At 56.8% G+C, this 57,671-nt stretch carries 48 protein-coding genes and 1 pseudogene (2 of these 49 running past the window's edge); 29 read left to right on the top strand and 20 right to left on the bottom strand.

Going from position 1 to position 57,671, the window contains the following annotated elements; translation table 11 throughout:
- Positions 1–268, top strand: partial view of an aminopeptidase PepB gene (gene pepB / locus ABIE02_RS05610; RefSeq protein WP_059307398.1) — the 3' portion only. It extends 1,019 nt beyond the left edge of the window; the window shows 268 of its 1,287 coding nt (coding positions 1,020–1,287); its start codon lies off the left edge, out of view; its stop codon occupies positions 266–268.
- Positions 269–379: 111 nt separating this feature from the next.
- On the top strand, positions 380–1,156 hold the full coding sequence (gene sseB, locus ABIE02_RS05615) for an enhanced serine sensitivity protein SseB (RefSeq protein ID WP_032613116.1): 777 nt from the start codon (positions 380–382) through the stop codon (positions 1,154–1,156).
- A gap of 19 nt (positions 1,157–1,175) precedes the next feature.
- Here the strand turns inward: sseB and ABIE02_RS05620 are convergent, their stop codons facing one another.
- The 4 genes from ABIE02_RS05620 to ABIE02_RS05635 form a co-directional block, all read right to left on the bottom strand.
- Entirely contained in the window at positions 1,176–1,946 is a 771-nt protein-coding gene (locus ABIE02_RS05620) for a MurR/RpiR family transcriptional regulator (RefSeq protein WP_336994432.1), read from the bottom strand.
- Entirely contained in the window at positions 1,946–2,791 is an 846-nt protein-coding gene (gene sseA, locus ABIE02_RS05625) for a 3-mercaptopyruvate sulfurtransferase (protein WP_059309079.1), read from the bottom strand. Before sseA ends, ABIE02_RS05620 begins: the two co-directional genes overlap by 1 nt.
- An 89-nt stretch (positions 2,792–2,880) precedes the next feature.
- The gene (locus tag ABIE02_RS05630; RefSeq protein ID WP_032613113.1) at positions 2,881–4,248 is read right to left on the bottom strand and encodes a 6-phospho-alpha-glucosidase; all 1,368 of its coding nucleotides are present in this window, start codon (positions 4,246–4,248) and stop codon (positions 2,881–2,883) included.
- An 11-nt stretch (positions 4,249–4,259) separates the two neighbouring features.
- The gene (locus ABIE02_RS05635; RefSeq protein ID WP_429211240.1) at positions 4,260–5,804 is read right to left on the bottom strand and encodes a PTS transporter subunit EIIC; all 1,545 of its coding nucleotides are present in this window, start codon (positions 5,802–5,804) and stop codon (positions 4,260–4,262) included.
- Between the two features lie 285 nt (positions 5,805–6,089).
- Here ABIE02_RS05635 and ABIE02_RS05640 point away from each other — a divergent pair, with 285 nt between their 5' ends.
- From ABIE02_RS05640 to ABIE02_RS05700, 13 genes are all read left to right on the top strand, one after another.
- The gene (locus ABIE02_RS05640) at positions 6,090–11,051 is read left to right on the top strand and encodes an alpha-2-macroglobulin family protein (RefSeq protein WP_336994433.1); all 4,962 of its coding nucleotides are present in this window, start codon (positions 6,090–6,092) and stop codon (positions 11,049–11,051) included.
- Positions 11,038–13,377 carry a peptidoglycan glycosyltransferase PbpC gene (pbpC, locus tag ABIE02_RS05645; RefSeq protein ID WP_267965619.1) on the top strand — a complete coding sequence of 780 codons (2,340 nt, stop codon included), beginning with the start codon at positions 11,038–11,040 and terminating at the stop codon, positions 13,375–13,377. The genes ABIE02_RS05640 and pbpC overlap by 14 nt, the downstream gene beginning before the upstream one ends.
- A gap of 155 nt (positions 13,378–13,532) precedes the next feature.
- Positions 13,533–13,964, top strand: a complete 432-nt coding sequence (ndk, locus tag ABIE02_RS05650) for a nucleoside-diphosphate kinase (RefSeq protein ID WP_032613104.1) — start codon at positions 13,533–13,535, stop codon at positions 13,962–13,964.
- 169 nt (positions 13,965–14,133) lie between these two features.
- Entirely contained in the window at positions 14,134–15,300 is a 1,167-nt protein-coding gene (locus ABIE02_RS05655) for a bifunctional tRNA (adenosine(37)-C2)-methyltransferase TrmG/ribosomal RNA large subunit methyltransferase RlmN (RefSeq protein ID WP_032613102.1), read from the top strand.
- 292 nt (positions 15,301–15,592) lie between these two features.
- A complete protein-coding gene (rodZ, locus tag ABIE02_RS05660; protein WP_032613100.1) occupies positions 15,593–16,591 on the top strand; it encodes a cytoskeleton protein RodZ in 999 nt (332 codons plus the stop codon).
- Between the two features lie 30 nt (positions 16,592–16,621).
- Entirely contained in the window at positions 16,622–17,740 is a 1,119-nt protein-coding gene (ispG, locus tag ABIE02_RS05665; RefSeq protein WP_032613098.1) for a flavodoxin-dependent (E)-4-hydroxy-3-methylbut-2-enyl-diphosphate synthase, read from the top strand.
- Positions 17,741–17,831: 91 nt separating this feature from the next.
- A complete protein-coding gene (gene hisS / locus ABIE02_RS05670) occupies positions 17,832–19,106 on the top strand; it encodes a histidine--tRNA ligase (RefSeq protein ID WP_059307402.1) in 1,275 nt (424 codons plus the stop codon).
- 13 nt (positions 19,107–19,119) lie between these two features.
- Positions 19,120–19,740: a YfgM family protein gene (locus ABIE02_RS05675; RefSeq protein ID WP_032613095.1), complete on the top strand. Its 621-nt coding sequence runs from the start codon at positions 19,120–19,122 to the stop codon at positions 19,738–19,740.
- 10 nt (positions 19,741–19,750) lie between these two features.
- Positions 19,751–20,929, top strand: a complete 1,179-nt coding sequence (gene bamB, locus ABIE02_RS05680; RefSeq protein ID WP_032613093.1) for an outer membrane protein assembly factor BamB — start codon at positions 19,751–19,753, stop codon at positions 20,927–20,929.
- A 110-nt stretch (positions 20,930–21,039) separates the two neighbouring features.
- Positions 21,040–22,512, top strand: coding sequence for a ribosome biogenesis GTPase Der (gene der / locus ABIE02_RS05685; RefSeq protein WP_059307403.1), 1,473 nt, complete (start codon positions 21,040–21,042; stop codon positions 22,510–22,512).
- A 299-nt stretch (positions 22,513–22,811) separates the two neighbouring features.
- Positions 22,812–24,365 carry a peptide MFS transporter gene (locus ABIE02_RS05690; RefSeq protein ID WP_077226717.1) on the top strand — a complete coding sequence of 518 codons (1,554 nt, stop codon included), beginning with the start codon at positions 22,812–22,814 and terminating at the stop codon, positions 24,363–24,365.
- A gap of 62 nt (positions 24,366–24,427) precedes the next feature.
- Positions 24,428–25,462 carry a Gfo/Idh/MocA family oxidoreductase gene (locus ABIE02_RS05695; RefSeq protein WP_336994434.1) on the top strand — a complete coding sequence of 345 codons (1,035 nt, stop codon included), beginning with the start codon at positions 24,428–24,430 and terminating at the stop codon, positions 25,460–25,462.
- Between the two features lie 52 nt (positions 25,463–25,514).
- Complete coding sequence (locus tag ABIE02_RS05700) at positions 25,515–25,736, top strand: zinc ribbon domain-containing protein (protein WP_103793049.1); 222 nt, start codon at positions 25,515–25,517, stop codon at positions 25,734–25,736.
- Here ABIE02_RS05700 and ABIE02_RS05705 read toward each other — a convergent pair.
- Complete coding sequence (locus tag ABIE02_RS05705) at positions 25,733–26,083, bottom strand: protealysin inhibitor emfourin (protein ID WP_165718175.1); 351 nt, start codon at positions 26,081–26,083, stop codon at positions 25,733–25,735. The genes ABIE02_RS05700 and ABIE02_RS05705 overlap by 4 nt on opposite strands.
- Positions 26,084–27,103, bottom strand: coding sequence for a M4 family metallopeptidase (locus tag ABIE02_RS05710; protein WP_336994435.1), 1,020 nt, complete (start codon positions 27,101–27,103; stop codon positions 26,084–26,086).
- A 158-nt stretch (positions 27,104–27,261) separates the two neighbouring features.
- Here ABIE02_RS05710 and ABIE02_RS05715 point away from each other — a divergent pair, with 158 nt between their 5' ends.
- Positions 27,262–28,395, top strand: a complete 1,134-nt coding sequence (locus ABIE02_RS05715) for an MFS transporter (protein WP_336994436.1) — start codon at positions 27,262–27,264, stop codon at positions 28,393–28,395.
- On the opposite strand, the gene xseA is transcribed toward ABIE02_RS05715, so the two are convergent.
- Positions 28,396–29,769 carry an exodeoxyribonuclease VII large subunit gene (gene xseA / locus ABIE02_RS05720; RefSeq protein WP_336994437.1) on the bottom strand — a complete coding sequence of 458 codons (1,374 nt, stop codon included), beginning with the start codon at positions 29,767–29,769 and terminating at the stop codon, positions 28,396–28,398.
- Between the two features lie 159 nt (positions 29,770–29,928).
- Between xseA and guaB the strand changes: the two genes are divergently transcribed.
- Positions 29,929–31,395: an IMP dehydrogenase gene (gene guaB / locus ABIE02_RS05725; RefSeq protein ID WP_032613080.1), complete on the top strand. Its 1,467-nt coding sequence runs from the start codon at positions 29,929–29,931 to the stop codon at positions 31,393–31,395.
- A 63-nt stretch (positions 31,396–31,458) separates the two neighbouring features.
- The gene (guaA, locus tag ABIE02_RS05730) at positions 31,459–33,036 is read left to right on the top strand and encodes a glutamine-hydrolyzing GMP synthase (RefSeq protein WP_336994438.1); all 1,578 of its coding nucleotides are present in this window, start codon (positions 31,459–31,461) and stop codon (positions 33,034–33,036) included.
- 62 nt (positions 33,037–33,098) lie between these two features.
- On the opposite strand, the gene ABIE02_RS05735 is transcribed toward guaA, so the two are convergent.
- The 3 genes from ABIE02_RS05735 to ABIE02_RS05745 are packed head-to-tail and all read right to left on the bottom strand — an operon-like array spanning position 33,099 to position 34,606.
- Positions 33,099–33,845 carry an alpha/beta fold hydrolase gene (locus ABIE02_RS05735; protein WP_059307410.1) on the bottom strand — a complete coding sequence of 249 codons (747 nt, stop codon included), beginning with the start codon at positions 33,843–33,845 and terminating at the stop codon, positions 33,099–33,101.
- Positions 33,846–33,854: 9 nt separating this feature from the next.
- A complete protein-coding gene (locus ABIE02_RS05740) occupies positions 33,855–34,109 on the bottom strand; it encodes a YdgH/BhsA/McbA-like domain containing protein (RefSeq protein WP_336994439.1) in 255 nt (84 codons plus the stop codon).
- Between the two features lie 35 nt (positions 34,110–34,144).
- A complete protein-coding gene (locus tag ABIE02_RS05745) occupies positions 34,145–34,606 on the bottom strand; it encodes a DUF6130 family protein (RefSeq protein ID WP_032613076.1) in 462 nt (153 codons plus the stop codon).
- Positions 34,607–34,826: 220 nt separating this feature from the next.
- On the opposite strand from ABIE02_RS05745, the pseudogene ABIE02_RS05750 reads away from it, so the two are divergent.
- Positions 34,827–35,551 (top strand): annotated as a pseudogene (locus ABIE02_RS05750) (SDR family oxidoreductase).
- On the opposite strand, the gene ABIE02_RS05755 reads toward ABIE02_RS05750, so the two are convergent.
- Positions 35,548–36,729: an MFS transporter gene (locus ABIE02_RS05755; protein ID WP_336994440.1), complete on the bottom strand. Its 1,182-nt coding sequence runs from the start codon at positions 36,727–36,729 to the stop codon at positions 35,548–35,550. The pseudogene ABIE02_RS05750 and the gene ABIE02_RS05755 sit on opposite strands and share 4 nt — an antisense overlap.
- Before the next feature lie 98 nt (positions 36,730–36,827).
- Between ABIE02_RS05755 and ABIE02_RS05760 the strand changes: the two genes are divergently transcribed.
- On the top strand, positions 36,828–37,712 hold the full coding sequence (locus ABIE02_RS05760; RefSeq protein WP_144883033.1) for a LysR family transcriptional regulator: 885 nt from the start codon (positions 36,828–36,830) through the stop codon (positions 37,710–37,712).
- A 27-nt stretch (positions 37,713–37,739) separates the two neighbouring features.
- Here ABIE02_RS05760 and ABIE02_RS05765 read toward each other — a convergent pair whose 3' ends face one another.
- The gene (locus ABIE02_RS05765) at positions 37,740–37,946 is read right to left on the bottom strand and encodes a YfgG family protein (RefSeq protein ID WP_059307415.1); all 207 of its coding nucleotides are present in this window, start codon (positions 37,944–37,946) and stop codon (positions 37,740–37,742) included.
- A gap of 344 nt (positions 37,947–38,290) precedes the next feature.
- Here ABIE02_RS05765 and ABIE02_RS05770 point away from each other — a divergent pair, with 344 nt between their 5' ends.
- The gene (locus tag ABIE02_RS05770; protein WP_336994743.1) at positions 38,291–40,531 is read left to right on the top strand and encodes a sensor domain-containing phosphodiesterase; all 2,241 of its coding nucleotides are present in this window, start codon (positions 38,291–38,293) and stop codon (positions 40,529–40,531) included.
- 7 nt (positions 40,532–40,538) lie between these two features.
- Here the strand turns inward: ABIE02_RS05770 and ppx are convergent, their stop codons facing one another.
- The 4 genes from ppx to purM form a co-directional block, all read right to left on the bottom strand.
- Positions 40,539–42,080, bottom strand: a complete 1,542-nt coding sequence (gene ppx, locus ABIE02_RS05775) for an exopolyphosphatase (protein ID WP_032613070.1) — start codon at positions 42,078–42,080, stop codon at positions 40,539–40,541.
- A 3-nt stretch (positions 42,081–42,083) separates the two neighbouring features.
- Positions 42,084–44,144 (bottom strand): polyphosphate kinase 1, encoded by a 2,061-nt coding sequence (gene ppk1, locus ABIE02_RS05780; RefSeq protein WP_230430866.1) that lies wholly within the window; start codon positions 44,142–44,144, stop codon positions 42,084–42,086.
- 219 nt (positions 44,145–44,363) lie between these two features.
- The gene (gene purN / locus ABIE02_RS05785; RefSeq protein WP_336994441.1) at positions 44,364–45,005 is read right to left on the bottom strand and encodes a phosphoribosylglycinamide formyltransferase; all 642 of its coding nucleotides are present in this window, start codon (positions 45,003–45,005) and stop codon (positions 44,364–44,366) included.
- On the bottom strand, positions 45,002–46,039 hold the full coding sequence (gene purM, locus ABIE02_RS05790) for a phosphoribosylformylglycinamidine cyclo-ligase (protein WP_059307417.1): 1,038 nt from the start codon (positions 46,037–46,039) through the stop codon (positions 45,002–45,004). The genes purN and purM overlap by 4 nt, the downstream gene beginning before the upstream one ends.
- Before the next feature lie 279 nt (positions 46,040–46,318).
- Between purM and ABIE02_RS05795 the strand changes: the two genes are divergently transcribed.
- The 4 genes from ABIE02_RS05795 to ABIE02_RS05810 all read left to right on the top strand — a co-directional run bounded on the left by ABIE02_RS05795 (position 46,319) and on the right by ABIE02_RS05810 (position 50,773).
- A complete protein-coding gene (locus tag ABIE02_RS05795; RefSeq protein WP_336994442.1) occupies positions 46,319–47,749 on the top strand; it encodes a 6-phospho-beta-glucosidase in 1,431 nt (476 codons plus the stop codon).
- Positions 47,750–47,965: 216 nt separating this feature from the next.
- Positions 47,966–48,592: a uracil phosphoribosyltransferase gene (gene upp / locus ABIE02_RS05800; protein WP_032613066.1), complete on the top strand. Its 627-nt coding sequence runs from the start codon at positions 47,966–47,968 to the stop codon at positions 48,590–48,592.
- Between the two features lie 94 nt (positions 48,593–48,686).
- Positions 48,687–49,976: a uracil permease gene (uraA, locus tag ABIE02_RS05805; protein WP_032613064.1), complete on the top strand. Its 1,290-nt coding sequence runs from the start codon at positions 48,687–48,689 to the stop codon at positions 49,974–49,976.
- A 95-nt stretch (positions 49,977–50,071) separates the two neighbouring features.
- Positions 50,072–50,773, top strand: a complete 702-nt coding sequence (locus tag ABIE02_RS05810; RefSeq protein WP_204260919.1) for a DnaA inactivator Hda — start codon at positions 50,072–50,074, stop codon at positions 50,771–50,773.
- A gap of 35 nt (positions 50,774–50,808) precedes the next feature.
- Here the strand turns inward: ABIE02_RS05810 and arsC are convergent, their stop codons facing one another.
- Both arsC and bepA read right to left on the bottom strand, forming a co-directional pair.
- Positions 50,809–51,168: an arsenate reductase (glutaredoxin) gene (gene arsC / locus ABIE02_RS05815; protein ID WP_077226707.1), complete on the bottom strand. Its 360-nt coding sequence runs from the start codon at positions 51,166–51,168 to the stop codon at positions 50,809–50,811.
- 10 nt (positions 51,169–51,178) lie between these two features.
- Complete coding sequence (gene bepA / locus ABIE02_RS05820) at positions 51,179–52,642, bottom strand: beta-barrel assembly-enhancing protease (RefSeq protein WP_032613057.1); 1,464 nt, start codon at positions 52,640–52,642, stop codon at positions 51,179–51,181.
- A 222-nt stretch (positions 52,643–52,864) separates the two neighbouring features.
- On the opposite strand from bepA, the gene ABIE02_RS05825 reads away from it, so the two are divergent.
- A complete protein-coding gene (locus ABIE02_RS05825) occupies positions 52,865–53,926 on the top strand; it encodes an AI-2E family transporter (protein ID WP_032613054.1) in 1,062 nt (353 codons plus the stop codon).
- Between the two features lie 133 nt (positions 53,927–54,059).
- On the opposite strand, the gene bcp is transcribed toward ABIE02_RS05825, so the two are convergent.
- Both bcp and ABIE02_RS05835 read right to left on the bottom strand, forming a co-directional pair.
- On the bottom strand, positions 54,060–54,530 hold the full coding sequence (gene bcp / locus ABIE02_RS05830; protein WP_032613052.1) for a thioredoxin-dependent thiol peroxidase: 471 nt from the start codon (positions 54,528–54,530) through the stop codon (positions 54,060–54,062).
- Entirely contained in the window at positions 54,530–55,099 is a 570-nt protein-coding gene (locus ABIE02_RS05835; RefSeq protein WP_032613050.1) for a glycine cleavage system transcriptional repressor, read from the bottom strand. Before ABIE02_RS05835 ends, bcp begins: the two co-directional genes overlap by 1 nt.
- Before the next feature lie 145 nt (positions 55,100–55,244).
- Between ABIE02_RS05835 and dapA the strand changes: the two genes are divergently transcribed.
- The 3 genes from dapA to purC form a co-directional block, all read left to right on the top strand.
- Positions 55,245–56,123: a 4-hydroxy-tetrahydrodipicolinate synthase gene (gene dapA, locus ABIE02_RS05840; RefSeq protein WP_032613048.1), complete on the top strand. Its 879-nt coding sequence runs from the start codon at positions 55,245–55,247 to the stop codon at positions 56,121–56,123.
- 16 nt (positions 56,124–56,139) lie between these two features.
- Entirely contained in the window at positions 56,140–57,174 is a 1,035-nt protein-coding gene (gene bamC, locus ABIE02_RS05845) for an outer membrane protein assembly factor BamC (protein WP_059307419.1), read from the top strand.
- Between the two features lie 109 nt (positions 57,175–57,283).
- Positions 57,284–57,671, top strand: partial view of a phosphoribosylaminoimidazolesuccinocarboxamide synthase gene (purC, locus tag ABIE02_RS05850; protein WP_032613044.1) — the 5' portion only. The gene runs 326 nt beyond the window's last position; the window shows 388 of its 714 coding nt (coding positions 1–388); it begins with the start codon at positions 57,284–57,286; the stop codon falls past the right edge of the window.

Here is a 57,671-nt window from a genome sequence, read left to right on the forward strand (position 1 = left end):
GCCGTTCTGGCGTCTGCCGCTGGCTGAGTTCCACCGCAACCAGTTGCCGTCAAACTTTGCCGAACTGAATAACACCGCCAGCGCGGCTTACCCGGCAGGCGCAAGCACCGCCGCCGGTTTCCTGTCGCACTTCGTTGAAAACTATCGCGAAGGCTGGCTGCACATCGACTGCTCCGCGACCTACCGTAAAGCAGCGGTCGAGCAGTGGTCTGCCGGCGCTACCGGTCTGGGCGTACGTACCATTGCGAACCTGCTGACGGCTGAGTAACTTTTTCCCCCTCAACCCAGCCCTCTCCCTGTAGGGGAGAGGGTGTCCATATTCCCTCTTGCCTCTGGAAGAGGGTTTGGGTGAGGGGCAAATGCACCATCTGGAACTTTTATGTCAGAAACCAAAAACGAATTAGAAACTCTGCTGGAGAAAGCGGCCACCGAGCCAGCCCATCGTCCGGCCTTTTTCCGCACGCTGCTGGAGTCCACCGTCTGGGTGCCCGGCACCGCCGCGGAAGGTGAGCAGGTTGTTGAGGACAGCGCGCTGGATCTGCTGCACTGGGAAAAAGATGACGGCACTTCGGTGATCCCGTTCTTCTCCTCGCTGGCGGCCTTGCAGGAAGCAGTGGAAGATGAGCAGGCGTTCGTGGTGATGCCGGTACGCACGCTGTTTGAGATGACGCTGGGCGAAACCCTGTTCCTGAACGCCAAACTGCCGACCGGAAAAGAGTTCACCCCGCGCGAAATCAGTCATCTGATTGGCGAGGAGGGCAACCCGCTCAGTACCCAGGAGGTGCTGGAAGGCGGTGAGTCGCTGCTGCTGTCGGAAGTGGCCGAGCCACCGGCGCAGATGATCGACTCCCTGACCACCCTTTTCCAAACCATCAAACCCGTCAAACGCGCGTTTCTCTGCTCCATCAAAGAGCAGGCTGACGAACAGCCAGTGTTGCTGATTGGCATCGAGGCGGATGGTGAGATCGACGATATCATTCAGGCCGCGGGCAGCGTCGCGACTGACACCCTGCCGGGCGACGAGCCGATCGATATCTGCCGGGTAGTCAAAGGGGAGAAGGGCATTAGCCACTTTATCACCGAACACATCACGCCGTTCTACGAACGCCGCTGGGGTGGCTTCCTGCGCGATTTCAAAAACAACCGTATTATCTGAATCCTTGCGGGGTGAGCACTCACCCCGTTGCTTCCAGCAGCAGTAAATCCATCAGCAGCACCAGGTTCGACTCAAACGACGTCACCCCTGCGGCTTCGGCGGCGAAATGCACCGCTTCGTCGTACAAGGCAAAATGTAGATCCGCCATCCCCGCCAGGGTGTTCGCGGAGGCGCGGGTAAAGGCCACTACCGTCATTCCCACGTTCTGCGCGATACGCGCCTTATCCAGCACCTGCTCTGTTTCCCCACTGCGCGAGACCGCGATGAAGACCTGATAGCGCGAGGCATTACTGAGGAAAATGTTGCGGCTGTCGCCCGGGCCAGAGATAAACGCCGTCTTGCCCAGTACCTGCAGTTTTTTGGTCAGGTACTCGGCAAAAAGATAGGAAAAGCCCGCGCCATAAAGAAAGAAGCTCTCTTTTTCCCGCAGCAGTTCAGCAAAGCGGCGACGTTTTTCCGGCGTCGCCCACTGAAAGGTCTGCTGGTAGTTGGCGATGAACTGATTAAACAGCACCGGTAATTCTGCCGTCTGGCTGGCTTCAGCCGCAATGTGCGGCGTATCGCTCAACAGCTGCTTGCAGTGCCAGGTGAACTCGCTGAAACCGCTGAACCCCAGCTTGCGGCACAGGCGCATGATGGTGGCGGTGGAGACGAACGTGGCCTGCGCCAGCTCTCGCACCCGGATGTGGCCCACCAGCAGCGGATGCTCGGTGAGGTGGGCCAGCACGCGATACTCTGTGCGGGTCAGAGACTCCCCGCGCGTTAACAATGTCGCGAGACGGTTATCCATTACTGTGACGGTTCAACCGGCAGATCGTCCCGCGCACCCCATTCACTCCACGCACCGTCATAGAGCGTGACGTCGGTTTTGCCGAGGGTCGCCAGCGCCAGAATGACCACACAGGCGGTGACGCCGGAGCCACAGCTGGCGACGATCGGCTGATGCAGATCCACACCCTGACGCGAGAAAATCTCACGCAGCTCGTCGGTGGTTTTCAGCTCACCTTCAAACACCAAATCGCCCCAGGGCACATTAAGCGCGCCGGGGATATGGCCGCGCTTGAGGCCTGGCCGCGGTTCGTCGGCCTCGGCGTTGAAGCGCGGGGCAGGGCGAGCATCGACAATCTGTGCGGTCTGCTCGTGGCTTGCCAGCAGCACGTCGGTAACACGCTTGATAGCCCCGGCGTCGAAGCTGGCTTCAAAATCGCCGTCTGGCAGGGAGACGTCGCCCTGCTGAAGCGGCAACTCAGCCCGCTGCCAGCCGGCAAGACCGCCCGCCAGGATCGATACCTTTTCGACGCCAAAGGTTTTCAGCATCCACCAGGCGCGGGGGGCAGAGAAGAGATTCCCTTCATCGTAAATAACCAGATGCTTATCATGGCTGACGCCCAGCTCGCGCATGGCAACGGCAAAGGCTTCCGGGCGCGGCATCATATGCGGCAGGGGAGAGGTGTGATCGGAGAGGGCTTCAATATCAAAAAATACCGCCCCTGGCAGATGCCCGGCGCGGTATTCCGCGGGAACGTCACGATGCTCCTGACCCGGCGGCGCCATACGCGCGTCGAGGATCTGAACTTCAGGGTCATCACTGTGCTCAATCAGCCAGTCGGCTGCGACAAAATACGAGGTGGACATGGTTGCCTCCATTAATGAATCCATTGATGGATTGTCGGTGTTTTTTCTGACCCCGACAAGCGGACCACGTTCAACTCGCGAGCAAGCCCTTATTTTTTCACTGCTTCCCCATCCTGCCACGCTTTTTGCAGCGCCGGCCAGTAGGCCTGGTTGGCTTCAATCATCTCATCCAGAATCGCTTTGGCATGCTCCATCGTCGGCACGGTGCGGTTGAGGGTAAACGCCTGCAACGCTTTTTCGTAACTGCCTTCGATGGTGGCTTCGACCAGTAACTGCTCCGAGGCCAGCTGCTGTTGCAGCAGGGTCTGGTGGAACAGCGGCACCCGGCCAATGCGGATCGGCTCTGGTCCCTCGCTGGTGATATACGCTGGCACCTCGACCATCGCGTCATACGGCAGGTTGACGATCGCCCCCCGGTTTTCCACCATCACCAGATGGCGCTGACGCAGGTTAAACGCCAGTGAGCGGGCCACATCCACAATAAACTCGCCATGAACGCCCACATGGAACGCATCCGGCAGGATCCCGGTCTGTTTATACTCCTCGGCGGCGGCAAACAGTTTTTTCTCACGACCGTTCATCACTTCGTTGGCGCGGGTATAGTCCGGGTTCTGGTGCTCCACAATCTGATTCGGCATCAGGTAGTACTGCAGATACGGGTTCGGCAGATACTCGGGGAAGTTATCCATGATCGGCTTAATGTTGCGCCAGGTTTTCACCCACGACGGATCCGAGTGCTGCGGGTCGGTTTTGGCTGCATCTTCGGTCAGCAGGCCAAATTTGGCGACATGGCGGCGCACCTCCGGCAATTTATCCTCGCCATCCACCAGTATCCGGGTAAACCAGCCGAAGTGGTTAAGGCCAAAGTAATCCACCTCCAGCTTGTGGCGATCCACACCCAGAATGGCCCCTATGTTACGCATGGCTGCGACCGGCATATCGCAAATATTCAGCACCCGGGCTTCTGGCCGCAGGCGGCGCACACCCTCGGCGACGATGGCCGCCGGGTTAGAGTAGTTAACGATCCACGCTTTTTCGTGGGCATAACGATCAACCATGTCGATCAGCTCAACCATTGGCAGGATGGTGCGCAAACCGTACGCCAGCCCGCCCGGGCCGCAGGTCTCCTGGCCGACAACGCCGTGACGCAGGGGGATCTTCTCATCCTGCTCGCGCATTTTGTACTGACCGACACGCATCTGGGCGAAGACGAAATGGGCACCGCTAAAGGCCACTTCCGGGTCGCTGGTGACGATAAATTTAATGCTCTGACTGTGATCGCGAATCACCTTCTCCACCACAGGCGCGATGGTGTTTTGCCGCGCGTCATCAATGTCGTAGAGGCGAATTTCCGCCAGCGGGAATTTGTCCAGCTGCACCATCAGGCTTTTCACAATCCCTGGCGTATAGGTGCTGCCACCACCGGCGATAGAGAGAATAAATGGGGGTGTAATCATGTTTATCTCCTTCAGAGAACCGTCTCGACCGCTTCTCGCATTTTTTTGACATGCAGCCCGTAGACCACCTGAACGTTATTACCTTGCTTGATAATGCCTTTCGCGCCCGTCGCCTTGAGCCGCGGCTCGTCTATGATGGCGACATCTTTCACCGTGACGCGCAGGCGGGTGTAGCAGTTGTCCACCACTTCAATATTTTCGCGACCGCCGAGGCCAACGATAATCGCCTCGCCCAGTCCATCATTACTGCCTTTCGCCTGGTACTCCTGCTTGCTGTACAGACGGGTCTCCTGATCCTCTTCTTCGCGCCCTGGGGTCTTCATGCGGAAATGCAGGATCAGGAAGCGGAAGACCACGAAGTAGAGAACGAACATGATCAGCCCGACCAGGATGTACATCGGCCAGTTGGATTTTTCAGTGCCCAGCGGCAGGTTATAAAGAATGAAATCGATAATGCCGTTGGCCCCGATGGCGTGAACGCCCAGCAGATAAAAGAGCATCATGCCGATCCCGGTCAGCACCGCGTGCACCACAAACAGCAGCGGGGCGACGAACAGGAAAGAGAATTCAATTGGCTCGGTCACGCCGACCAGCAGAGAGGTGAGCGCCGCCGGGATCAGAATCGCTTTCGCCGCGGCTTTACGCTCCGGTTTCGCCGTCATGTACATCGCCAGCGCGGCGGCAGGCAGGCCAAACATTTTGCTGATACCGCGGGCATCCCACACCACGGTTCTGCTGAGCTGCTTCACCTCCGGGCAGGCCATCTCGGCAAAGTAGATATTACGTGCGCCCTGATAGGTTGCGCCGCAGACCTCCTGGGTACCGCCCAGTTCGGTGTAAAGGAACGGGGTATAGACCAGATGGTGCAGGCCGGTCGGCACCAGGATGCGCTCAAGGAAGCCGTAAATCGCCACGCCAAACGCTCCGGAACCTTTAATGGCTAAGGCCATGGCGCTGATCCCGTTCTGGGCAAACGGCCACAGCTCGCTCATCACCACGCCCAGTAGCATAGAGACCGGCAGCATAATAATGGCGACGAAGCAGTGCCCCGAGTAGATGGCCATCGCGCCGTTAAACTGCACCCCGGAATATTTGTTATAGAGGTAGCCCGACAGCGCCCCGGTGAGGATCCCGGCAAACACGCCCATCTCCAGCACCTGTACGCCCAGCACCATGCTTTGTCCGGCCGCTTTCATCTGATCCGCAGGAGCCAGCGCGCCCTGTAAATTCAGGGTCACGTTCATGGCATTAATAAACACCACAAAGGTCACCAGGCCAATCAGTGCCGCGTAACCTTTGTCTCGCGACGCCAGACCAATGGGGATCCCCACGGCAAACACCAGCGCCAGGTTCACCAGCACCGAGACGGCAGATTTTGATATCAGCTGGCCGATACTCTGGATCAGCGGATGGCCCAGGAACGGCAGATACCCGGCAAGAGCACCGTTACCCAGTACGTTACCAAAGGCGATGAACAGACCGACAATAGGCAGGATGAGTACCGGTCCGTACAGCGATTTACCGAAATTTTGTAGGGCGTTCACGGCTCGTTTCATGTCTTTCTCTCTTATTGAACCGCGCACTCAGGGTGCGTCATAGCGTTAAAATTAGCAGGGTAAACGCGGAGTTAGCCAGCTATCTCGTTGTTTTAAAAACAAATGACGTTAAAGGTTACATGTAACCTTACAGGCTGTGATCGCCGTAGCAGCGGGATATCATCTGGCACCAAAATTTTGCGAGGCGTTATCCAAATCCGAAAACGGGTCTTTTGTATTAATGAAACTTGCGCATAATACTTAACCCGACGACGACCAACAGGCCCGCAAGGCCAGGGATAAAGGATGAAACCGTTTCGCCTTGCCGCGCTTTCAGTAGCGCTGCTTACCACCATCACGCTTGTCGGTTGCGATGAAAAGGACGATAAGACCCGTTCTGTCGCACCTGCCACTGCGACCGCTTCCACCTCTACCGCTGATGCTGCACCTGCAAAGCCTGACAACGCCACGCTGGAGAAGCTGGCGGCGCAAAGCGCGGGCAAAGCGTTGACCCTTCTGGATGCGTCAGAAATCCAGCTGGACGGTGCCGCCGCGCTGGTGCTCACCTTCTCTGTGCCGCTGGATCCCAGCCAGGATTTCAGCCGCACGGTGCATGTGGTGGACAAAAAAAGCGGCAAGGTTGACGGGGCATGGGAGCTGGCGCCAAACCTGAAAGAGCTACGCCTGCGTCATCTGGAACCGAACCGCGAGCTACTGGTCACCGTCGAGCGAGACCTGCTGACGCTGAACAAAAACACCTTTGGCAGCGAGGTCGAAAAAGCGATCACCACCCGTGATATCGAACCGAGCGTCGGGTTCGCCAGCCGCGGCTCGCTGCTGCCGGGTAAGGTGGTGGAAGGGCTGCCGGTGATGGCGCTGAACGTCAACAACGTTGATGTGAATTTCTATCGCGTCAAACCTGAGTCACTGGCCGCCTTTGTCAGCCAGTGGGAATACCGCAACTCCCTCACCAACTGGGAATCCGACAACCTGCTGAAAATGGCGGAGCTGGTCTACACCGGCCGTTTTGACCTTAACCCGGCCCGCAATACCCGTGAAAAACTCCTGCTGCCGCTGGCGGATATCAAGCCGTTACAGCAGGCGGGGGTCTATATCGCAGTGATGAATCAGGCCGGGCATTACAACTACAGTAACGCCGCGACCCTCTTTACCCTCAGCGATATTGGGCTTTCCGCCCACCGCTACCATAACCGTCTGGATATCTTTACCCAGAGCCTGGAGAACGGCGCGACACAGTCGGCTGTTGAGGTACTGCTGCTCAACAATAAAGGGCAGACCCTGGCGCAGGCCACCAGCAACGCTGATGGTCATGCGATGCTGCAAACGGACAAAGAGGCCGCGCTGCTCCTCGCCCGCAAAGAGGGGCAGACCACCCTGTTGGATCTCACCCTTCCGGCGCTGGATCTGGCGGAGTTTGCTATCTCCGGCGCGCCCGGCTTTAGTAAGCAGTTCTTTATGTTTGGCCCGCGAGATCTCTATCGCCCGGGTGAAAAGGTGATCCTCAACGGTCTGCTGCGCGACAGCGACGGCAAACCGCTCCCTGACCAGCCGGTGAAGCTGGAAGTGCTACGCCCGGACGGGCAAGTGGCACGCACGGTGGTCAGCCAGCCCGCAAACGGTCTTTACCGCTTTGACTACCCGCTTGAGAGCGGCGCGCAAACCGGGATGTGGCATGTTCGCGCCAGTACGGGTGACAGCCAACATCAGATGTGGGATTTCCACGTCGAAGACTTTATGCCAGAGCGCATGGCGCTCAATATTGCCGGGCAAAAAGTGCCGGTATCCCCGCAGGATCCTGTTGCGTTCAATGTCACGGGTTATTACCTCTACGGTGCACCCGCCAACGGCAACAGCCTGCAAGGACAGCTCTTCCTGCGTCCCTTACGGGAAGCCGTGGCCGCACTGCCGGGCTTCCAGTTCGGGGATATTGCCGAAGAGAACCTGAGCCGCAGCCTTGATGAAGTGCACCTGACCCTCGATGACCAGGGACGCGGACAGGTGAGCAGCGACAGCCAGTGGAAAGAGACTCACTCCCCGCTGCAGGTTGTTTTGCAGGCCAGCCTGCTGGAGTCCGGCGGGCGTCCGGTCACACGGCGCGCTGAGCAGGCCGTCTGGCCCGCAAGTACGCTGCCGGGCATCCGTCCGCAGTTCGCCAGCAAAGCGGTCTATGACTATCGCACCGATACCACCGTCAATCAGCCGATTGTCGAGGAGAACAGCCAGGCCGGGTTTGATATCGTTTACGCCGATGCCAGTGGCGCAAAAAAAGCGGTCTCTGGCTTGCAGGTGCGCCTGATCCGCGAGCGGCGCGACTACTCATGGAACTGGTCCGAGAGTGACGGCTGGCAGTCTCAGTTTGATCAAAAAGACCTGAACGAGGGCGAGCAGGTGCTGGATCTGGCCGCCGACGAGACCGGAAAAGTGAGCTTCCCGGTAGAGTGGGGTTCCTATCGTCTGGAGGTGAAAGCCCCGGATGAAGCGGTCAGCAGTGTGCGCTTCTGGGCAGGTTACAGCTGGCAGGACAACAGTGACGGCACCGGGGCGGCCCGCCCGGACCGGGTGACGATGAAGCTGGACAAACCGACCTATCGCCCTGGCGATACGATTAAACTGCATATCGCTGCCCCGGCGGCAGGGAAAGGCTATGCAATGATCGAATCCAGCGAAGGGCCGTTGTGGTGGAAGGAGATTGATGTGCCGGCCGAGGGGCTGGATATGACCATCCCGGTGGATAAAGCCTGGATACGTCACGATCTCTATCTCTCCACGCTGGTGGTGCGCCCTGGCGATAAATCGAAATCAGCTACGCCAAAACGGGCGGTGGGCCTGTTGCATCTGCCTATGGGCGATGAGAGCCGCCGCCTGGGCATTACGCTGGAAAATCCACAAAAAATGCGCCCGAACCAGACGCTGGCGGTCAAGGTGAAGGCCAGCGTCAAAGAGGGGGCGACCCCACAAAAAATCAATGTGTTGGTTTCGGCGGTGGACAGTGGCGTACTGAACATAACCGATTATGTCACTCCCGATCCCTGGCAGGCGTTCTTTGGTCAGAAGCGCTATGGCGCAGACATTTACGATATCTATGGCCAGGTCATTGAAGGCCAGGGACGCCTGGCGTCACTGCGCTTTGGTGGCGATGGCGATGAACTTAAGCGTGGCGGCAAACCGCCGGTAAATCATGTCACCATCATCGCCCAACAGGCGCAGCCGGTAGAACTGGATGCCAACGGCGAGGGTACCGTTTCGTTACCGATTGGCGACTTTAACGGCGAACTGCGTCTGATGGCTCAGGCCTGGACGGATGATGACTTTGGCAGCAGTGAAAGCAAAGTTGTGGTTGCCGCCCCTGTGATTACCGAGCTGAATACCCCGCGCTTTCTCGCCAGCGGCGATAACGCCAGGCTGACGCTGGATCTGACCAACCTCACTGATAAACCGCAGACCCTTAACGTGGCGTTGACCGCAGGCGGCAACCTGGCACTGAAAGCGCCCCAGCCGCAGCCGGTGCAGCTGGCGGCGGGTGAACGTTCAACACTGTTTATTCCGGTGCGAGCGCTGGATGGCTTTGGCGACGGCGAAATCGCCGCCCAGGTGAGCGGACTGACGCTGCCGGGTGAAACCTTTGCTCCGCAACAGAAAAGCTGGAAAATTGGCGTGCGTCCGGCGTTCCCGGCACAGACGGTCAACAGTGGTACGATGCTCAAGCCGGGTGAAAGCTGGCACGCACCGGAACAGCACCTCGCTGATTTCTCACCGGTGACATTACAGGGGCAGCTTTTGCTCAGCGGCAAGCCGCCGCTCAATCTGGCCCGCTATATTCGTGAGCTGCAGGCCTATCCGTATGGCTGTCTGGAGCAGACTGCCAGCGGCCTGTTCCCGTCGCTCTATACCAATGCCGCCCAACTGAGCGCGCTGGGTATTAAGGGCGACAGCGACGAGAAGCGCCGCGCGGCCATTGAGATCGGCATCTCTCGTCTGCTGCAGATGCAGCGTAACGACGGCGGTTTTGCCCTCTGGGATAAAAACGGTCCAGAAGAGTACTGGCTCACCGCCTACGTCACCGATTTCCTGGTACGTGCGGGCGAGCAGGGTTACAGCGTACCGGTTGACGCCATCAACAATGCCAACAGCCGTCTGCTGCGCTACCTGCAGGATCCGGGCATGATGGCGGTTCGCTACAGCGAGGATACTCAGGCCAGCAAATTCGCCATCCAGGCCTATGCCGCGCTGGTGCTGGCACGCCAGCAGAAAGCGCCTCTCGGGGCATTGCGCGAAATTTGGGAGCGTCGAGCGCAAGCAAAATCGGGCCTGCCGATAATGCAGTTGGGACTGGCGCTGAAGCTGATGGGGGATACGCCGCGCAGCCAGCAGGCCTTGGATCTGGCAATCAAAACGCCGCGCAGCGAGACGCAGGCCTGGATGGCCGATTACGGTAGTCCGCTGCGTGATAACGCAATGATGCTCAGTCTGCTGGAAGAGTACAATTTGCTGCCAGATGCGCAGAACACGCTGTTGAACGCGCTCTCTCAGCAGGCGTTCAGCCAGAGCTGGCTCTCGACTCAGGAGAGCAACGCCCTGTTCCTGGCGGGCCGTTCCCTGCAGACGCTGGCGGGTGACTGGCAGGCGACCACCACCCCTGGCGGGGAGGGGATGCGCGGTAATAAGCCCCAGGTGCAAAACCTGAATGCCGATCAACTTGCTGCCCTGCAGGTCACTAATACCGGCACTGCGCCGCTGTGGGTGCGTCTGGACAGCAGCGGCTATCCGCAATCGGCACCGCAACCTACAGCTAATGTGCTGAAAATTGAACGTCAGTTCCTGGCCACCGACGGCAGCAGTAAATCGCTCTCTTCTTTGAAAAGCGGTGAGCTGGTGCTGGTCTGGCTGGAAGTTACCGCCACGCAGAATGTGCCGGATGCGCTGGTGGTCGATTTACTGCCCGCTGGCCTGGAGCTGGAAAACCAGAACCTCGCCAGCAGCAGTGCCAGCCTGCAGGAGAGCGGGAGTGAAGTGCAAAACCTGCTCAACCAAATGCAACAGGCCGATATTCAGCATATGGAGTTCCGGGACGATCGCTTTGTGGCCGCCGTGCCGGTGAATGAATACCAGCCAGTGACGCTGGTCTATCTGGCACGCGCCGTCACGCCGGGGACCTATACGGTGCCTGTACCGCTGGTGGAGTCAATGTACGTGCCGCAGTGGCGGGCAACAGGTGCGGCCAGCGGCCCGCTGATTGTCGTTCCGTAACGTGCGGTATCGGAAATGGCTACGCTCCCGCTGGCTGTGGCTGGTGGGGGCGTTACTTTTGCTGTGGGCTGGCGTCATCGCAGCCGATCGCCTGTGGCCGCTGCCGCTGCACGAGGTCAACCCTGCCCGGGTGGTGGTGGATGAAAACGGCACTCCGCTGTGGCGGTTTGCCGATCGCGACGGTATCTGGCGCTATCCGGTCACTATCGAAGAGGTCTCGCCGCGCTATCTTGAGGCCCTAATCCAGTATGAAGATCGCTGGTTCTGGGACCATCCGGGCGTAAACCCGTTCTCGGTGCTGCGTGCCGCCTGGCAGGATCTTACCGCCGGAAAGGTCATATCGGGCGGAAGTACGTTGACCATGCAGGTGGCGCGTCTGCTGGATCCCCATTCCCGCACGGTGGGCGGCAAGGTGCGTCAGCTCTGGCGTGCGCTCCAGCTGGAGTGGCACCTCTCCAAACGTGAAATCCTGACCCTCTATCTGAATCGTGCGCCTTTTGGCGGCACGCTACAGGGCGTGGGGGCCGCCAGTTGGGCCTATCTGGGAAAAGCGCCTGCACAGCTGAGCTACTCCGAAGCCGCGCTGCTTGCGGTTCTGCCGCAGGCCCCGAGCCGCTTGCGCCCGGACCGCTGGCCGCAGCGTGCCGAGGCAGCACGTAACAAAGTTCTCAAACGTATGGCCTCGCAGGGCGTCTGGCCCGCGCAGCAGGTAACAGAGTCGCAGGAAGAGCCGGTATGGCTGGCTCCCCGGCAGATGCCACAGCTGGCGCCGCTGTTCTCGCGCATGATGCTCGGTAAAAGCCGTGACACCAAAGTGGTGACAACCCTCGACGCCACACTCCAGCGCCAACTGGAGGAGCTGGCGCTGAACTGGAAATCCCGCTTGCCGCCCCGCAGTTCGCTGGCAATGATCGTGGTCGATCACAGCGATATGAAAGTGCGCGGCTGGGTGGGATCGGTTGACATCAACGACGACAGCCGTTTCAGCCATGTCGATATGATCTCGGCGATCCGATCCCCGGGATCGGTGCTCAAGCCCTTTGTCTATGGTCTGGCGATGGACGACGGGCTGATCCACCCGGCCTCGCTGCTGCAGGATGTTCCGCGCCGCACTGGCGATTATCGCCCCGGCAATTTTGACAGCGGTTTTCACGGCCCGATCAGCATGAGCGAGGCGCTGGTGCGATCCCTGAACCTGCCCGCCGTACAGGTACTGGAAGCCTACGGGCCGAAGAAGTTTGCCGGGATGCTGCGCAACGCCGGATTACCGCTGCTGCTTCCGGCGGGCGCTCAGCCGAACCTGTCCCTGATCCTGGGCGGTGCCGGGGCGCGTCTGGAAGATATCGCTGCGGCATACAGCGCCTTTGCCCGTAAGGGGCGGGCAGGGAAACTGCGCCTGCAACCGGACGATCCGCTGTTGGAGCGGCCTCTGCTCTCGCCTGGCGCGGCATGGATCATCCGCCGCATTCTGGCCAACGAGGCGCAGCCGCTGCCGGACAGCGCCCTGGCTCAGGTGGTGCCCCTGGCAGTGAAAACCGGTACCAGCTATGGCTATCGCGATGCCTGGGCGATAGGGCTGAATGCACGCTACGTGATCGGGATCTGGACCGGCAGACCGGACGGCACACCGGTGGCCGGGCAATTTGGTTTTGCCAGCGCGGTGCCGGTGCTAAATCAGGTTAATAACCTGCTTCAATCGCGCTCGGCGCTGGATGAGGCGCGCCTGCCACGGGATCCGCGCCCGGCCTCGGTGAGCCGCGGCGTCATTTGCTGGCCGGGGGGGCAGTCTCTGCCTGAAGGGGACAGCAACTGTCGGCGCCGCCTCTCCACCTGGCTGCTGGAGGGGAGTCAGCCTCCGACGCTGTTGCTGCCGGAGCAGGAGGGCATCCGCGGCATTCGTTTTCCTGTCTGGCTGGATAACAGCGGTCAACGCGTGGCGGCAGACTGCCCGCAGGCGCGACAACACACGCTGGACGTCTGGCCGCTGCCGCTGGAGCCGTGGCTGCCGCAGGCGGAACGGCGGGCTGCGCGCATTCCGGCGGCATCAACCGCCTGCCCACCGCTCGGCCAGGCCTTCCCGACGCCGCTCATCCTCTCAGGCATACGCCAGGGGGCGGTGATTAAGCGCGTGCCCGGTGAGGCGCGCGTGTCGTTGCCCCTGCTGGCCAGTGGAAGCGAGGGTGCGCGCTGGTGGTTTCTTAATGGTGAACTGCTGAATGTGAAGGGCCGGGCGTATACCTTGCATCTTGAAAGTGCAGGGGATTACCAGCTGCTGGTGATGGATGAGGCAGGGCAGGTAGCCACCGTCGATTTTACATTGCAGTAAATAAAACAGGGTTTAGCCACGATCTGTTGTTAAAACTCGTCTTATTTTAAAAAAATGTTACATCCATCCATAGGCAATGGCGTTAATGCTCATTATAATCCGCGCCATATCTTACGCATGAATGCAAAACAACAGAACAAATCACAGAGGTAATCATGGCTATTGAACGTACTTTTTCCATCATCAAACCAAACGCGGTGGCAAAAAACGTTATTGGCAGCATCTTTGCTCGCTTTGAAGCGGCAGGGTTCAAAATCGTTGGCACCAAAATGCTGCATCTGACCGTTGAGCAGGCTCGCGGTTTCTATGCTGAGCACGAAGGTCGCCCATTCTTCGACGGCCTGGTTGAGTTCATGACCTCTGGCCCAATCGTGGTATCCGTACTGGAAGGCGAAAATGCCGTTCAGCGTCACCGCGATCTGCTGGGTGCAACCAACCCGGATAACGCTCTGGCAGGTACTCTGCGCGCAGATTACGCTGACAGCTTCACCGAGAACGGCACCCACGGTTCCGACTCTGTAGAATCTGCTGCGCGTGAAATCGCTTTCTTCTTCGCAGAAGGCGAAGTGTGTCCACGTACCCGTTAATCTAACGGTTTCGTTTACACATTATTTTCGTAAATGCCACGTGCAGACGTGGCATCCCTGCGCCAGACTTTGTACAATGCAACGCCCCGGATGAGCAGACTGCTTACCGGGGCGTTTCTTTTCAACCCTCCACGGGCCATAACGTGTAACAACGAGGCCGGAATATATTATGTCTGAATTAGTTAATACCTCCGAAGTCGCCATTCCTGCGGTTCCAAATAAAAATGGAAAAATCAACCTGCTGGACCTGAACCGTCAGCAGATGCGCGAGTTCTTCAAAGAGATGGGCGAGAAGCCGTTTCGTGCCGACCAGGTCATGAAATGGATGTATCACTATTGCAGCGACAATTTTGATGACATGACTGACATCAACAAGGTGCTGCGTAACAAGCTGAAAGACGTGGCTGAAATTCGCGCACCGGAAGTGGTGGAAGAGCAGCGTTCAGCTGACGGCACCATCAAATGGGCGATTGCCGTCGGCGATCAGCGCGTTGAAACGGTCTATATCCCGGAAGATGACCGCGCCACGCTGTGCGTCTCTTCCCAGGTCGGTTGTGCGCTGGAGTGTAAGTTCTGCTCCACGGCGCAGCAGGGCTTTAACCGTAACCTGCGTGTTTCTGAAATCATCGGCCAGGTCTGGCGTGCGGCGAAAATCGTCGGCGCGGCAAAAGTGACCGGCACCCGTCCTATCACCAACGTGGTGATGATGGGGATGGGCGAGCCGCTGCTGAACCTGACCAACGTGGTGCCAGCCATGGAAATCATGCTGGATGACTTCGGTTTTGGCCTGTCCAAACGTCGCGTGACCCTCTCCACCTCAGGTGTTGTGCCTGCGCTGGATAAGCTCGGCGACATGATTGACGTCGCGCTGGCCATCTCTCTGCATGCGCCGAACGACACCATCCGTGACGAAATTGTGCCGATCAACAAAAAGTACAATATCGAGACCTTCCTGAACTCGGTTCGTGGCTATATTTCGAAGTCCAATGCCAACCAGGGACGCGTCACCATTGAGTACGTCATGCTGGATCACGTCAACGACGGTACCGAGCATGCGCACGAGCTGGCGGCACTGCTGAAAGATACGCCGTGCAAGATCAACCTGATCCCATGGAACCCGTTCCCGGGCGCGCCGTATGGCCGTAGCTCGAACAGCCGTATCGACCGTTTCTCCAAGGTGCTGATGGAGTATGGTTTTACCACTATTGTGCGTAAAACCCGCGGTGATGATATTGATGCTGCCTGTGGTCAGCTGGCCGGTGATGTTATCGACCGTACCAAGCGCACGCTGCGTAAACGTATGCAGGGCGAGGCTATCGCCGTCAAGGCCGTGTAATTATTATGCTGTCCCGGCGCATTATCTGCGCCGTGACAGCGTAAGATGCGAATAAACAGTCATTGCGCCGGTGAATGGGTAATAATTACGGTGCGTTTTATATGACTTTAAGGCAGTATGTAACGACGCAACAACAGTTTAACCTCACTGACAAGCCGCTTCTGTCAACCAAAACCTGACAGTGTTGTGCTGTCTGACTAAGGTTAACTGACCAGAAGTTTCGCGGTGCGGGTGGCATTGTGACTCACCGGCGCCAGGATCCTCAATTTTCACGTACCATTAGTTGTAGCGAATGAATACTGAAGCCACTCACGACCAAAATGCAGCACTTTCCACTGGCGTTCGTCTACGTAACGCCCGTGAACAACTCGGACTCAGCCAGCAAGCCGTTGCGGAACGCTTATGTCTGAAGGTTTCCACGGTCCGCGATATTGAAGAAGATAAGGCACCTGCCGAACTTGCTTCTACGTTTCTGCGTGGTTATATCCGCTCCTATGCGAAACTGGTGCATATTCCTGAAGAAGAACTGCTGCCAATGATGGAAAAACAGGCACCGGTCAGAGCGGCAAAAGTCGCACCGATGCAGAGTTTTTCGTTGGGCAAACGTCGTAAAAAACGTGATGGCTGGTTGATGAGCTTTACCTGGTTGGTATTGTTTGTGGTTATCGGTCTGACGGGCGCCTGGTGGTGGCAAAACCACAAAGCGCAGCAGGAAGAGATCACCACCATGGCCGATCAGTCCTCCGCCGAGCTGAATAACTCAGCGGGCGAGGGCGCTCAAAGCATCCCACTGAATACCGACACCTCAGCAACGGCCAGCGAAACGCCGGCAGCAACGGCCAATACCCCGGATACCACAACGGCGCAGACTGCTGCGCCAGCCGTTAATCAAACCGCTCAGGCTCCGGCTGACAGTGCCGTCGTCTCCCCTTCTCAGGCGAACGTTGAGACTGCACCGGCAACAACGGCGAATAATGCGGTTCAGCCTCTGCCATCCGATCCGGCGGGCGTGACGGCTGCACCGGCCGACCCGAATGCACTGGTAATGAACTTCAACGCTGATTGCTGGCTGGAAGTGACCGACGCAACCGGCAAAAAGCTGTTCAGCGGCCTCCAGCGTAAGGACGGCACGTTAAATCTGGCAGGCCAGGCGCCTTATAAGCTCAAGATTGGTGCTCCGGCAGCGGTCCAGATCCAGTTCCAGGGTAAACCTGTCGATCTGAGCCGTTTTATCAGAACTAACCAGGTTGCGCGTCTGACCCTCAATGCCGAACAATCAGCAGCACAGTAAGTAACAGACGGGCAACGCGGGAGATTTTTCATGCATAACCAGGCTCCTATTCCACGTAGAAAATCGAAACGTATTTACGTCGGGAATGTGCCAATCGGCGATGGTGCTCCTATCGCCGTTCAATCGATGACCAACACCCGTACCACCGATGTGGCGGCGACGGTCAATCAGATCAAAGCGTTAGAACGTGTAGGCGCGGATATTGTTCGCGTTTCTGTGCCCACTATGGATGCGGCAGAAGCGTTCAAACTCATCAAACAGCAGGTCTCCGTGCCGTTGGTAGCCGATATTCACTTCGATTACCGTATCGCGCTGAAGGTAGCGGAATACGGCGTCGATTGCCTGCGTATCAACCCTGGCAACATCGGCAGCGAAGAGCGTATCCGCGCGGTAGTTGATTGCGCCCGCGACAAGAACATTCCCATCCGTATCGGCGTGAACGCCGGTTCGCTGGAAAAAGATCTGCAGGAAAAATACGGCGAACCGACCCCGCAGGCGCTGCTCGAATCGGCCATGCGTCATGTGGATCATCTCGATCGTCTGAACTTCGATCAGTTCAAGGTCAGCGTTAAAGCGTCGGACGTTTTCCTCGCCGTTGAATCTTATCGTCTGCTGGCGAAGCAGATCGATCAGCCGCTGCACCTCGGGATCACCGAAGCCGGCGGCGCGCGCAGCGGTGCGGTAAAATCGGCGATTGGCCTGGGTCTGCTGCTCAATGAAGGCATTGGCGACACCCTGCGTGTCTCGCTGGCCGCCGATCCCGTCGAAGAGATCAAAGTCGGTTTCGATATCCTGAAATCGCTGCGTATTCGTTCCCGTGGCATCAACTTTATCGCCTGTCCGACCTGTTCGCGTCAGGAGTTCGATGTCATTGGTACGGTGAATGCACTTGAGCAGCGTCTGGAAGATATCATCACCCCGATGGACGTTTCGATTATCGGTTGTGTGGTGAACGGTCCGGGCGAGGCGCTGGTGTCGACGCTGGGCGTCACGGGTGGCAACAAGAAAAGTGGTCTCTATGAAGATGGCGTCCGCAAAGATCGTCTGGATAATAACGACATGATCGATCAGCTTGAAGCCCGCATCCGTGCTAAAGCCACCATGCTGGACGAAGCGCAGCGCATCAGCGTGCAACAAGTCGAAAAATAACGTGATGGGAAGCGGTTCGCTTCCTGTGTATGATTGAACCCTTCGGTTATGAACCCCAGGGTTCATTTTTGTCTATAGAAAGAGAACAAACGTGGCAAAGAACATTCAAGCCATTCGCGGCATGAACGATTATCTGCCTGCCGAGACCGCCATCTGGCAGCGCATTGAAGGCACCCTCAAGCAGGTGCTCGGCAGCTACGGTTACAGCGAAATCCGTTTGCCGATTGTAGAGCAGACCCCGTTATTCAAACGCGCTATCGGTGAAGTCACCGACGTGGTTGAAAAAGAGATGTACACCTTTGAGGATCGTAACGGCGACAGCCTGACCTTACGTCCAGAAGGTACGGCGGGATGTGTACGCGCCGGCATCGAACATGGTCTCCTGTACAATCAGGAGCAGCGCCTGTGGTATATCGGCCCAATGTTCCGTCACGAACGCCCACAGAAAGGCCGTTACCGCCAGTTTAACCAGCTGGGTGTCGAAGCCTTTGGTCTGCAAGGGCCGGATATCGACGCGGAACTGATTATGCTGACCGCCCGCTGGTGGCGTGCGCTGGGTATCGCCGATCACGTATCACTGGAGCTGAACTCCATCGGTTCTCTTGAAGCCCGTGCAAACTATCGCGACGCGCTGGTGGCATTCCTCGAGCAGCATAAAGAGCAGCTGGACGAAGACTGTAAGCGTCGTATGTACAGCAACCCGCTGCGCGTGCTGGATTCCAAGAACCCGGACGTACAGGCACTGCTGAATGACGCACCCGCCCTCGGCGATTATCTCGACGACGATTCCCGCGAACACTTTGCCGGTCTGTGCAAATTGCTGGAAGCTGCCGGTATTGCTTACACCGTAAATCAACGCCTGGTGCGTGGTCTGGATTACTACAACCGCACCGTGTTTGAGTGGGTTACCACCAGCCTCGGTTCACAGGGAACGGTCTGTGCGGGCGGTCGTTACGACGGCCTGGTAGAGCAGTTGGGCGGCCGTCCGGCACCTGCTGTTGGTTTCGCCATGGGTCTTGAGCGACTTGTTTTGTTAGTTCAGGCAGTTAATCCGGAATTTAAAGCCGATCCTGTTGTCGATATATACCTGGTAGCCTCAGGCGCGGAAACGCAGTCTGCGGCAATGCAGCTTGCCGAACGCGTGCGCGATGCGCTGCCTGCGGCTAAGCTGATGACCAACCACGGCGGCGGCAACTTTAAGAAACAGTTCGCCCGTGCCGATAAGTGGGGCGCGCGCATCGCACTGGTACTTGGCGAGTCCGAAGTGGCTAACGGCGAAGTGGTAGTGAAGGATCTGCGCTCTGGTGAGCAAACAACAGTAACGCAGGATGGCGTTGCGGCGCACTTGCGCACTCTACTGGGCTAAGGAGAAGGACTGCGTGGAAATGTACGAGAACGAAAACGACCAGGTTGATGCGATTAAACGCTTCTTTGCTGAAAACGGCAAAGCGCTGGCTGTTGGGGTCATTTTAGGTGTTGGTGCCCTGGTGGGCTGGCGTTACTGGAACAGTCATCAGATCGATTCCGCGCGTGGCTCCTCCTTACAGTATGAAAATACCGTGAGCGCCATTCAGGCCGATCAGCCACAAACCCTGGCGGCGGCAGAGAAATTTGCCGCAGACAACAAGAACACCTATGGCGCACTGACTTCGCTGGAAGTCGCTCAGCAGTTCGTTGATAAAGGCGAGCTGGACAAAGCGGCAGCCCAGCTGCAGCAGGGTCTGGCAGCCGCAGGCAACGATAACCTGAAAGCGCTCATCAACCTGCGTCTTGCCCGTATTCAGGTGCAGCAGAAGAAACCAGACGAAGCGCTGAAAACCCTGGACACCGTCAAAGGTGAAGGTTTTGCCTCCATCGTTGCCGACCTGCGCGGTGAAGCACTGCTGAGCAAAGGCGACAAACAAGGCGCGCGCAGCGCATGGGAAGCGGGTGTGAAAAGCAACGCCTCGCCAGCGCTGAGCGAAATGATGCAGATGAAAATAAATAATTTGTCCGTCTGAGAGGGACCCGATGCAATTGCGTAAATTACTTCTGCCAGGACTGCTTTCCGTTACGTTATTGAGCGGCTGTTCACTGTTCAGCGGCGAAGAAGATGTTGTCACCATGTCGCCACTGCCGACGGTTGAAAACCAGTTTGCACCGTCTACCGCATGGAGCACGTCCGTGGGTGATGGTATTGGCGATTTCTATTCCAACCTGCATCCGGCATATGCAGATGGCGTTGTCTATGCGGCTGACCGCAAAGGCACGGTAAAAGCCATGAATGCCGATGACGGCAAAGAGGTGTGGTCCATTAACCTGGCAGAAAAAAGCGGCTGGCTGTCACGCACGCCAGCCCTGCTGTCAGGTGGTGTGACGGTCGCTGGTGGTCATGTCTATATCGGCAGCGAAAAGGCACAGGTTTATGCCCTTAACGCCAGCGACGGTTCTATTGCCTGGCAAACCCGCGTTGCCGGCGAAGCACTCTCTCGTCCGGTCGTCAGCGACGGCATGGTGCTGGTCCATACCGCTAACGGTCAGCTGCAGGCACTGAATGAAGCTGACGGTGCGGTGAAGTGGACCGTTAACCTGGATATGCCTGCGCTCTCCCTGCGCGGTGAATCTGCCCCAGCCACTGCGTTTGGTGCGGCCATTGTTGGCGGCGATAACGGTCGCGTTAACGCCGTACTGATGCAGCAGGGCCAGCTGATCTGGCAGCAGCGCATCTCTCAGGCAACCGGTCCGACCGAAATCGACCGTCTGAGCGATGTGGATACCACCCCGGTTATCGTCAACGGCGTTGTTTACGCCCTGGCCTATAACGGCAACCTGACCGCGATGGATCTGCGTAGCGGCCAGGTGATGTGGAAACGTGAGCTGGGTTCAGTGAACGATTTCGTGGTGGATGGCAACCGCATCTATCTGGTCGATCAGAACGATCGCCTGCTGGCGCTGAGCACCGATGGCGGTGTAACGCTGTGGACGCAAAGCGATCTGCTGCACCGTCTGCTGACCGCACCGGCGCTGTATAACGGCAGCCTGGTCGTGGGTGATAGCGAAGGCTACATGCACTGGATCGACCCGAGCAACGGTAGTTTTGTCGCCCAGGAAAAAGTCGACGGTTCCGGTTTCCTGACCGAGCCGGTGGTGGCTGACGGCAAACTGCTGATCCAGGCAAAAGACGGTACGCTGTACGCGATCACGCGTTAATCACCGCGGTTGTAGTATACTCAACGGCTCCTGTTGCTTCAGGGGCCGTTTTGATTTTTTAAAAAACGCCGCATACGCGACGTGATATCGAATTTTATGAGGCTTTAAACATGGTACCTGTGGTCGCGCTTGTCGGGCGCCCGAACGTTGGAAAATCCACTCTTTTTAACCGATTAACCCGCACCCGTGATGCGCTGGTTGCGGATTTCCCGGGGCTGACGCGTGACCGTAAGTACGGTCGTGCAGAAGTGGAAGGTCGTGAGTTCATCTGTATCGATACCGGTGGTATCGACGGCACAGAAGATGGCGTTGAAACCCGCATGGCGGAACAATCCCTGTTGGCGATTGAAGAAGCAGACATCGTGCTGTTTATGGTGGATGCACGTGCGGGCCTGATGCCTGCCGACTCTGCTATCGCCAAGCACCTGCGCTCACGCGAAAAAGCCACCTTCCTGGTCGCGAACAAAACTGACGGTATCGATGCCGATCAGGCGATGGCCGATTTCTGGTCATTAGGTCTGGGCGATATCTATCCGATCGCCGCCTCTCACGGTCGTGGCGTAACCAGCCTGCTGGAAACCGCGCTGCTGCCGTACGTTGACGAGATCAACCCGCCTGAAGAAGTCGATGAAGACGCCGAATACTGGGCGCAGTTCGAAGAAAGCGAAGAGGGCGAAGAGGAGCCGGAAGACGACTTCAACCCGCAGGATCTGCCGATTAAGCTGGCAATCGTCGGTCGTCCAAACGTAGGTAAGTCCACACTTACCAACCGTATCCTCGGTGAAGACCGCGTGGTGGTGTACGACATGCCGGGTACTACCCGCGACAGCATTTACATCCCCATGGAGCGTGACGGACGTGAATACGTTCTGATCGACACTGCGGGCGTGCGTAAGCGCGGTAAAATCACCGATGTGGTAGAAAAATTCTCGGTAATCAAAACCCTGCAGGCGATCGAAGACGCCAACGTGGTGATGCTGGTTATCGATGCCCGTGAAGGCATCTCCGATCAGGATCTCTCCCTGCTCGGCTTTATCCTCAATAGTGGGCGCTCACTGGTTATTGTCGTCAACAAGTGGGACGGCCTGAGCAACGACGTGCGTGAGCAAGTCAAAGAGATGCTGGACTTCCGTCTGGGCTTTATCGACTTTGCCCGCGTTCACTTCATCTCTGCCCTGCACGGCAGCGGTGTAGGTAACCTGTTCGAGTCCGTACGCGAAGCCTACGACAGTTCTACCCGTCGTGTCGGCACCGCGATGCTGACCCGCATCATGACCATGGCGGCAGAAGACCATCAGCCACCTCTGGTGCGTGGTCGTCGCGTGAAGCTGAAATATGCCCACGCAGGGGGCTATAACCCACCTATCGTGGTTATTCACGGTAACCAGGTGAAGGATCTGCCGGATTCCTACAAACGCTACCTGATGAACTACTTCCGCAAATCGCTGGACGTAATGGGTACGCCGATCCGTATCCAGTTCAAAGAAGGGGATAACCCGTTTGCTAACAAGCGCAACACCCTGACGCCAAACCAGATGCGTAAGCGTAAGCGTTTGATTAAACATATCAAGAAAAGCAAATAATCCTTGCTGCTCTGCTGAAAACCCGCGCCTGTCGCGGGTTTTTTTATGCCTGTCTGCAACGAATAATTATTGATGTGATGTCAATCACTATTCATGTTTATCCAACAGAAAATCCAGAAAATAAGACGATTGTCGAACTTTCATCTTTTGGTGGGGGTATAGGGGCTGGACAAAAGTTGCTTCAGGTTATCAAATGGTTAAATAACATTTCGCAGGATATAAAAAAGCCACCCGATCGCTAACCGGGCGGCGGAGACCCGGTGTTAACAAGCACGACGACACTTCATTTCAGGAGCATTATGCAATCCTCTGTTAATAAAAACGAAAGCCGAACTTTCTTCGGCCATCCTTATCCACTCGGCGCGCTATTCTTCACAGAGATGTGGGAGCGCTTCTCGTTTTACGGTATTCGTCCGCTCCTGATCCTGTTTATGGCGGCCACCGTCTATGACGGCGGCATGGGGCTGGCCCGTGAAAATGCCTCTGCTATCGTCGGTATCTTTGCCGGAACCATGTACCTGGCCGCGCTGCCGGGCGGCTGGCTGGCGGATAACTGGCTCGGCCAGCAGAAAGCAGTATGGTACGGCTCGATCCTGATTGCCCTCGGCCATCTGTCGATTGCGCTTTCCGCGGTGATGGGTAACAACCTGTTCTTCATCGGTCTGATGTTTATCGTCCTTGGCTCGGGTCTGTTTAAAACCTGTATCTCGGTGATGGTGGGCACGCTGTATAAAAAAGGCGATGCGCGTCGTGACGGCGGCTTCTCGCTGTTCTATATGGGCATCAACATGGGGTCGTTTATCGCGCCGCTGATCTCCGGCTGGCTGATTAAATCCCACGGCTGGCACTGGGGCTTTGGTATTGGCGGCATCGGGATGCTGGTGGCGCTGGTCATTTTCCGCCTGTTTGCCGTACCGTCGATGAAGCGCTACGACAGCGAAGTGGGGCTGGACTCCACCTGGAACAGCCCGGTAGTGAAGAAAAACGGCGTGGGCGCCTGGTTACTGGCGCTGGCGGCAGGTGTTGCGATTATCGTTACCCTGATTGCGCAGGGCGTGATTGTGATTAACCCGGTCGCGGTGGCCAGCGTGCTGGTCTACGTGATTGCCGCCTCGGTGGCGCTCTACTTCATCTGGTTGTTCATGTTTGCCGGTCTGAACCGTAAAGAGCGTGCCCGTCTGCTGGTCTGCTTTATCCTGCTGGTGTCGGCGGCCTTCTTCTGGTCTGCGTTTGAACAAAAGCCAACCTCCTTTAACCTGTTTGCGAATGACTATACCAACCGCATGATCGGTGATTTTGAAATCCCGGCGGTGTGGTTCCAGTCGATTAACGCCCTGTTCATTATCCTGCTGGCCCCGGTGTTTAGCTGGGCCTGGCCGAAGCTGGCGAGCAATAACATTCGCCCTAGCAGCATCACCAAGTTCGTGATCGGTATTTTGTGTGCGGCAGGGGGCTTTGGCCTGATGATGCTGGCGGCGCAGAACGTCCTCAATAATGGTGGGGCAGGGGTGTCACCGTTCTGGCTGGTGGGCAGTATTTTGATGCTGACCCTCGGTGAACTCTGTCTCAGCCCGATTGGCCTGGCGACCATGACGCTGTTGGCCCCGGAGAGAATGCGTGGCCAGATGATGGGCCTGTGGTTCTGCGCCAGCGCCCTCGGCAACCTGGCGGCGGGTCTGATTGGCGGTCACGTGAAGGCCGATCAGCTGGATCTGCTGCCGAATCTCTTTGCACGCTGCTCCATCGCGCTGCTGATTTGTGCTGCCGTGCTGATGGTGCTCATTGTTCCGGTGCGTCGTATGCTGGAAAATACCCAGACGAAAAATGAGTCGAAACCGGTAACCAACGCCTGATATCTGCCTTTGCTGGCCGGGGCGTGCGTTACGCTCCGGCCTTGCTAATACAGAGGTGATATATGCAGATTGGGTTTGTTGGACTCGGCGCGGTGGTTGAAACCGCCTACTTACCCGCACTACAAACCACCTTTGGTACTTCCCTCTGCTGTCTGGGGTTTGATATCCAGCCGGCAAAGACGCTTGATGGCGTCACCCATTGTCCTTCGCTTGCCGACCTTCTTACCCGCCCCCTCGATACGCTGTTTATCACTACCGCATCGCTGCAGCACCTTGAGGTGCTTGAGCTGGCGCTGGCCTCCTCCATCCCGCGCATTGTGGTTGAAAAGCCCATTGTCGCGACGCTCACCCAAATAGCCATGCTGAAAACACTGCTGGCAAGGCCAGAGGCGGCCGCCCGGGTGCTGGCACTCGATCACTGGATGGCGCGCCTTAATCTGGTGCAGCTGGGGTTGGTCGGGGCGTTTTCCGATATCGTCCGCATCGAAGGTTTTTTACAGGAGCCGAGCGGGTTTAACGCGGTGGGGGAGCCTGTCGCACTCAATTTTGCCACCGGGGAACCGGATACCCGAACGCTGCGCCATCCTGACGGGGTGATCCTGGATATCGGGACGCACGTGCTGGCGATGATGCGCGAAACGGTGCGTTACCTGGGCGGCAATGGCGATATTGCTTTGCAGGTGGTAACTGCCAGAGATCGTCTGGGGCGCGATATCGCAAAAGGCGATCTGACCACGGCGGAAGGCGAGGCGCATCTTCAGGGGCAGATCGGCGGCGTGCCGGTGGATATCTGGCTGAACAAATATGCCGGGCCGTCCGGGGGACAAAAAGGGCTGCGACTGCATCTGCGGGACGGACGCGTAATCAGCCACGACCGGCGCGGGGCGGAGGATGTCCTTGAGCTGTTCGAGGGCGATAGGGTTCAGTCCTGGCGTTTTGGCGGCACGATTTACGCGCGCTGTCTGGCGGAGCATATTCTGGGGGAGCATAGCCTGTTTGCACGCGACCCGGACGAGGTAAGCCGTACGACGCAGCGCAGGCTGGAAGAGGTAGAAATCCTGCTGACATTACAGCAACAGCTACGTGGCTCCCACTAAACGCATCGTGGTAATATCAGGGCAGAACTGAATGTCCTTTAAAGGAGTCATCATGTCGATTACCTGTCCGGATTGCCATGCGGAGATTGAACCGCAAAACGGTGTGGCGCACTGCGAGAATTGCCATAAAGATATCGTCCTGGAAGCGCGCTGCCCGGAGTGCCATCAGCCACTCCAGGTATTAAAGGCCTGCGGTGCGGTGGATTATTTCTGCCAAAACGGCCACGGTTTGATCTCGAAAAAACGCGTGGCGTTCGTCAGAGCTGACGCTTAATCGCAGACGCAGCCTTCGCCTTTTTGCCAGAGTTCGACCAGCGACTCTGGCGCTTCCTGCTCGGGAACCAGCACAATGATGTCGGTATATTGCGCCTGATTGTGCCGGGTCCAGATTATCTGGATGCGAAAATAGCGCTGGTCGCCGCCGCCGGGTGAAGTCCGTTGGCCGGGCGGCTCTCCCCGTGGAATAGCCTGCTCCAGTATGTTCACCACGCGCTGGCGCTGCGTGCTGTTAAGCGTCGAGAGCGCGATTCGCCGTAACCCGCTGAGATGGGGAATATAGGCCACGCCGCCTTCACGCGCCAGCTCAACCACCGCGTCATCCGTCAGTTCGGGAACCTGCATTTACAACACTCCCACCTGTTTCCAGGCTTGCTCAATGGCTGCTGCGACGTCGCCACCCGATCGCTTTTCACCGTGTGCTATCGTCAGTTTCGCAAAGGCGTCAAAATCCGCATCTTGCGCCAGCTGTCGATCGCAAACCGTGTCATACCAGGCATAACCCGCTTTCTCCCAGGCATAGCCGCCAATGGCCGTCGCGGCAAGGTAAAACGCGCGATTAGGAATGCCCGAATTAAGATGCACGCCGCCGTTATCTTCACGCGTTTTGATAAAGTCTTTCATATGCCCGGGCTGCGGATCCTTGCCGAGCAGGGGATCATCATAGGCGGTTCCTGGTTCTGACATCGATCGCAGCCCTTTGCCATTGATCGCTTCCGCCAGCAGCCCCTCACCTATCAGCCAGTCGGCCTGGTTGGCCGTTTGCTTCAGGTGATACTGTTTCACCAGCGAGCCGAAAACGTCAGATAATGACTCATTCAGCGCACCCGATTGTTCAAAGTAGATAAGCCCGGCTTCGGTTTCGGTTACGCCATGGCTAAGTTCATGTGCCACAACGTCAATCGCAATTGTGAAGCGGTTAAATATCTCGCCGTCACCATCGCCGAAGACCATCTGCTGACCATTCCAGAAAGCGTTCTGATATTCCCGCCCATAATGAACGGTGCCCGTCAGTATCAGCCCTTTATTATCCAGCGAGTCGCGATGATAATTTTTCCAGAAAAAATCATGGGTGATACCTAAATAATCATAGGCTTCATCGACAGCAATATCCCCATTTGACGGCTGTCCCTCATAACGCACCTGAGCGCCCGGCAGTTCCTGGGTCTGTTTTGCATCATAAATATCACGCTCCAGCTGCCCGGTTTTGTTAACGTGCGGCGCAGCGGGTTTACCTGGCATATGTGCCATCAGCGTTTGTACATGCGTCAGTGTCTGGCGGGCGCAACGCTGCTGCGGCTCAGAGCCACTTTCAATAATACGACGAAGAATATACGGCGGGATCACGCTGTGAATTCGGGTCATGCTTCTCTCCTGTTTCTGGCAATGCCGAAAAAAGAAACACGTTAATTGTAAATGATGACGCCGCAGGCGGAGAGAAGTCAGAGTATTCGTACCGGTAAAAACTGGCATAACGCCTTCTCAGCGTTTAGGTTTTTACTGCGGGCAAAGAGAGGGGTGTAATGAACAGACCGATCGCACTGGGTATCACCGGGTTCTCATTAATCGCGGTGACGTATGGCATGGCGAGATTTTCCTGGGGTCTGATGCTGCCCGATATTCGTCAGGCCATCCCTTTCTCACCCCAGATTGCCGGAGGGATTGCCGCCTGTAGCTATGCGGCCTATTGCCTGTCAGTATTCTTTGCCTCTTCCCTCACCAACCGCTTTGGTCCCCGCGTACCGGCTTTGCTGGCAGCCGTCACGGCAGCGAGTGGACTGTTTATTCTGGCATTCTCGGCGCAGCCGCTCACCCTTGCGACAGGGTTATTTATTGCCGGGCTAAGTTCGGGGCTGGCCTCACCCGCGCTTGCCGGTGCCGTAGATGACACCATTGCGCCAGATCGCCAGACCCTGGTGAACACCGTCATTAATGCCGGAACAAGCGCCGGGATCATCCTCGCGGTGCCGGTTCTGTTTTTTATGCCGGGAGGCTGGCGCGCGGCCTGTATCGTCTTTGCCCTTCTGGCACTGCTCTGCCTGCTGGCAGCGTGGCGTTATCTGCCGGGGCGGACTACGCGCAAGCGAGAACAACTGCCATCCTGGCGCGGGTTGCTTCGCAAGCCGGGCATGTACCGCCTGTTAATGATTACTTTCGTGAGCGGCGTTGCCAGCGCCGCCTGGTGGAGTTTTGGCCCGGAGCTGCTTACGAGCCATACCGGGCTTGATAGCCCCGTGACGCGGGTTCTGTGGCTGGTGAGCGGCGGGGCAGGGATCGTTGCCGTGTTTACCGGGAGTGCGGCAAAACGTATTGGGATGCGGGGCGTTTACCGGCTTTCGCAGATCTTTATGGCCGCCTCGCTGCTGGCTCTGGCGTTAAGTGAAGGGTTTGCCTGGTGGCTAGTGCCGGTAGTGGCGATGAGCGGGGCGGGATACGTTATTTTGTCCGGCGTACTGCTGGTGCAGGGCGCGACTATCGCCCACCCGTCACCGGCTGTGGGGGTCAGTATGGCTTTTCTGATGCTGGCAGCCGGACAGGTTGTCGGCGCCGTGGTGTTTGGTCTGTTACTGGGAATGGCAGGCGCAGCGGTAGCTCTGGCCATTTTTTCCGGGCTGTCATGGGCGCTGCTTGCCGTCACGCCTGACGGCAAACCCTGATCACGCTTTTTTACGCGCGCGCGTTTTCTTTACCGGCGTCACGCCTTTCACTTCGCTTTCCACCCAGCCGTCTGACAGCCGGGTAGTAAGCACATCCCCGACGTTGACCTGTTTAGCCTGCTTCAGTACGTTGCCGTCGGTCGCGGTGGTCACGCTGTAGCCGCGCGCCAGCGTCGAGAGCGGGCTGACGGCTTCCAGATGGGTCACTGCATTACCAAAGCGCTCGCGGGTGCTGCTCAGCCGTGCGCGCAGGTTCTCCGCAAGACGATACTCCAGCTGCTGAATACGGGTTTGTGCCCGGTAGATGCGTGGCTGCGGGTTGTGCTGATTCAGGCGCTGAGTGGTGCGCTGCTGGCGCTGCGCCGCCTGTTTAAGCTGATTGTCCACCGCGAGGTTCATCCGCTGGCGCAGACGTTCCAGCACGGTTTGCTGACGCGCCAGACGCAGCTGGGGGTGCTGCTGTTGCAGACGATGATGAAGCTGGGTAAAGCGACGGGTGCGGTTGGCAAGGAAATAGTCCATTGCCATCTCCAGGCGCTGCTGGCCGTTTTGCATCTGTCGTAGCAGCTCGAGCTGGTTACGGCTCACCACTTCTGCCGCGGCAGAGGGCGTGGGTGCGCGCAGGTCAGCGACAAAATCTGCGATGGTGACGTCCGTCTCGTGCCCGACGGCGCTGACTACCGGGATCTGGCTGGCAAAAATCGCCCGCGCCACGCGTTCGTCGTTAAAGCTCCACAGATCTTCCAGCGAGCCGCCGCCGCGCCCGACGATCAGCACATCACACTCCTGACGGGCATTGGCGAGCTGAATGGCGCGAACAATCTGCCCGGGCGCATCGTCGCCCTGCACCGCAGTCGGGTAGATAATGACCGGCAGGGAAGGGTCGCGGCGTTTCAGCACATGCAGGATATCGTGCAGCGCGGCGCCGGTTTTCGAGGTGATCACCCCCACGCAATGGGCAGGGGAGGGAAGCGGTTTTTTATATTGCTGATCGAACAGCCCTTCCGCGGACAGCGCGGCTTTCAGCTGCTCATACTTCTGCTGCAGAAGCCCTTCACCCGCTGGCTGCATGCTCTCAACGATAATCTGATAATCACCGCGCGGCTCGTACAGGGTGATACTGGCGCGTACCAATACCTGCTGCCCGTGCTGCGGCCGGAAGGTCACCCGGCGGTTGCTGTTGCGGAACATCGCGCAGCGCACCTGGGCGGTATTGTCCTTCAGGGTAAAGTACCAGTGACCGGATGCCGGTTGGGTGAAATTAGAGATCTCTCCGCTGATCCACACCTGGCCTATTTCCTGCTCAAGCAGCAAACGGACCGTCTGGTTAAGGCGGCTGACAGTATAAATTGAGGGGGATTGGGAGGATAACATGTGAGCGGGATCAAATTCTAAATCAGCAAGTTATTCAGTCGATAGTAACCTGATAAGAGGCAATCGCAAGCGTTTTTTATAAAAAAGTGTAGATGCAATCGGTTACGCTCTGTATAATGCCACGGCAATATTTAACCACCCAGGTCAGAGATATTGCCCATGCTACGTATCGCTAAAGAAGCACTGACGTTTGACGACGTCCTCCTCGTTCCCGCTCACTCCACCGTTCTGCCGAATACTGCCGACCTCAGCACGCAGTTGACCAAAACCATTCGCCTGAACATTCCTATGCTCTCCGCGGCAATGGACACCGTGACTGAAGCGCGCCTGGCTATCGCCCTGGCTCAGGAAGGCGGCATTGGCTTTATTCATAAAAATATGTCTATCGAGCGCCAGGCGGAAGAAGTTCGCCGCGTGAAGAAACATGAATCTGGCATCGTTACCGATCCACAGACCGTTCTGCCAACCACGACCCTGCACGAAGTGAAAGCGCTGACCGAGCGTAACGGCTTTGCAGGCTACCCGGTTGTGACCTCCGATAACGAACTGGTGGGTATCATTACTGGCCGTGACGTGCGTTTCGTCACCGACCTGAACCAGCCGGTCAGCGTCTATATGACGCCGAAAGAGCGTCTGGTCACCGTGCGTGAAGGTGAATCCCGCGACGTGGTCTTCGCCAAAATGCACGAAAAACGTGTTGAGAAAGCGCTGGTTGTGGACGACAGCTTCCACCTGCGCGGCATGATCACCGTTAAAGACTTCCAGAAAGCAGAACGTAAACCGAACGCCTGTAAAGACGAGCATGGCCGTCTGCGCGTCGGTGCTGCGGTTGGCGCAGGTGCGGGCAACGAAGAGCGTGTTGATGCGCTGGTTGCCGCAGGCGTTGACGTGCTGCTGATCGACTCCTCTCACGGCCACTCAGAAGGCGTGCTGCAACGCATTCGTGAAACCCGTGCAAAATACCCTGACCTGCAGATCATTGGCGGCAACGTGGCCACTGGCGCAGGCGCACGTGCCTTGGCCGAGGCTGGCGTCAGCGCGGTGAAAGTGGGTATCGGCCCTGGCTCCATCTGTACGACCCGTATCGTTACCGGCGTAGGCGTTCCGCAGATCACCGCAGTATCCGACGCGGTAGAAGCGTTGGAGGGCACCGGTGTTCCGGTTATCGCTGATGGCGGTATCCGTTTCTCTGGCGACATCGCTAAAGCGATCGCGGCCGGTGCGGCAGCGGTGATGGTTGGCTCCATGCTGGCCGGTACGGAAGAATCCCCGGGCGAAATCGAACTCTTCCAGGGCCGTTCTTATAAATCTTACCGCGGGATGGGTTCCCTGGGCGCGATGTCCAAAGGCTCCTCCGACCGTTACTTCCAGACCGATAACGCTGCCGACAAACTGGTGCCGGAAGGTATCGAAGGTCGCGTGGCTTACAAAGGCTACCTGAAAGAGATCATTCACCAGCAGATGGGCGGCCTGCGCTCCTGTATGGGCCTGACCGGCTGTGGTACCATTGACCTGCTGCGTACCAAAGCCGAATTCGTGCGTATCAGCGGCGCGGGTATTCAGGAAAGTCACGTTCATGACGTGACCATCACCAAAGAGTCCCCGAACTACCGTATGGGCTCCTGATAAGTTTCCACGCCCGGCTATATGCCGGGCGATTTTGTTTCACTTGCCTCGGAATTAGCGTCAATGACGGAAAATATTCATAAACATCGCATTCTCATTCTGGATTTCGGTTCGCAATACACTCAGCTGGTCGCGCGTCGCGTCCGTGAGCTGGGCGTTTACTGTGAGCTGTGGGCGTGGGATGTCACGGAAGCACAGATTCGCGAATTCAATCCAAGCGGTATCATCCTCTCCGGTGGCCCGGAAAGCACCACCGAAGCCAACAGCCCGCGCGCCCCGCAGTACGTGTTTGAAGCCGGTGTGCCGGTGTTCGGCGTCTGCTACGGCATGCAGACCATGGCGATGCAGCTTGGTGGCCATGTTGAAGCATCCAACGAACGTGAGTTCGGCTACGCGCAGGTTGAAGTTCAGACCGACAGTACGCTGATCCGCGGTATCGAAGACTCCCTGACCGCCGACGGCAAACCGCTGCTCGACGTCTGGATGAGCCACGGCGACAAAGTCACCGCTATCCCGTCCGACTTCGTGACCGTTGCCAGCACCGAGAGCTGCCCGTTTGCCATTATGGCCAACGAAGAAAAACGCTTCTACGGCGTGCAGTTCCACCCGGAAGTGACCCACACCCGTCAGGGCATGCGCATGCTGGATCGCTTTATTCGCGATATCTGCCAGTGTGAAGCGCTGTGGACGCCAGCCAAAATCATCGACGATGCGGTGGAACGTATTCGCCAGCAGGTCGGTGATGACAAAGTGATCCTTGGCCTGTCTGGCGGCGTTGACTCCTCCGTGACGGCGATGCTGCTGCACCGCGCCATTGGTAAGAATCTGACCTGCGTCTTCGTGGACAACGGTCTGCTGCGTCTGAACGAAGCCCAGCAGGTGATGGACATGTTCGGTGACCACTTCGGTCTGAACATCGTTCACGTAGAAGGCGAGAAGCGCTTCCTCGACGCGCTGGCGGGCGAGAACGATCCTGAAGCCAAACGTAAAATCATCGGCCGCGTGTTCGTGGAAGTGTTCGACGAAGAAGCGCTGAAGCTGGAAGACGTGAAGTGGCTGGCACAGGGCACCATCTACCCGGACGTGATCGAATCTGCGGCTTCTGCCACCGGTAAAGCACACGTCATCAAATCTCACCACAACGTGGGCGGCCTGCCGAAAGAGATGAAGATGGGTCTGGTTGAGCCGCTGCGTGAGCTGTTCAAAGACGAAGTGCGTAAGATCGGCCTGGAGCTGGGTCTGCCGTACGACATGCTCTACCGTCACCCGTTCCCGGGTCCAGGTCTGGGCGTGCGCGTGCTGGGCGAAGTGAAGAAAGAGTACTGCGACCTGCTGCGTCGCGCAGACGCGATCTTCATCGAAGAGCTGCACAAAGCCGACCTGTACAACAAAGTGAGCCAGGCGTTCACCGTCTTCCTGCCGGTTCGCTCTGTAGGCGTAATGGGCGATGGCCGTAAGTACGACTGGGTTGTCTCCCTGCGTGCGGTTGAGACTATCGACTTTATGACCGCTCACTGGGCGCATCTGCCGTATGACTTCTTAGGCCGCGTGTCTAACCGCATCATCAACGAAGTTAACGGTATTTCCCGCGTGGTGTATGACATCAGCGGTAAGCCACCGGCAACGATTGAGTGGGAATAACACCCGCCCAATAATCTCGTCATGATTAAAGCCCGCAGTCAGCGGGCTTTTTTTCGCCGGTATCATTTCGCGGCTTGCTCAATCGTCCGGGCAATTTCTTCCGGCTGACTCACCATCGATACATGACTTGCCGTCACTTCGGTAGTTTTGGCATGAATCGCTTTCGCCATGGCCCGCTCCAGGTCCGGGTTGATCATCCGGTCATTCTTGCTGACCACATACCAGCTCGGCTTATCACGCCAGGCTGCGTGGGTAACTTTTTCCGCAAAGGCATCTGCACGTATCGGGCCTTGGGTAGCGGTCAGCGTGTTCTGCTCAGCCGCTTTAAGGTCTGGCGCAAAGTCCTGGCGTACCGATTTGCCCGGCAGATAGAGAAAACCGTCGGCGGTTTTAGCGATACCAGCGCTGCCCGGCGGGGCAGGATAGCTCCCCGCCAGATCCGCCGTGGACTGGCCTGAGTCCGGGGCAAATGCCGCCACATAAACCAGTGATTTCACCCGCGCATCGTTGCCCGCCTCGCTGATCACCGTGCCGCCCCAGGAGTGCCCCACCAGCACCACATCGCCGTTAGCCCGGGCGATGGCGCGTTGGGTGGCGGCGACATCCTCTTTCAGCGACGTGAGCGGCAGCTGAACGGCAATGACCTCGGTATGCTGGCGTTGCAGTTGGTCGATAACCCGGTTCCAGCTGCTGCCGTCGGCAAAAGCGCCATGCACCAGCACCACGGTTTTAGTATTCGCCAGCGCCGTACCACTGGCCGTAGCCAGCAGCAGGCCCACTGCCAGGGAATGAATAGACAGTTTTTTCATGGTTAAGCCTCAACGATAAATATCGGCGGTGCCTGACAGAGTGTTGTTTCCCCCGGCAGAGGTAATGTGGAACGCGCCTGCACCTGCTTTGGCAGCCTTGGCCTGCAGTTTCGCCTCCAGATCCGCGAGCGACGTTGCGCCGCTGCTGTCAGAAACGGTGCCAATTTTTTGCAGCCCCTGAGGCTGGTTAATTTCCTGGGCAGCGAAAGCGTTAGAAGCCATGGCAGCAGAGAAGGCCAGAACAGCAATCAGTAATGTTTTCATGGTTCAAATCCTCAAAAATAGGTAAGGGGTTGTGTTCAGTGCATAACCGCAGCATGCGGCGGCACGGTGAATTCGATGGTTTTACGGTCAACAGGCTTATGGGTTGGGTCGGCAAGAATAATGGTCACCTTGTGATGACCCGCGGGGAGTCCCACCAGAATGACAGGCTCACCGCTGGCGTCGGCCCAGTGCCAGGGGTTGTCATCCACGATGACGTGGATATGGCCGATGCGCGGTGTCACTTTTAGCGCTTCGGGTCCGAATACGGGTTCGATGCGCATGTTCTCTGTACGGTATTGAATAAAGACTGCGCCTTTACTTAACGGGCCAGCCAGCGGCGGATCGACAATCAGCTTCGCCGGGGGCTGTGTTTGTTCGAGCGGTGCGACGGCAGCAGGACCGTTAACATCCGCGGCACTCAGCCCGCTTAATGGCGCGGCCCAGGTGCAGCCAGACGTCAGCGCGAACAGAGTGAGCAATAAATTTTGACGCATCATTCGGGTATCTCCTCATCAGGTCATCAATGGCGACAGATACAGAAAACCATTTTTATGTATCGGGTCTGTTTGCTGCGGGCGGCTTTTTTGTATGGCTGCGTAAGCCAGGCGTCGCGGATACAGTGCGATACATTCCGCGCAAGCGCGGGGCAGGGTCTGCTGGCATGGTGTCTGCAGAGGCATCCATCTGGGTGCTAAAGCAAACAAGAGGATCACCATCATGAATCACGAGAAAGTTGCATTGGTTTTCGGCGGCGCACGCGGGATTGGGGCGGCCATTGCGGTGCGACTGGCGCACGAGGACTATCGGATTGCCGTCACCTGGGTATCACGCCCGGACCGGGCGCAGGCGCTGGTCTCTACAATTGAACGTCAGGGGGGCAGGCTATAGCCATTGAAGCCGACAGCGCAGACGCGGCGGCTATCCAGGCGGCAGTGGATAAAACGTTACAGCAGTACGGCAGGCTGGATGTCGCGGTGGTCAATGCGGGCGTGTTACGTCTCGGGACCATTGAGGCATATTCGCTGGCAGATCTGGATGCCACTCTGGCCGTCAACGTGCGCGGCGTCTTCCTCGCCATTCAGGCGGCTGTTAAACAGATGGCCGAAGGCGGACGGGTGATCACCATCGGCAGTAATACCGCGGTACGTACCAGTCATGCAGGCAGCAGTGTTTATGCCATGAGTAAAGCGGCCGTGGCGTCGATGGTGCAGAACCTCGCGTTGGATCTGGCGCCACGACGTATTACGATCAACAACATCCAGCCGGGTCCCATCGCCACCGATATGACCGCCGGAATGGCGGAGCAGATCGTCGGAAGCATTCCGCTGCAGCGGATGGGGGAGCCGGACGAGATCGCCTCGCTGGCGGCATGGCTTGCCGGTGAGTCGTCCGGCTACATGACCGGCACAAGCCTGACCATTGACGGTGGCTTTGTACTTTAGTCGCTGAGGGCAGGGATGCCCGCTTCACTCTGCGAGGTCTGACCCTTTACAATCGCCACCGCCAGTCCGGCAATCACCAGCGTTAGCCCCCACGATACCCACATCCCGCCTATAACCCCTGCTGCCCGGTTCAACCAGGCGTAGGCCAGCGGGGAGGCCGCTGCCATCAACTGGGCGGGGATCAGCAGTACCCCGGTGCGTCGGGCATACTCTTCAGGCGCAAATAGCTGCAGCGGCAGCGTGGCTTTCACGATAGTCACCAGCCCGTTAATCGCCCCATAGCCCAGCACAAAACCGGCGGCAGACCAGAGGAAGAGCGTACTGCTCAGTCCGAGCAGAAAGCAGACCGGCATAGCGAGGGCGGTAAACAGCGTCAGGCGCAGCGGAGTGAGTCCTGCCCCGGCAACCACCTCCAGGAAGCGCGCCCCGGTCTGCCCCATGCCCCATAACATGCCGACGGTAACCGGCAGACCCACGCTGGTAATAAATTCCGGCAGGTGGGTGGAGGTGCCGTTAGAGACAAAGGTGATCAGCGCAATGAATGTGGCATACAGCCAGCCGTTGCGTCGATCCTGTTCTTCGGCAGGTGGGGCTGGTTTACGTCCTGTCGGACGGGTGTGATGAGGTATTGACAGGGTTAATGCCGCGCTCAGCAAACCGAACAGGGCATAGACCAACAGTGCATCCCGCCAGCTCATGATCGTCAGCAGCGCATCGCCCAGCGGCCAGAACACGACCGAGGCCAGCCCGCCAGCCAGCGTGACGCGTGAGATAGTTCGCCGCGCCTGTTGCCCGTAAAGCGTCACCAGCGCCGCGAACAGCGCGTCGTACAGCGACAGACGCATGCCAACGCCGGCCACAATCCATGCCGCGTACCAGGTGACAAGCGAGTGAGCGTAGGCCATTACTCCACAGCTGGCGGAAATCAGCAGCGAGCCGATCATCACCACGCGCTGCCCTCCCATTCGCGCCAGCAGGTTCGCGACAAACGGCGAGAGGGCGGCCATCACCAGCATGGCGAGAGTCAGGCCCGAATAGATTGCTGGTGACGACCAGCCGCTATCGGCCGTGATTGCCCGGGCGAAGGTGCCCGGCATATAGAAAGAGATCCCCCAGTTGATAAGCTGGTTACAACCCGTGGTAAGGGGGAGCGCGCGGGGCAGGGCCAGGTTTTTCATTATCTTTCATTCCATCAGACAGTTATCCTGAGCATATCGCGCGCATCTGGATGCTGGCAGGCCGGTGCGTTTATGGCTCCTATAAGAGAAACTTTGTGATGACGACGCTGAATCTGGGACAACTGGCGACCTTTCGACTGGTCGTTCAGCGCGGCAGCTTTTCTGCGGCTGCGGATGTGCTGGGGATTTCGCAACCGGCGGTCAGTCTGCAGATCCGCCAGCTTGAGCAGTTTTTGCAGGCGCGGTTAATCGAGCGTACCGGGCGGGGCGTCAAAGCCACGGCGGCCGGGCTGGCGTTATTCACCCACGGCGAACGTATTGAGCAGGCGGTGGAGGAGACAATCCGGGCGGTGGCCGCGTTCAGCCAGGAGGTGAGCGGAACGATCACAATCGGGATGGGGGCGACGGCCTGCATCCATCTTCTGCCGCCGCTGTTGCAGCAGCTCCGTCAGGATCATCCCCTGCTGCGGGTGGGGGTCACCACAGGCAACACCCTGGAGATCGTTCGTGCCATAGAAGAGAACCGTCTCGATCTGGGCCTGGTGACCTTACCCGCTACTGGTTCGGCCCTGGCGATCGCCCCGGTGATGGATGAAGAGTTTGTTTTTATTGCCGCAGCCGATCAGCAGAGGCTGTTTACCACTTTCAACGCAACGGAGCTGCAGGCTCACCCATTTATCGCTTTTGGTGCCGGGAGCAGCACAAGGGCAGTGATCGACGCCTGGTTCCAGGCCAGCGCTGTGCAAGTGGAACCGGTAATGCAGTCCGGCAGTATCGAGGCAATTAAGCGCATGGTGCGCGTCGGGCTGGGGTACAGCATTATTCCACGCATGGCGGTAGCGTGTGCAGAAGACCGGCAGGGATTATGCGTGCAGTCGCTTACGCCGGTTTTACAGCGCCAACTGGCGATCGTCATGCGTCAGGATAAAGTACTGAGTAAAGGTATCAGCGAAATTATTCGATTATTACAAACCGTGAAATAATTTAATTAGCCCGTAAAAACAACCGGATTAATTAATTGTCGTGGAGGGACGTTCGACATATTCGCCCGAGAGGCTAGATTGTTGCGCCTGCTTTTTCTCCTGGTGGTGATACCAGGCTCCAATGGAGGAGTAAACGAAGCGGCCCACAAAAAAGAATAAGCTGATTAGCAGTATGATACGCGTCATCCGAGTGTTAAACCGATGTCGTTTCCGCATACGTGTGGCCTGACTCACTATAGTGTTCCTGAAAATACCCTGAGGGCGATATGCCATTAAGGCATACGGGGGCCACAGGGGTCAATTATTCGGATTGTAAAATTACGTCAACGATAATTCACTTGTTGTTATGTATAATAATTACTTTATTTACGCCATTGATAAATCGCACAAAAGTAGCGTTAAAAAATGTGAATATTTTTTTCTGGTAATAATATCTTTGATTTAAGTCAAATCTTGCTTGCCCTGGCTTACTAAAATCTTTGCTCCTTCGTGTAAGTGTTATTTGCCCGCACGACTATGTCGTCAGGTTGGATGCCTGTCTGAACTGCCCCTGGATGAGCGGGTTAACTATGGCATCTATGACTATTTTCTCCTTATACAAAACATACAAAGACCGCTGGTGGGCACTGCCGTTGATCTTACCGATCGTGCTGCTGCCTGTTGCGCGTCTTGCCACCACCTACGCCCAGATTAACGGAAACCCGGTCGTGCTTTATTACATGCCGCTGGCTTTCTTACTGTCGCTGATGCTGTTTTACGGCATGGCGGCTGTACCGGGCATAGTGATTGCACTCTTTGTTCGCTATTACCCCTCGATAGGCGGGTACGAAACTGCCATGGCTATTGGCCATTTCATGATTCCGATAACCCTCAGCTGGGGCGGATATCGGGTCTTCGCCCCCCGCCGTAACAGGGTCGCCTATGGCGACGCACGGCTGATGGGGCAGCGATTGTTCTGGCAAATGTTTTGTCCGGCCACGATTTTTCTGCTGTTGTTTCAGTTCGCTATCTACCTTGGCGTCTATGAGACGCGGTTTGACCTGATAAATCTCAGTCCCTCCGGGATTCGTTCGCTGATTAACTATCAGGCCCTGCTCGTTGGCTGCCTGACGGGCGTGCCTTTCAGCTACTTCATCATCCGCACCCTCCGTCATCCCCGCTACCTGCGAAGCCTGATGTCGCAGATTAAGGGCCAAATCGACGGTAAAGTCACGGTAACGGAAGTAGTTATCTGGACAGCGGCAACCAGCGCGCTGCTGGCCTTGCTCCTCTGGCCCATCACCGAAAACAGCACCATCTTTAGTACCAATTACACCCTGTCGCTGCTGATGCCGGTAATGCTATGGGGATCAATGCGCTTCGGTTATAAGCTGATGTCCCTCATCTGGACCCCGGTGCTGATTGTCTCTATTCACTTTTTTGACAGCTATATTCCCCAGTCGCAGGGCTATGATATTCAGCTCACCATCACCACCTCCAGCTATCTGGTCTTTACCTTTGTGGTGGTTTACATGGCGATGCTGGCGACGCGTCAGCGGACGATTAATAACCGCGCCAGACGGCTGGCCTTTCTCGACCCGGTGGTACACATGCCTAACCTGCGGGCGCTCACTCGGGCCCTGGGGAAAAAACCCTGGTCGGTGCTCTGCTTCCTGCGCATGCCGGAACTGGAGATGTTGGGGCGCAATTACGGCTTATTACTCCGTATCCAGTACAAACAGAAACTGGCCGCGTGGATTAACGGCTATCTGCAGCCGGATGAGTGTGTGTATCAGTTGTCCGGGCACGATCTGGTATTACGGCTGAATACCGAGTCTTATCAGTCCCGTATTGACGAGCTGGATTTGCATATCAAGCGTTTCCGCTTTCTCTGGGACGGGATGCCGCTCCAGCCGCAGGTGGGAATCAGCTATTGCTACGTGCGTTCTCCGGTGGTGCACCTTTATCTTCTGCTGGGGGAGCTGGGCACCATTGCAGATCTCTCCCTGGCAACCAATCACCCGGAAAACCTGGAGCAGCGGGGCGCAATTAATCTGCAACGTGGCCTGAAAGAAAAAGTCGCGATGATGAGTCGCCTGCAACGCGCGCTGGAAAAAGATCAATTTACCCTGCTGGCACAGCCCGTACAGGGGATCCGCGGCGATGACTATCACGAGGTGCTGCTCCGGCTGCAAAATGATGACGCAGAGTTGATATCGCCCGATGTATTCCTGCCCGTCGCGCAGGAGTTTGGCCTCTCTTCGCGTATCGATATGCTGGTGGTAGAGAAGACGCTGCAGTTTATGGCCGATAACCGGGAGAGCCTGCCGGGTCAGCGATTTGCCATTAATCTGTCGCCGTCATCCGTTTGCCGGGCACAACTGCCCCTTGAGGTGGGCCGCATGCTGCAAACCTATGGCATTGAGAGCTGGCAGCTTATTTTTGAGATCACCGAGAGCAGCAGTTTTTGCAACGCCGGACTGGCCATGCAGACGATGAATCATTTGCAACAGATGGGATGCCGGATTGCTATTGATGATTTTGGCACCGGCTACGCCAGTTACGCCCGCTTAAAAAATGTGGATGCCGATATCCTTAAAATCGACGGCAGCTTTATCCGCAATATCGTCAGCAACAGCCTGGATTATCAGATTGTGGCTTCGATTTGCCATCTGGCGCGGATGAAGAAAATGCTGGTGGTGGCGGAGTATGTCGAGAGCGAAGAGATCCGTTGCGCCGCGGAGGCGCTGGGGATTGATTACTTCCAGGGTTATTTAATCGGTAAACCCGTACGGCTGGAGACGTTGCTGTCGAAACAGGCGCTCATGAAGAGCGCCTGACAGGAGATTACGCGGCGACGTTCGGAGAGTGCTCTTCTTCAATTTTCAGGCACCAGCCGGTAACGGCGCTCCAGTACTGCTGCTCTCTTTCCAGATCCAGCAGCACCAGTGCGTTCTGGCTAAACCAGTCGTGCGGGAAGCTTAACGTCCAGTGGTTATCGTCCGTGGTGAGCGTCAGCGTCGGCGGCGTGGTTGTCGCCTGGCGCTGGTTGTTGAGCAGCACGCCCAGACGTAACAGCTGGATCAGCGGCAGGAACTGTTTTTTCTTGAACAGCGTAAAGCGTGGCAACTCGTCCAGCTTAACGGCTTTGCGATGATAGCGTACCAGCGAAGCCATCATGGTCTGCTGCTCCTGGTTAAAGCCAGGCAGATCGCTGTTTTGCAGAATGTAGGCCGAGTGGCGATGCATCCCGCTGTGATTGATGTTCAGCCCGACTTCATGCAGCATCGCCGCCCACTTAAGCAGAGCCGCCAGCTGCGGATGCGCCAGTTTCGGGTTCTGGGTTTCCCACTGTTCATACATATGGGTAGTGGTTTCCAGCACCCGCTTCGCCTGCTCGCGATCGATGTTGTACTGATTCGCCAGGCTCTGCGCGGTACGGCTGCGAATATCCTGGTGACGGAATCGACCTTCCATCTCATACAGCACGCCTTCGCGCAGTGCGCCGTCAGACAGGCGCAATTCACGGATGGCCAGCGCATCGAACACGCCGCAAAGGATGGCCAGACCCGGTACAAAGACCGCTTTGCGCTCTTCAGACAGCCCAGGCAGGCTCAGCGCCTCAAAGCTCTTATGCTTGACCACCTCTTCCATCAACATCGACAGACGCTCCGGGGTGATAAAACCGTCTTTTTCGCCCATCTCCACCAGCACTTCATGTGCGGCTTTGATCGTACCTGAAGCGCCGAGCGCCACGTTCCAGCCCTGGAGTCGATATTGCCAGGCAAGCGTCTCCAGCTTTTGAACCGCGGCCATGCGCGCACGCTGGAAGTTTTCCCGGGTGATGATCCCGCCCGGGAAATAGAGTTGGGCAAAACTGACGCAGCCCATCCGGCGGCTTTCGACCAGATGCGGCTCAAAGTTTTCGCCAATCACCAGCTCGGTAGAGCCACCGCCGATATCGATCACCAGCTTGCGGCCTTTTTCGGGCTGAGTATGTTCCACACCCATGAAAATCAGTCGGGCTTCTTCATTGCCTGAAATGATCTCGATAGGGTAGGGGATCACCTGCTCCGCACGCTTTAAAAATTCCGTGGCGTTCGAGGCCTGACGAAGAGTGTGGGTTCCAACAATGCAAACGCTCGACGGGGTGAAACCCTGCAGACGTTCGGCAAACAACGACAGGCAGTTTAGCCCGCGCTCCATGGCCTCTTCGCTGAGCATATTGTTAGCGTCCAGGCCATCCGCCAGGTGAACGCGCTGTTTCAGCCGACCGATGATCTGCATTGCGCCATCAACCTCACGGGCAATGACCATGTGGAAGCTGTTAGAACCAAGGTCGACTGCAGCAAACTCCTGCGGTCGTGGGGTCTTATCGTTTATCGGCATAGGTTAATCGGGTTGCTCGAGTGATTTGATATAGTCGTAAATCGCCAGCTGTGCCCGTACTTTACGGCGATTGCCGCGCGGCACATAGCGGTTGCTCAGTTCTTTATCGATATAACGTGCTTTTACAGTATCGCTTAACAATAAATCGATGATATCAAGAATTTGTTGCTTCAATCGCGGGTCCAGCAGCGGTGCCGCCACTTCGATTCGATAATCGATGTTGCGCGTCATCCAGTCTGCGGAAGAGAGGTAAACGCGTTTATCGCCACCGTTCTCAAAAATATAGATGCGATCGTGTTCAAGATAGCGGTCAACGATGCTCATGACGCGAATATTTTCGCTGATGCCTTCCAGATCGGGGATCAGGGAGCACATACCGCGGATCAGCAGATTGACTTGAACCCCGGAACTGGACGCTGCATACAGACGATCCACCAGCCCTTTATCGACGAGGTTGTTGAGCTTAAGCGTAATGCCAGCCGGCAGGCCGTTCTGGGCATTAGCAATCTCTTTGTCGATCATATCATACAGCAGGCGACGAGAGTTTTGCGGCGACACCAGCAGGTAGTCGAAGCTGACCGGACGATACGGGTTCTCAATGAAGTTAAAGACCCGGCGCACCTCGTTGGTGATGCGCGCATCGGCGGTAAGCAGCGAGTAGTCGGTGTAAATTCGCGCCGTCTTCTCGTTAAAGTTGCCGGTACCGATGTGGGCATAACGCACGACATCATCCCCCTCTTTACGGGAGATGAGGAACAGCTTGGCGTGGATCTTCAGCCCCGGGGCCGAGAAGATCACGTGTACGCCCGCTTCGGTCAGACGGCGCGCCCAGTGAATGTTGGCCTCTTCATCGAAGCGTGCCTGCAACTCTACCACCACGGTGACTTTCTTCCCGTTATGGGCGGCATGAATCATCGCATCGATAATGCGGGAGTCTTTCGCCACGCGGTAGATGTTGATTTTGATCGCCAGCACGTTGGGATCGAACGACGCCTGACGCATCAGCTCCAGCACGTGTTCAAAGGTGTGGTACGGGTAGTAGAGCAGGACGTCGCGCTCGCGGATGGCATCGAAGCCGTTGCGGAACTTATCGAACCAAATATGGCGCAGGCGCGGCAGCGGCTTGTTCACCAGGTTGGCTTTGCCGACGTTCGGGAAGCCGATAAAGTCTTTAAAGTTGTGATAGCGACCACCCGGCACGATGGAGTCGTAGCGGGAGATGGTCAGCTTTTCACGCAGCATCTCGACCATCGCGTCCGGCATATCGCGCTGATAAACAAAGCGCACCGGCTCGGCGGTAAGACGTTGCTTAAGGCTGGAGGACATCAGCTCCATCAGGCTGGCTTCCATCTCGTGCACCAGGTCGTACTCGGCGTCACGGGTCATCTTCATGGAATAGGCGTTTAGCGCGTCGTAATCGAAGAAGCCTTTAAAGATGTCGTCCAGACAGTAGCGCAGGATGTTATCCAGCAGGATCATCGGCTTGCGACGACGCGGCGTTTCCGGCGGCAGATTGACGAAGCGCGGCACTTTATCTGAAGGGATCTCCAGCAGCGCATAGCGAATGCTGTCGCCGCGGATAATTTCCACCGCCAGATAGGTGTAGTCATCCTTCAGGAACTGCACCAGATCGGTTTCACGGTTAATCAGAATGGGGGTGATGTGCTGGCGCAGATACTGTTTGAAATAGTGGCGCAGCCAGTTCTGCTGGTTGACCGAGAGCTGTCGCTCGTTGATCAGGAAGATTTGATTGCGTGCCATCTCCAGCAGCAATTCGTTATACAGACTGTCAAATTCCTGATCGGCTTTTAGCACCCGGGACTGGATCTTGCCAAGCAGATGACGCGAATTCGAGTTCAAACCCTGCTCTTCGCTAATGATGATTCGGCGTTTCAGTTCAGCAAAGCGAACTTTGTAGAACTCGTCCAGGTTGTTTGAGTAAATCCCCAGAAAACGCATGCGCTCAATCAGCGGGTTACTTTTATCCGCTGCTTCCTGAAGCACGCGCTCGTTGAATGCTAACCAGCTTAACTCTTTCTCGATGTATAACTTTTCCTGACCCATTACTACTCACACTCCAGTTCAATCACAGGACGTGGTAAATCCGTCTCGCCTTTATTATGGCGAGCATTTCCACTATATGTCCAACTGTGTCAGAAAAGTATGACAGTTAAATTTTTTCTTGAAGAATAATAGAGGGTTGGCGGCATTGCCCGTCGGCGCTTTGTTTGCGCGGGCCTACAGTCAGAGAGGCCGGGTAAGCAAAGCCCACCCGGCAAAAGATTACTCTTCGGCCGCATGGCCTTGTGGAGGTAGCGGCGAGCCATCCAGCCAGGCGCTGCCGTCGCGCATCGCCAGGCGGCCATCCACAAACCAGCTCACCACCAGCGGGTAGATGGCGTGCTCCTGGGCCTGAACCCGGGCGGTAACATCCTCTTCGCTGTCGCCTTCAAACACCGGCACTTTCGCCTGCAGGATCACCGGGCCGCCGTCCAGTTCGTCAGTGACAAAGTGAACCGAGGTGCCGTGCTCCTCATCGCCATTCTCCAGCACCTGACGGTGAGTATTCAGGCCAGGATACTTTGGTAGCAGGGAAGGGTGGATGTTCAGCAGACGTCCGGCATAGTGCGCCACAAACGCCGGGCTGAGGATCCGCATATAGCCCGCCAGCACCACCACGTCCGGGGCGTAGGCGTCGATCTCCTGCACCAGTTCGCGGTCAAAGGCTTCGCGGCTGGCAAACTGGGAGGCGCTGAGCGCATGCGCGGCAATGCCCGCTTCGCTGGCGCGCTCAAGGCCGAACGCATCGGCCTTGTTACTGAATACTGCGCGGAGGGTGCCGTTGATTTTCTTCTGTTTGCAGGCATCGATGATAGCCTGCAAATTACTTCCGTTACCGGAAATGAGCACCACTATATTTTTCATTCAATGACCACACGCTGTTCGGCATCAGAAGCCTTGATGATACCGATTTTCCACGCGTTTTCACCTTTCGCCTGCAGCAGCGCCAGGGCATTGTCCACTTCGCTGGCTGGCAGGGCGATCAGCATCCCCACGCCGCAGTTGAAGGTGCGATACATTTCGTGGTCGCTGACGTTACCGGCATCCTGCAACCAGTTGAACACCGCTGGCCACTGCCAGGAGGATTCGTCGATCACGGCCTGAGTGTTGTCCGGCAATACGCGCGGGATGTTTTCCCAGAAGCCGCCGCCGGTCAGGTGGGCGATAGCGTGAACGTCCACGTTCGCGATCAGTTCCAGAATGGATTTCACGTAGATACGGGTCGGTTCCAGCAGGTGATCGGCCAGCGGTTTGCCTTCCAGTTCGGTCGTCAGTGGATCGCAGCCGCTGACTTCGACAATTTTACGCACCAGCGAGTAACCGTTGGAGTGCGGGCCGCTGGAACCCAGGGCAATCAGCACATCGCCGTCGGTCACTTTACTGCCGTCAATGATCTCGGATTTCTCGACAACGCCCACGCAGAAACCGGCTACGTCGTAATCTTCGCCGTGGTACATCCCCGGCATTTCAGCGGTTTCACCGCCAACCAGCGCACAGCCAGACTGCAGGCAGCCTTCAGCGATACCGCTGATCACGCTGGCTGCGGTGTCCACGTCCAGCTTGCCGGTCGCGTAGTAGTCGAGGAAGAACAGCGGCTCAGCACCCTGAACCACCAGGTCGTTAACACACATGGCAACCAGATCAACACCGATGGTGTCGTGGCGTTTCAGATCCATCGCCAGACGCAGCTTGGTGCCTACGCCGTCGGTGCCCGAGACCAGAACCGGTTCACGGTATTTTTGCGGCAGCGCGCACAGGGCGCCGAATCCTCCCAGCCCACCCATTACTTCCGGGCGGCGGGTTTTTTTAACTACCCCTTTGATACGGTCAACCAGCGCATTACCTGCGTCAATATCTACACCGGCATCTTTGTAGCTGAGAGAAGTTTTGTTGGTCACGGCTCAAGTCCCCACGCGATTGCATTGCGATTGTAAGAAAAATCGGCGCAATTCTAACAGTCCAGGCAAACGTTTGCGAGCCTATTCTGCAACAGAAAAACGGGTCCCTGAAAATGCAGCAAAAATCGCGATTCGCTACGCAAACTTGAACCCGTTCACGAAAATGAAACCGGGTACATTCTTCTTCTTGCAACCCCTTCGCTGAATGCACATCATTTCACTGAAACCGGTTTCTGTACTCTTTTTTGCCGAAAATTAACGCTAAATGAGGGATATCGCATGTCAGGATTCAAAGAGGGTTTTCTGTGGGGCGGCGCGGTAGCGGCGCATCAACTTGAAGGCGGCTGGCAAGAGGGCGGGAAGGGCCCAAGCGTCGCAGACGTGATGACCGCAGGCGCACATGGCGTCCCGCGCGAAATCACCGACGGGGTGCTGCCGGGCAAAAACTACCCCAATCATGAAGCCATCGATTTCTATCACCGTTACAAAGAAGATATCCAACTGTTCGCGGAACTGGGCTTTAAATGCTTCCGCACCTCCATTGCCTGGACACGTATTTTCCCCAAAGGTGACGAACAGCAGCCCAACGAGGCAGGCCTGCAGTTTTATGACGATCTGTTTGATGAGTGCCTGAAGCACGGCATCGAGCCGGTTATTACCCTCTCGCACTTCGAAATGCCGTATCACCTGGTGAGCGAATATGGCGGCTGGCGCAACCGCAAACTGATCGACTTCTTTGTGCGCTTTGCCAGCGTGGTATTTGCACGTTATCAGCACAAAGTGAAGTACTGGATGACCTTCAACGAGATTAACAACCAGGCCAACTTCCACGAAGACTTCGCACCCTTCACCAACTCCGGCCTGAAATACCAGCCGGGCGAAGATCGCGAGCCGGTGATGTTCCAGGCAGCGCACTATGAGCTGGTGGCCAGCGCGCTGGCGGTAAAAGCCGGACGTGACATCAACCCGTCCTTGCGGATTGGCTGCATGATTGCAATGTGTCCTATCTACCCGCTGACCTGCGCCCCGGACGACATGATGATGGCGATGAATGCCATGCACCGCCGCTACTGGTTCACCGACGTACACGTGCGCGGTGCCTATCCGCAGCATCTGCTGAACTACTTTGCCCGTCGTGGTTTTGAACTGGATATCACCGAAGAGGATAAAGCGGCGCTGAAACAAGGCTGCGTGGATTACATCGGCTTCAGCTATTACATGTCGTTTGCCACCAAAGCGACGGCGGATAACCCGCAACTGGATTACGACGAGAGCAAAAGCCTGGTCTCCAACCCCTACGTACAGAAATCGGACTGGGGCTGGCAGATTGACCCAGTGGGGCTGCGCTACTCCCTGAACTGGTTCTGGGATCACTACCAGCTGCCGCTGTTTATCGTCGAGAATGGTTTTGGCGCTATTGATGTGCTGGAGAGCGACGGCACGGTGAACGACCAGTACCGCATCGACTATCTCAGCGCCCATATCCGCGAGATGAAAAAAGCGGTAGTGGAGGATGGCGTGGATCTGATGGGCTACACCCCGTGGGGCTGCATCGATCTGGTCTCTGCCGGTACCGGCGAAATGAAAAAACGCTATGGCTTTATCTATGTCGATAAAGACAACGAAGGCAACGGCACGCTGAATCGCAGTAAGAAAAAATCCTTTGCTTGGTATCAGAAGGTGATCGCCAGCAACGGCGAGACGCTGTAGCTCTGTGACATGGCCGGGTAAGCGCAGCGCCACCCGGCGAAACCCCGCATAAAGGCCGGAGATCCCCCTCCGGTTTTTTTTGTCTCTTTTATACTCTCTGCAGCCTGTTATTCACTTTGGTTGATCCCGGTCAAGCAAGATGGGTATGGCGCAGTCTGAAAAAAGCGGTATAATCCGGCGATTTTTTTTGTGGCTGCCACCCGAAGGAGAAAGAGAATGAAGATTGTGGAAGTGAAACACCCACTCGTTAAACACAAGCTGGGCCTGATGCGTGAGCATGACATCAGCACTAAGCGCTTTCGTGAACTGGCTTCTGAAGTTGGCAGCTTACTGACTTATGAAGCAACCTCCGATCTGGAAACCGAAACGGTGACCATTGAAGGCTGGAACGGCCCAGTACAGGTTGAGCAGATCAAAGGCAAAAAAATTACCGTTGTGCCAATCCTGCGTGCGGGTCTGGGCATGATGGAAGGCGTGCTGGAGCACGTCCCGAGCGCGCGTATCAGCGTGGTCGGTATCTACCGTAACGAAGAAACGCTGGAGCCAGTGCCGTATTTCCAGAAGCTGGTTTCCAACATCGACGAGCGTATGGCGCTGGTCGTTGACCCAATGCTGGCCACCGGTGGTTCGATGATCGCCACTATCGATCTGCTGAAAAACGCGGGCTGCAGCAGCATCAAGGTGCTGGTACTGGTTGCCGCACCGGAAGGGATTGCCGCGCTGGAAAAAGCGCACCCGGACGTGGAGCTGTACACTGCGTCTGTTGATCAGGGTCTGAACGAGCACGGGTACATCATCCCGGGCCTCGGCGATGCCGGTGATAAGATTTTTGGTACTAAGTAAGTGATAAACGAAAAAGAAGCCGACTTTGATAGTCGGCTTTTTTTTGAATAAAAAAACCAACCGTTAAAAGCAAACAACACTTGAGGAAAACACTATGACGCGCCGTGCTATCGGGGTGAGTGAAAGACCGCCACTTTTACAGACAATCCCGCTTAGTTTGCAGCACCTGTTTGCGATGTTTGGCGCAACCGTGCTGGTGCCAATCCTGTTCCACATTAACCCGGCCACCGTGCTGTTGTTTAACGGCATCGGAACGCTGCTGTACCTCTTCATCTGTAAAGGTAAAATCCCGGCCTATCTGGGTTCGAGCTTTGCCTTTATCTCGCCGGTACTGTTGCTGTTGCCTTTAGGCTATGAAGTGGCGCTGGGCGGTTTCATTATGTGCGGCGTGCTGTTCTGCCTCGTTGCTTTCATTGTGAAAAAAGCCGGTACGGGCTGGCTGGATGTGATGTTCCCGCCTGCGGCAATGGGCGCAATCGTTGCCGTCATCGGGCTTGAGTTAGCCGGTGTGGCGGCAAACATGGCGGGCCTGCTGCCTGCCGACGGTCAGTCGCCGGATACCAAAACCATTATCATCTCGCTGGTCACCCTGGGCGTGACGGTCTTTGGCTCGGTGCTGTTCCGTGGCTTTATGGCGATTATCCCGATCCTGATTGGCGTGCTGGCGGGCTATGCGCTCTCCTTCGCCATGGGCGTGGTCGATACGACGCCAATCGCGCAGGCTCACTGGTTTGCTCTGCCAACCTTCTATACCCCGCGTTTTGAGTGGTTTGCCATCTTCACCATCCTGCCGGCGGCGCTGGTGGTTATTGCCGAGCACGTCGGTCACCTGGTGGTCACGGCGAACATCGTCAAGCGCGACCTGATCCGCGACCCGGGTCTGCATCGTTCAATGTTTGCCAACGGCTTCTCGACCATTATCTCCGGTTTTTTCGGCTCCACGCCAAACACCACCTACGGTGAGAATATCGGCGTCATGGCCATTACTCGCGTTTACAGCACCTGGGTTATCGGCGGCGCGGCAATTATTGCCATTCTGCTCTCCTGCGTGGGTAAACTGGCGGCGGCGATCCAGATCATCCCGGTGCCGGTAATGGGCGGTGTTTCGCTGCTGCTGTACGGGGTAATCGGTGCTTCCGGTATCCGCGTCCTGATCGAGTCTAAAGTCGATTACAGCAAAGCGCAGAACCTGATCCTGACCTCCGTGATCCTGATTATTGGCGTCAGCGGAGCCAAGGTTCACATTGGTGCAGCGGAGCTGAAAGGCATGGCGCTGGCGACCATTGTGGGTATCGGCCTCGCCCTGATCTTCAAAGTGATCTCCATCCTGCGCCCGGAAGAAGTGGTTCTGGACGCGGAAGAGACAGAAAAAGTCTCTCATTGATCGTCTAACCGGGCGGCCGATCCGCCCGGTTCTCTCCCCGCTTGTTCCGTGTTAAACTCTGGGCCGATTCCGAGTAAGACCTGGTTGAGGTATTTCTGAACGCACCGGCACAGCTCTCTTTGCCACTTTATCTTCCCGACGACGAAACTTTCGCGAGTTTCTGGCCGGGTGATAACCCCTCTTTACTGGCTGCACTGCAAAACGTGTTGCGCCAGGAGCACAGCGGTTACATCTATATCTGGTCACGCGAAGGCGCGGGGCGCAGCCATCTGCTGCATGCAGCCTGCGCCGAACTCTCGCAGCGCGGGGATGCGGTCGGCTATGTGCCGCTGGATAAACGCACCTGGTTCGTGCCGGAAGTGCTCGACGGAATGGAACAGCTGTCGCTGGTCTGCATCGACAATATCGAATGCGTGGCGGGGGATGAGCTGTGGGAAATGGCGATTTTTGATCTCTATAACCGCATTCTGGAGTCCGGGAAAACCCGACTGCTGATCACCGGCGATCGTCCACCGCGACAGCTAAAACTCGGGCTTGCCGATCTGGCCTCGCGTCTCGACTGGGGGCAAATCTACAAATTACAGCCGCTCTCGGATGAAGATAAACTGCAGGCTTTGCAGCTGCGGGCGCGGTTGCGGGGCTTTGAACTGCCGGAAGACGTGGGGCGTTTTCTGTTGAAGCGGCTGGATCGCGAGATGCGTACCCTGTTTATGACGCTCGATCAGCTGGACAAGGCTTCCATCACCGCCCAGCGGAAGCTCACCATTCCCTTTGTGAAAGATATCCTCAATCTGTAGGCCCGGCGCGCACAGGCTGCCGGGCTGTTCCATGTTTACTGCACAATCTCCAGCACCTGTTCAGGTGGGCGGCCAATGCGCGCTTTGCCGTTTGCCACCACAATTGGGCGCTCGATCAGCTTCGGATTATCCACCATCGCCTGTAGTAATGCCTCTTCACTGAGCGCGCTGTCAGCCAGCCCCAACGTTTTGTAAAGCTCCTCTTTCTGGCGCATTAACTCTCTGGCGCTGCGCATTCCCAGCTGGCTTAACAGTGTGCGAAGGGTGTCGGTATCCGGGGGCGTGTCCAGATAGAGCACCACCTGCGGCTCAATGCCGTTTGATTGCAGCAGGGCCAGGGTTTCGCGGCTCTTTGAGCAGCGGGGGTTATGGTAGATAGTGACCGCGTCAGACATCTTTTCTCCTTTACATCTTTTCATACGGACGGTAGCGCTGCTGCAGCTGGCGCAACTGATCGATGCGGGCATCGTAACGGGCCTGTTGCAGGCTACCGAGTTTCACCTGCGAGCTGGCGCTGCTCAGCAGGGAGATGGCCTGGTCCAGACGCCCGGCCAGAGCATAGCCTTCGGCGCGTGCCGCCAGCTCTTGATCGCGATGGCCAAGGGCACCTTCCGCCTGGGCCAGCAGATCCCAGCCGTTAGGATCATCTTTATTACTGAAGGTATAGCGGTTGAGGAGTGTCGCGGCTTGCTGCGGCTGTCCACCCTGTAAGTAAGCATTCGCCAGGTTGAGTTGCAGCACCGGATTGGTGCGCAAGTCTCGGGCACCTTTCAGACGATTGATCGCATCCTGGGCTTTTTTCTGCCCTAAATCGATGTCGGTCGCCATATCGAGATACCAGGCATTGTTGGCCTCTGCGGTCAGCAGTGGCTGAAGATTTTTGCGGGCCTCATCATAGTTGCTGGCCTCCATCGCCTGCAATGCCCGGCCATACTGGGCCGCACGCTGTTCACGCACATTGCCTTTCGCCAGCGCGTCCAGCAGATCGTTGGTCAGCTGGTTGCGCCCGGAATTGTACATACCGAGGCTTCTGACCTTCGCCATGTAGAAATCTTCCGAGGACTGCACCACTACCGGACGCATCTGGTTGGCGCGGTTACGGGCGTCCGACAGACGGCTCTCCGGCAGGGGGTGGGTCAGCAAAATTTCCGGTGGACGTGAGGAGTAGCGCGCCTGATCCAGTAATTTTTCGAGGAAGCCCGGCATCGCCTGCGGATCGAACCCGGAGCGTTGCAGCACCTGAATACCGATGCGGTCGGCTTCTTGTTCATTCTGCTGGGTAAAGCTGATCATCCCCTGACGCGTTCCTGCCAGCGTACCGGTCAGCGCCGCCATGCCCGCCTGCGGGCTGGCCATCGCCAGCAGAATAGAACCCAGCGCGCCCACCCAGGTGAGCGGGGCGCTGCGCTTCTGATCTTCCATCGCCCGCGCCAGATGGCGCTGGGTAACGTGGGAAATTTCGTGCGCCATTACCGAGGCCAGTTGGCTTTCATTGTCGGCGTAGCGGAATAACGCCGAGTGCAACACCACATTGCCGCCGAAGAAGGCGAAGGCGTTGATCTCATCGTTATTGATTAAATAGAAGTGGAAAGGGGTTTTCACCGAATCCGCATGGGAGACCAGCCGCATCCCCAGTGAATTGATGTACTGCACCAGCAGCGGATCGTTAATCAGCGGCGCACTGCCGCGCAACTGGCGCACATAATAGTCGCCCATTTGCAGCTCCTGGCCAATGGAGAGCGTGCTGCCTGCCGAGGTGCCCATGTCTGGCAATGATTCTGCAGAGTCAGCGAACGCGGGCATCATCTGACCGGCGGTCAGCGCAGCAATGAGCGTCGCAACCAACGTTTTTTTCAACTGCCTGAACATAACCTCTGTCCTGTCTGGTGGGTGTGCTAATTTGACCGAATAACCCGCATATCGTTCACCTGCGGCTGCTCTGGGAGTGTAGCCGCGTCAGGGCGATAAGAAAATCCCTCTTTTCAGGCTTTTGCGTTTTGTGACGGAGCAAGAAAAAGCGAAAGTCTTTTCATTGACTCTCCGATACAATTCATCTTTTACGTCCAGCCAACATCTTCAGGGAAGGGTTGCATGCTCGAGTTATTAATGCAGTGGTACCGTCGGCGCTTTAGCGATCCCGAGGCCATTGCTTTGCTGGTTATTCTGGTTGCCGGATTTGGCATTCTCTTCTTCTTTAGCGGGCTGCTGGCCCCGCTGCTCGTCGCGATTGTCCTCGCCTATTTGCTGGAGTGGCCGACGGTACGGCTGGAAAATATCGGCTGCTCCCGCCGCTGGGCCAGCATTATTGTGCTGGTCTTTTTTGTCGGTATTCTGCTGGTGATGTCCTTTGTGGTGCTGCCTATCGCCTGGCAGCAGGGGATCTACCTGATTCGCGATATGCCCGGCATGCTCAGCAAACTCTCTGATTTTGCCGCCACCCTGCCGCGCCGTTATCCGGCCCTGATGGATGCGGGCATTATTGATGCGATGGCTGAAAACATGCGTACCCGTATCATGACGATGGGGGATACGGTGGTGAAATTCTCCCTCGCGTCGCTGGTGGGCCTGCTGACGCTGGCGGTCTACCTGGTGCTGGTGCCGCTAATGGTCTTCTTCCTGGTCAAAGACAAAGAGCAGATGCTTAACGCGGTGCGCCGCGTGCTGCCGCGTAACCGTGGCCTGGCAGGGCAGGTGTGGAAGGAGATGAACCAGCAGATCACTAACTACATCCGCGGCAAAGTGCTGGAGATGATCGTCGTCGGCGTGGCTACCTGGATTGGTTTCTTCATCTTCGGCCTGAACTATTCGCTGCTGCTGGCGGTGCTGGTGGGCTTCTCGGTGCTGATCCCCTATATCGGGGCCTTTGTGGTGACTATTCCGGTGGTGTGCGTGGCGCTATTCCAGTTTGGGCTGGGCACCGAGTTCTGGAGCTGTTTCGTTGTCTATCTGATTATTCAGGGGCTGGACGGTAACCTGCTGGTGCCGGTGCTGTTCTCGGAAGCGGTGAACCTGCACCCGATCGTCATTATCCTGTCAGTGGTGATTTTTGGTGGGCTATGGGGGTTCTGGGGAGTGTTCTTTGCCATCCCATTGGCAACGCTGATTAAAGCGGTGGTACATGCCTGGCCGGATGTTCCGGCGGTAGAGGAGTAGCCTGGTGTTGATGTCCGGCGGCGCTAGCGATTACACGGGCTGCGCGGGTTGATGCCTTCACTCTATCCTCTCTCAAAAAGAGAGGAAGCAAACACTAAAAACGGCAACTCAGGTTGCCGTTTTGCATTTATCTTCAGGCGTTCTCTTTCACCCAGTTCAATACCACGTCGTGGTGATTGCTGGTTTTGAAGTCGTCAAAGACATGTTCAACTTTACCCTCAGCATCGATCAGGAAACTGATGCGGTGGATACCGTCGTAGGTTTTGCCCATAAAGGATTTCTCACCCCAGACACCAAACGCACCGCAGACCTGATGGTCTTCGTCGGACAACAGCGTAAAGTTCAGCAGCTCTTTTTCGGCAAAACGAGACAGCTTTTCAGGCTTATCGGTACTGATACCCAGCACTTCGACGCCTGCGCTCTTCAACTCGTCCATGTTGTCGCGCAGACCGCAGGCTTGTACGGTACAGCCTGGCGTCATGGCTTTCGGGTAGAAGTAGACCAGAACACGCTGTCCCTGGAAGTCGGTTAAATTTACTTGCTCGCCGTCTTGATCGGGCAGGCTAAATTTCGGTGCGATGTCACCGGCTTTCAGTGGATTCATTACTCAACTCCGTCTTGTTCATGCTGGGAATAATTGACGACGTTTATACTGCCTTGCGCATTTAATTCTGTACAGAGGGCTTTGAATGCTTGCTCGATATTTGACGCATCCTGAGACGCCGGGCTGTGCGCGGTGATCTGGATAAACAGTTTAGGGATAGTGTCGCCTTCACCCGGCTGGGTACGGGACACCAGCTCGGCAATATTCATCTGATGGCTATCAAACAGGGCGGTAAAGCGTTCGATTAAGTGCGGGGAGTCCGTCACTTCCACCTGGACCCAGACGGTTGCCGGCAGGGCCGGCTGTGGGCGTGCGGTGGTACGCTTCATCACGATCAGCAGATCCAGCTCTGCGCCTTTTAACGGCAGAGTCGATTCAATTAAGGTGATGGCATTCCATGACCCGGAAAGGAGCATGATGAAGGTAAACTCTTCTCCCAGCATCGCCAGGCGGCTATCTTCAATGTTGCAGCCGCAGCTACTGACGTGGCGAGTGATGGTATTCACGATCCCCGGCCTGTCGGCACCCAGCGCAGTGATAACCAGGTAATGTTGTGATGAGGTTGTCAAACCTGTTCTTCCTTTGCTTGGTTTAGTCTTTCTAAGGAAAGCATAAAAAAAACTGGCATACAATAACCTGGAGGCCTCATGTCCCTTGCTTTTATTACAGCACCAAACGTACCATTGAGGCTCTTGTACGCACAGAGGATGGCCCATGTTCACGGGAAGTATTGTTGCGCTTGTTACACCGATGGATGAGAAAGGTAATGTCTGCCGGTCAAGCCTGAAGAAACTGATTGATTATCATGTCGCCAGCGGAACCTCGGCGATTGTTTCGGTAGGGACTACCGGTGAATCTGCAACGCTGAGCCATGAAGAGCATGGCGAAGTGGTTATGCTGACCCTCGAACTGGCAGACGGGCGTATCCCGGTCATTGCGGGTACGGGTGCCAACGCGACCGCTGAAGCCATCAGCCTGACCCAGCGCTTCAACGATTCGGGTGTCGTGGGTTGCCTGACGGTAACGCCATACTACAACCGTCCAACCCAGGAAGGTCTGTTCCAGCATTTCAAAGCCATCGCTGAACATACTGACTTGCCACAAATCCTGTATAATGTGCCGTCGCGTACTGGCTGCGATATGCTGCCAGAAACGGTTGGCCGTCTCGCGAAAGTAAAAAATATTATCGGTATTAAAGAGGCGACCGGGAACTTAAGCCGTGTTCATCAGATCAAAGAGCTGGTTTCAGACGACTTTATTCTGCTGAGCGGTGATGATGCGACCTCGCTGGACTTTATGCAGCTTGGTGGCCACGGGGTGATTTCCGTGACCTCCAACGTTGCAGCCCGCGATATGGCTGAAATGTGTAAACTGGCGGCTGCCGGTCACTTCCAGGAAGCGCGCGTGATTAACCAGCGTCTGATGCCGCTGCACAACAAATTATTTGTCGAACCCAATCCGATCCCAGTGAAATGGGCATGTAAGGAGTTGGGACTTGTAGCGACCGATACGCTGCGCCTGCCAATGACCCCGATTACCGACCACGGTCGCGAAACGGTCACTGGCGCGCTGAAGCATGCCGGTCTGCTGTAAAGTTTAGGGAGATTTGATGGCTTACTCAGTACAGAAGTCGCGCCTGGCGAAGGTTGCGGGTGTTTCGCTTGTTATGCTGCTCGCGGCCTGTAGCTCAGATTCACGCTACAAGCGCCAGGTGAGCGGTGACGAATCCTATCTGGATGCTGCGCCGCTTGCTGAACTTCATGCGCCCGCTGGCATGATCCTGCCGATTCAGAATGGCGACTATACCATTCCGGTCACCAACGGGAGCGGCGCGGTAGGCAAAGCGCTTGATATCCGTCCACCAGCACAGCCTCTGGCGCTGGTAAGCGGGGCGCGTACTCAGTTCACTGGCGATACCGCGACGCTGCAGGTTGAGAGCGCGCGTAATGCCACGCTGTGGCCGCAGGTTGTTAGCGTGATTCAGTCGAAGAACTACACAATCACGCAACGCGATGATGCCAGCCAGACACTGTCGACCGACTGGATCGAATGGTCCCGTCTGGATGAAGATCAACAGTACCGTGGACGTTATCAAGTCTCTGTTAAACCTCAGGGTTATCAGCAGGCGGTCGTGGTTAAGCTGCTGAACCTGGAGCAGGCAGGCAAGCCTGTTTCAGATGCCGCTTCCCTGCAGCGCTACAGCACCGAGATGCTTAACACCATCGCGGCGGGCCTCGATAAAAACGCAACCGATGCTGCCAATGCTGCCCAGAGCCGCAATGGCGCAACCTTCGACGTGCAGAGCGCTGCCGACGAAACCGGTCTGCCAATGCTTGTCGTACGTGGTCCGTTCAACCAGGTCTGGCAGCGTCTGCCTGCAACGCTTGAGCGCGTCGGTATGAAAGTGTCCGACAGCACCCGCTCAACCGGCAGCATGACGGTCACCTACAAGCCGCTGTCTGACAGCAGCTGGGAAGAGCTGGGCGCACGCGATCCGGGTCTGGCTTCTGGCGACTACAAGCTTCAGGTCGGCGATCTGGACAACCGTAGCAGCCTGCAGTTTATCGATCCGAAAGGTCACACGCTGACCCAGTCGCAGAATGATGCGCTGGTCGCTGTCTTCCAGGCGGCATTCAGCAAATAAAAAAGAGGGCTGGTTTATCCAGCCCTTTTTATTTTCGTGCCACGCAAACGTGTGCGTGGCATAATATCTCCAGTTTTGAACACAAATCATCACACCAGGAGTAATGAAGATGCAGAAGCAAGCTGAGTTGTATCGTGGCAAAGCGAAAACCGTATACAGCACGGAGAACCCGGATCTGTTGGTGCTCGAGTTCCGCAATGATACGTCAGCAGGAGATGGCGCACGCATTGAGCAGTTTGACCGTAAAGGCATGGTGAACAACAAGTTCAACCATTTCATTATGAGCAAGCTGGAAGAAGCGGGCATCCCGACGCAGATGGAAGCGTTGCTGTCCGATACCGAATGTCTGGTGAAAAAGCTGGATATGGTACCGGTGGAATGCGTCGTCCGTAACCGTGCCGCAGGCTCCCTGGTGAAGCGTCTGGGCATTGAAGAGGGCATCGAACTCAATCCGCCGCTGTTCGACCTGTTCCTGAAAAACGACGCTATGCACGATC

The organism is Leclercia sp. 1548, assembly GCF_050435045.1.
Lineage (GTDB): Bacteria > Pseudomonadota > Gammaproteobacteria > Enterobacterales > Enterobacteriaceae > Enterobacter > Enterobacter adecarboxylatus.

What these genes read in the sequence shown, in the direction of transcription:
- sseB (WP_032613116.1), top strand. Translation starts at nt 380, where the DNA reads ATGTCAGAAACCAAAAACGAATTAGAAACTCTGCTGGAGAAAGCGGCC.
- ABIE02_RS05620 (WP_336994432.1), bottom strand. Translation starts at nt 1,946, where the DNA reads ATGGATAACCGTCTCGCGACATTGTTAACGCGCGGGGAGTCTCTGACC.
- sseA (WP_059309079.1), bottom strand. Translation starts at nt 2,791, where the DNA reads ATGTCCACCTCGTATTTTGTCGCAGCCGACTGGCTGATTGAGCACAGT.
- ABIE02_RS05630 (WP_032613113.1), bottom strand. Translation starts at nt 4,248, where the DNA reads ATGATTACACCCCCATTTATTCTCTCTATCGCCGGTGGTGGCAGCACC.
- ABIE02_RS05635 (WP_429211240.1), bottom strand. Translation starts at nt 5,804, where the DNA reads ATGAAACGAGCCGTGAACGCCCTACAAAATTTCGGTAAATCGCTGTAC.
- ABIE02_RS05640 (WP_336994433.1), top strand. Translation starts at nt 6,090, where the DNA reads ATGAAACCGTTTCGCCTTGCCGCGCTTTCAGTAGCGCTGCTTACCACC.
- ndk (WP_032613104.1), top strand. Translation starts at nt 13,533, where the DNA reads ATGGCTATTGAACGTACTTTTTCCATCATCAAACCAAACGCGGTGGCA.
- ABIE02_RS05655 (WP_032613102.1), top strand. Translation starts at nt 14,134, where the DNA reads ATGTCTGAATTAGTTAATACCTCCGAAGTCGCCATTCCTGCGGTTCCA.
- rodZ (WP_032613100.1), top strand. Translation starts at nt 15,593, where the DNA reads ATGAATACTGAAGCCACTCACGACCAAAATGCAGCACTTTCCACTGGC.
- ispG (WP_032613098.1), top strand. Translation starts at nt 16,622, where the DNA reads ATGCATAACCAGGCTCCTATTCCACGTAGAAAATCGAAACGTATTTAC.
- bamB (WP_032613093.1), top strand. Translation starts at nt 19,751, where the DNA reads ATGCAATTGCGTAAATTACTTCTGCCAGGACTGCTTTCCGTTACGTTA.
- der (WP_059307403.1), top strand. Translation starts at nt 21,040, where the DNA reads ATGGTACCTGTGGTCGCGCTTGTCGGGCGCCCGAACGTTGGAAAATCC.
- ABIE02_RS05690 (WP_077226717.1), top strand. Translation starts at nt 22,812, where the DNA reads ATGCAATCCTCTGTTAATAAAAACGAAAGCCGAACTTTCTTCGGCCAT.
- ABIE02_RS05695 (WP_336994434.1), top strand. Translation starts at nt 24,428, where the DNA reads ATGCAGATTGGGTTTGTTGGACTCGGCGCGGTGGTTGAAACCGCCTAC.
- ABIE02_RS05700 (WP_103793049.1), top strand. Translation starts at nt 25,515, where the DNA reads ATGTCGATTACCTGTCCGGATTGCCATGCGGAGATTGAACCGCAAAAC.
- ABIE02_RS05705 (WP_165718175.1), bottom strand. Translation starts at nt 26,083, where the DNA reads ATGCAGGTTCCCGAACTGACGGATGACGCGGTGGTTGAGCTGGCGCGT.
- ABIE02_RS05710 (WP_336994435.1), bottom strand. Translation starts at nt 27,103, where the DNA reads ATGACCCGAATTCACAGCGTGATCCCGCCGTATATTCTTCGTCGTATT.
- ABIE02_RS05715 (WP_336994436.1), top strand. Translation starts at nt 27,262, where the DNA reads ATGAACAGACCGATCGCACTGGGTATCACCGGGTTCTCATTAATCGCG.
- xseA (WP_336994437.1), bottom strand. Translation starts at nt 29,769, where the DNA reads ATGTTATCCTCCCAATCCCCCTCAATTTATACTGTCAGCCGCCTTAAC.
- guaB (WP_032613080.1), top strand. Translation starts at nt 29,929, where the DNA reads ATGCTACGTATCGCTAAAGAAGCACTGACGTTTGACGACGTCCTCCTC.
- guaA (WP_336994438.1), top strand. Translation starts at nt 31,459, where the DNA reads ATGACGGAAAATATTCATAAACATCGCATTCTCATTCTGGATTTCGGT.
- ABIE02_RS05735 (WP_059307410.1), bottom strand. Translation starts at nt 33,845, where the DNA reads ATGAAAAAACTGTCTATTCATTCCCTGGCAGTGGGCCTGCTGCTGGCT.
- ABIE02_RS05740 (WP_336994439.1), bottom strand. Translation starts at nt 34,109, where the DNA reads ATGAAAACATTACTGATTGCTGTTCTGGCCTTCTCTGCTGCCATGGCT.
- ABIE02_RS05745 (WP_032613076.1), bottom strand. Translation starts at nt 34,606, where the DNA reads ATGATGCGTCAAAATTTATTGCTCACTCTGTTCGCGCTGACGTCTGGC.
- ABIE02_RS05755 (WP_336994440.1), bottom strand. Translation starts at nt 36,729, where the DNA reads ATGAAAAACCTGGCCCTGCCCCGCGCGCTCCCCCTTACCACGGGTTGT.
- ABIE02_RS05760 (WP_144883033.1), top strand. Translation starts at nt 36,828, where the DNA reads ATGACGACGCTGAATCTGGGACAACTGGCGACCTTTCGACTGGTCGTT.
- ABIE02_RS05770 (WP_336994743.1), top strand. Translation starts at nt 38,291, where the DNA reads ATGACTATTTTCTCCTTATACAAAACATACAAAGACCGCTGGTGGGCA.
- ppx (WP_032613070.1), bottom strand. Translation starts at nt 42,080, where the DNA reads ATGCCGATAAACGATAAGACCCCACGACCGCAGGAGTTTGCTGCAGTC.
- ppk1 (WP_230430866.1), bottom strand. Translation starts at nt 44,144, where the DNA reads ATGGGTCAGGAAAAGTTATACATCGAGAAAGAGTTAAGCTGGTTAGCA.
- purN (WP_336994441.1), bottom strand. Translation starts at nt 45,005, where the DNA reads ATGAAAAATATAGTGGTGCTCATTTCCGGTAACGGAAGTAATTTGCAG.
- ABIE02_RS05795 (WP_336994442.1), top strand. Translation starts at nt 46,319, where the DNA reads ATGTCAGGATTCAAAGAGGGTTTTCTGTGGGGCGGCGCGGTAGCGGCG.
- upp (WP_032613066.1), top strand. Translation starts at nt 47,966, where the DNA reads ATGAAGATTGTGGAAGTGAAACACCCACTCGTTAAACACAAGCTGGGC.
- uraA (WP_032613064.1), top strand. Translation starts at nt 48,687, where the DNA reads ATGACGCGCCGTGCTATCGGGGTGAGTGAAAGACCGCCACTTTTACAG.
- arsC (WP_077226707.1), bottom strand. Translation starts at nt 51,168, where the DNA reads ATGTCTGACGCGGTCACTATCTACCATAACCCCCGCTGCTCAAAGAGC.
- bepA (WP_032613057.1), bottom strand. Translation starts at nt 52,642, where the DNA reads ATGTTCAGGCAGTTGAAAAAAACGTTGGTTGCGACGCTCATTGCTGCG.
- ABIE02_RS05825 (WP_032613054.1), top strand. Translation starts at nt 52,865, where the DNA reads ATGCTCGAGTTATTAATGCAGTGGTACCGTCGGCGCTTTAGCGATCCC.
- bcp (WP_032613052.1), bottom strand. Translation starts at nt 54,530, where the DNA reads ATGAATCCACTGAAAGCCGGTGACATCGCACCGAAATTTAGCCTGCCC.
- dapA (WP_032613048.1), top strand. Translation starts at nt 55,245, where the DNA reads ATGTTCACGGGAAGTATTGTTGCGCTTGTTACACCGATGGATGAGAAA.
- bamC (WP_059307419.1), top strand. Translation starts at nt 56,140, where the DNA reads ATGGCTTACTCAGTACAGAAGTCGCGCCTGGCGAAGGTTGCGGGTGTT.